The organism is Pseudomonas fluorescens, assembly GCF_000967965.1.
Taxonomy (GTDB): domain Bacteria; phylum Pseudomonadota; class Gammaproteobacteria; order Pseudomonadales; family Pseudomonadaceae; genus Aquipseudomonas; species Aquipseudomonas grandcourensis.
Map to the genome: position 1 here is coordinate 662 of NZ_LACC01000012.1, position 57671 is coordinate 58332.

General features: G+C 61.0%; 51 protein-coding genes and 1 pseudogene. 30 read left to right on the forward strand and 22 right to left on the reverse strand.

The window, feature by feature from the left end; genetic code table 11:
• The 16 genes from hutU to mdoH all read left to right on the forward strand — a co-directional run.
• A partial coding sequence (hutU, locus tag VC35_RS29955) for a urocanate hydratase (protein ID WP_259674432.1) occupies positions 1-706 on the forward strand: 706 nt, incomplete at its 5' end.
• 77 nt (positions 707-783) lie between these two features.
• Positions 784-2253 carry a purine-cytosine permease family protein gene (locus VC35_RS09750; RefSeq protein ID WP_046039588.1) on the forward strand — a complete coding sequence of 490 codons (1470 nt, stop codon included), beginning with the start codon at positions 784-786 and terminating at the stop codon, positions 2251-2253.
• A 69-nt stretch (positions 2254-2322) separates the two neighbouring features.
• Positions 2323-3291 carry an ABC transporter substrate-binding protein gene (locus VC35_RS09755; protein WP_046039590.1) on the forward strand — a complete coding sequence of 323 codons (969 nt, stop codon included), beginning with the start codon at positions 2323-2325 and terminating at the stop codon, positions 3289-3291.
• A gap of 70 nt (positions 3292-3361) precedes the next feature.
• Entirely contained in the window at positions 3362-4213 is an 852-nt protein-coding gene (locus tag VC35_RS09760; RefSeq protein ID WP_046039591.1) for an ABC transporter permease, read from the forward strand.
• Positions 4210-5040 (forward strand): quaternary amine ABC transporter ATP-binding protein, encoded by an 831-nt coding sequence (locus VC35_RS09765; protein ID WP_052960551.1) that lies wholly within the window; start codon positions 4210-4212, stop codon positions 5038-5040. Before VC35_RS09760 ends, VC35_RS09765 begins: the two co-directional genes overlap by 4 nt.
• 183 nt (positions 5041-5223) lie before the next feature.
• Positions 5224-6747 carry a histidine ammonia-lyase gene (gene hutH, locus VC35_RS09770; protein ID WP_046039594.1) on the forward strand — a complete coding sequence of 508 codons (1524 nt, stop codon included), beginning with the start codon at positions 5224-5226 and terminating at the stop codon, positions 6745-6747.
• Positions 6748-6860: 113 nt separating this feature from the next.
• On the forward strand, positions 6861-8393 hold the full coding sequence (hutH, locus tag VC35_RS09775; RefSeq protein ID WP_046039596.1) for a histidine ammonia-lyase: 1533 nt from the start codon (positions 6861-6863) through the stop codon (positions 8391-8393).
• A gap of 109 nt (positions 8394-8502) precedes the next feature.
• Positions 8503-9909, forward strand: a complete 1407-nt coding sequence (locus VC35_RS09780; protein WP_046039597.1) for an amino acid permease — start codon at positions 8503-8505, stop codon at positions 9907-9909.
• A gap of 17 nt (positions 9910-9926) precedes the next feature.
• Positions 9927-11132 (forward strand): imidazolonepropionase, encoded by a 1206-nt coding sequence (gene hutI / locus VC35_RS09785; protein WP_046039598.1) that lies wholly within the window; start codon positions 9927-9929, stop codon positions 11130-11132.
• 10 nt (positions 11133-11142) lie between these two features.
• Positions 11143-11946, forward strand: coding sequence for an N-formylglutamate deformylase (gene hutG, locus VC35_RS09790; protein ID WP_046039599.1), 804 nt, complete (start codon positions 11143-11145; stop codon positions 11944-11946).
• Between the two features lie 225 nt (positions 11947-12171).
• Positions 12172-13128, forward strand: coding sequence for a choline ABC transporter substrate-binding protein (locus VC35_RS09795; RefSeq protein WP_046039600.1), 957 nt, complete (start codon positions 12172-12174; stop codon positions 13126-13128).
• 208 nt (positions 13129-13336) lie between these two features.
• A complete protein-coding gene (locus tag VC35_RS09800; RefSeq protein ID WP_046039601.1) occupies positions 13337-14242 on the forward strand; it encodes an alpha/beta hydrolase in 906 nt (301 codons plus the stop codon).
• A 104-nt stretch (positions 14243-14346) separates the two neighbouring features.
• A complete protein-coding gene (pip, locus tag VC35_RS09805) occupies positions 14347-15318 on the forward strand; it encodes a prolyl aminopeptidase (protein WP_046039602.1) in 972 nt (323 codons plus the stop codon).
• Complete coding sequence (gene dtd / locus VC35_RS09810) at positions 15315-15752, forward strand: D-aminoacyl-tRNA deacylase (RefSeq protein ID WP_008047807.1); 438 nt, start codon at positions 15315-15317, stop codon at positions 15750-15752. Before pip ends, dtd begins: the two co-directional genes overlap by 4 nt.
• A gap of 321 nt (positions 15753-16073) precedes the next feature.
• A complete protein-coding gene (locus VC35_RS09815; protein ID WP_046039603.1) occupies positions 16074-17888 on the forward strand; it encodes a glucan biosynthesis protein G in 1815 nt (604 codons plus the stop codon).
• A complete protein-coding gene (mdoH, locus tag VC35_RS09820; RefSeq protein WP_046039604.1) occupies positions 17881-20451 on the forward strand; it encodes a glucans biosynthesis glucosyltransferase MdoH in 2571 nt (856 codons plus the stop codon). The genes VC35_RS09815 and mdoH overlap by 8 nt, the downstream gene beginning before the upstream one ends.
• Positions 20452-20660: 209 nt before the next feature.
• On the opposite strand, the gene VC35_RS30295 is transcribed toward mdoH, so the two are convergent.
• From VC35_RS30295 to ubiE, 11 genes and pseudogenes are all read right to left on the reverse strand, one after another.
• A complete protein-coding gene (locus VC35_RS30295; protein WP_404942352.1) occupies positions 20661-21533 on the reverse strand; it encodes a methyl-accepting chemotaxis protein in 873 nt (290 codons plus the stop codon).
• Positions 21516-22577 (reverse strand): annotated as a pseudogene (locus VC35_RS30300) (methyl-accepting chemotaxis protein); the annotation flags it as partial. The pseudogene VC35_RS30300 and the gene VC35_RS30295, both read right to left, overlap by 18 nt.
• Before the next feature lie 123 nt (positions 22578-22700).
• Positions 22701-23408 carry a 16S rRNA (uracil(1498)-N(3))-methyltransferase gene (locus VC35_RS09830; protein WP_046039609.1) on the reverse strand — a complete coding sequence of 236 codons (708 nt, stop codon included), beginning with the start codon at positions 23406-23408 and terminating at the stop codon, positions 22701-22703.
• Positions 23405-24199, reverse strand: coding sequence for a twin-arginine translocase subunit TatC (tatC, locus tag VC35_RS09835; RefSeq protein WP_046039611.1), 795 nt, complete (start codon positions 24197-24199; stop codon positions 23405-23407). The genes VC35_RS09830 and tatC overlap by 4 nt, the downstream gene beginning before the upstream one ends.
• A complete protein-coding gene (tatB, locus tag VC35_RS09840) occupies positions 24196-24648 on the reverse strand; it encodes a Sec-independent protein translocase protein TatB (protein WP_046039612.1) in 453 nt (150 codons plus the stop codon). Before tatB ends, tatC begins: the two co-directional genes overlap by 4 nt.
• 10 nt (positions 24649-24658) lie before the next feature.
• Positions 24659-24931 carry a twin-arginine translocase TatA/TatE family subunit gene (locus VC35_RS09845; protein ID WP_007989280.1) on the reverse strand — a complete coding sequence of 91 codons (273 nt, stop codon included), beginning with the start codon at positions 24929-24931 and terminating at the stop codon, positions 24659-24661.
• Positions 24932-24956: 25 nt separating this feature from the next.
• Positions 24957-25289 (reverse strand): phosphoribosyl-ATP diphosphatase, encoded by a 333-nt coding sequence (locus tag VC35_RS09850; RefSeq protein WP_046039615.1) that lies wholly within the window; start codon positions 25287-25289, stop codon positions 24957-24959.
• A complete protein-coding gene (hisI, locus tag VC35_RS09855) occupies positions 25282-25683 on the reverse strand; it encodes a phosphoribosyl-AMP cyclohydrolase (protein WP_007989281.1) in 402 nt (133 codons plus the stop codon). The genes VC35_RS09850 and hisI overlap by 8 nt, the downstream gene beginning before the upstream one ends.
• Before the next feature lie 81 nt (positions 25684-25764).
• Positions 25765-27369, reverse strand: coding sequence for a ubiquinone biosynthesis regulatory protein kinase UbiB (ubiB, locus tag VC35_RS09860; protein ID WP_046039617.1), 1605 nt, complete (start codon positions 27367-27369; stop codon positions 25765-25767).
• Positions 27366-27989, reverse strand: a complete 624-nt coding sequence (locus tag VC35_RS09865; protein ID WP_046039619.1) for a ubiquinone biosynthesis accessory factor UbiJ — start codon at positions 27987-27989, stop codon at positions 27366-27368. Before VC35_RS09865 ends, ubiB begins: the two co-directional genes overlap by 4 nt.
• Positions 27989-28759 (reverse strand): bifunctional demethylmenaquinone methyltransferase/2-methoxy-6-polyprenyl-1,4-benzoquinol methylase UbiE, encoded by a 771-nt coding sequence (ubiE, locus tag VC35_RS09870; RefSeq protein ID WP_007989286.1) that lies wholly within the window; start codon positions 28757-28759, stop codon positions 27989-27991. Before ubiE ends, VC35_RS09865 begins: the two co-directional genes overlap by 1 nt.
• A gap of 155 nt (positions 28760-28914) precedes the next feature.
• Between ubiE and VC35_RS09875 the strand changes: the two genes are divergently transcribed.
• The 3 genes from VC35_RS09875 to VC35_RS09885 all read left to right on the forward strand — a co-directional run bounded on the left by VC35_RS09875 (position 28915) and on the right by VC35_RS09885 (position 30745).
• The gene (locus VC35_RS09875; RefSeq protein WP_015093124.1) at positions 28915-29190 is read left to right on the forward strand and encodes a polyhydroxyalkanoic acid system family protein; all 276 of its coding nucleotides are present in this window, start codon (positions 28915-28917) and stop codon (positions 29188-29190) included.
• A 258-nt stretch (positions 29191-29448) separates the two neighbouring features.
• Positions 29449-29871 carry a phasin family protein gene (locus VC35_RS09880; protein WP_008047828.1) on the forward strand — a complete coding sequence of 141 codons (423 nt, stop codon included), beginning with the start codon at positions 29449-29451 and terminating at the stop codon, positions 29869-29871.
• Positions 29872-29881: 10 nt separating this feature from the next.
• On the forward strand, positions 29882-30745 hold the full coding sequence (locus tag VC35_RS09885) for a phasin family protein (protein ID WP_046039623.1): 864 nt from the start codon (positions 29882-29884) through the stop codon (positions 30743-30745).
• Between the two features lie 103 nt (positions 30746-30848).
• Here the strand turns inward: VC35_RS09885 and VC35_RS09890 are convergent, their stop codons facing one another.
• From VC35_RS09890 to VC35_RS09935, 10 genes are all read right to left on the reverse strand, one after another.
• A complete protein-coding gene (locus tag VC35_RS09890; RefSeq protein ID WP_008047831.1) occupies positions 30849-31469 on the reverse strand; it encodes a TetR/AcrR family transcriptional regulator in 621 nt (206 codons plus the stop codon).
• A 59-nt stretch (positions 31470-31528) separates the two neighbouring features.
• The gene (phaC, locus tag VC35_RS09895) at positions 31529-33211 is read right to left on the reverse strand and encodes a class II poly(R)-hydroxyalkanoic acid synthase (protein WP_046039625.1); all 1683 of its coding nucleotides are present in this window, start codon (positions 33209-33211) and stop codon (positions 31529-31531) included.
• 116 nt (positions 33212-33327) lie between these two features.
• Positions 33328-34182: a poly(3-hydroxyalkanoate) depolymerase gene (phaZ, locus tag VC35_RS09900; RefSeq protein WP_046039626.1), complete on the reverse strand. Its 855-nt coding sequence runs from the start codon at positions 34180-34182 to the stop codon at positions 33328-33330.
• Between the two features lie 157 nt (positions 34183-34339).
• Entirely contained in the window at positions 34340-36019 is a 1680-nt protein-coding gene (gene phaC / locus VC35_RS09905) for a class II poly(R)-hydroxyalkanoic acid synthase (RefSeq protein WP_046039627.1), read from the reverse strand.
• 259 nt (positions 36020-36278) lie between these two features.
• Entirely contained in the window at positions 36279-36656 is a 378-nt protein-coding gene (locus VC35_RS09910; protein WP_046039629.1) for a gamma-butyrobetaine hydroxylase family protein, read from the reverse strand.
• Between the two features lie 64 nt (positions 36657-36720).
• On the reverse strand, positions 36721-38058 hold the full coding sequence (gene hslU, locus VC35_RS09915; protein ID WP_046039631.1) for an HslU--HslV peptidase ATPase subunit: 1338 nt from the start codon (positions 38056-38058) through the stop codon (positions 36721-36723).
• Between the two features lie 54 nt (positions 38059-38112).
• Positions 38113-38643 (reverse strand): ATP-dependent protease subunit HslV, encoded by a 531-nt coding sequence (gene hslV / locus VC35_RS09920; RefSeq protein WP_046031180.1) that lies wholly within the window; start codon positions 38641-38643, stop codon positions 38113-38115.
• A 287-nt stretch (positions 38644-38930) separates the two neighbouring features.
• The gene (locus tag VC35_RS09925; RefSeq protein WP_007975583.1) at positions 38931-39644 is read right to left on the reverse strand and encodes an SPOR domain-containing protein; all 714 of its coding nucleotides are present in this window, start codon (positions 39642-39644) and stop codon (positions 38931-38933) included.
• Between the two features lies 1 nt (position 39645).
• The gene (argS, locus tag VC35_RS09930) at positions 39646-41382 is read right to left on the reverse strand and encodes an arginine--tRNA ligase (RefSeq protein WP_046039634.1); all 1737 of its coding nucleotides are present in this window, start codon (positions 41380-41382) and stop codon (positions 39646-39648) included.
• A gap of 203 nt (positions 41383-41585) precedes the next feature.
• Complete coding sequence (locus VC35_RS09935) at positions 41586-43805, reverse strand: primosomal protein N' (RefSeq protein ID WP_046039635.1); 2220 nt, start codon at positions 43803-43805, stop codon at positions 41586-41588.
• Positions 43806-44092: 287 nt separating this feature from the next.
• Here VC35_RS09935 and rpmE point away from each other — a divergent pair, with 287 nt between their 5' ends.
• From rpmE to VC35_RS09950, 3 genes are all read left to right on the forward strand, one after another.
• Positions 44093-44311 carry a 50S ribosomal protein L31 gene (gene rpmE / locus VC35_RS09940; RefSeq protein WP_008047849.1) on the forward strand — a complete coding sequence of 73 codons (219 nt, stop codon included), beginning with the start codon at positions 44093-44095 and terminating at the stop codon, positions 44309-44311.
• A 35-nt stretch (positions 44312-44346) separates the two neighbouring features.
• Positions 44347-45135, forward strand: a complete 789-nt coding sequence (locus VC35_RS09945; protein ID WP_046039636.1) for a thermonuclease family protein — start codon at positions 44347-44349, stop codon at positions 45133-45135.
• Between the two features lie 182 nt (positions 45136-45317).
• Positions 45318-46586, forward strand: coding sequence for a malic enzyme-like NAD(P)-binding protein (locus VC35_RS09950; protein ID WP_046039637.1), 1269 nt, complete (start codon positions 45318-45320; stop codon positions 46584-46586).
• Between the two features lie 137 nt (positions 46587-46723).
• Here the strand turns inward: VC35_RS09950 and VC35_RS09955 are convergent, their stop codons facing one another.
• Positions 46724-49165, reverse strand: a complete 2442-nt coding sequence (locus VC35_RS09955; RefSeq protein WP_404942353.1) for a penicillin-binding protein 1A — start codon at positions 49163-49165, stop codon at positions 46724-46726.
• A 217-nt stretch (positions 49166-49382) separates the two neighbouring features.
• Between VC35_RS09955 and VC35_RS09960 the strand changes: the two genes are divergently transcribed.
• From VC35_RS09960 to VC35_RS09995, 8 genes are all read left to right on the forward strand, one after another.
• Positions 49383-50447, forward strand: coding sequence for a pilus assembly protein PilM (locus VC35_RS09960; protein WP_046039641.1), 1065 nt, complete (start codon positions 49383-49385; stop codon positions 50445-50447).
• On the forward strand, positions 50447-51013 hold the full coding sequence (locus VC35_RS09965) for a PilN domain-containing protein (RefSeq protein WP_046039643.1): 567 nt from the start codon (positions 50447-50449) through the stop codon (positions 51011-51013). Before VC35_RS09960 ends, VC35_RS09965 begins: the two co-directional genes overlap by 1 nt.
• Complete coding sequence (locus VC35_RS09970) at positions 51010-51633, forward strand: type IV pilus inner membrane component PilO (protein WP_046039645.1); 624 nt, start codon at positions 51010-51012, stop codon at positions 51631-51633. The genes VC35_RS09965 and VC35_RS09970 overlap by 4 nt, the downstream gene beginning before the upstream one ends.
• A complete protein-coding gene (locus tag VC35_RS09975; protein WP_046039648.1) occupies positions 51630-52157 on the forward strand; it encodes a pilus assembly protein PilP in 528 nt (175 codons plus the stop codon). The genes VC35_RS09970 and VC35_RS09975 overlap by 4 nt, the downstream gene beginning before the upstream one ends.
• 13 nt (positions 52158-52170) lie before the next feature.
• Positions 52171-54240 (forward strand): type IV pilus secretin PilQ, encoded by a 2070-nt coding sequence (gene pilQ, locus VC35_RS09980; RefSeq protein WP_046039650.1) that lies wholly within the window; start codon positions 52171-52173, stop codon positions 54238-54240.
• A 4-nt stretch (positions 54241-54244) separates the two neighbouring features.
• On the forward strand, positions 54245-54763 hold the full coding sequence (aroK, locus tag VC35_RS09985) for a shikimate kinase AroK (protein WP_046039652.1): 519 nt from the start codon (positions 54245-54247) through the stop codon (positions 54761-54763).
• A gap of 151 nt (positions 54764-54914) precedes the next feature.
• Complete coding sequence (gene aroB / locus VC35_RS09990) at positions 54915-56015, forward strand: 3-dehydroquinate synthase (protein WP_046039654.1); 1101 nt, start codon at positions 54915-54917, stop codon at positions 56013-56015.
• A gap of 10 nt (positions 56016-56025) precedes the next feature.
• The gene (locus VC35_RS09995; protein WP_046039655.1) at positions 56026-57627 is read left to right on the forward strand and encodes an AAA family ATPase; all 1602 of its coding nucleotides are present in this window, start codon (positions 56026-56028) and stop codon (positions 57625-57627) included.
• The last annotated feature ends 44 nt before the right edge of the window (positions 57628-57671 follow it).

The following is a 57671-nucleotide window of genomic DNA, read 5'->3' on the forward strand; positions in this document are numbered from 1 at the left end:
CAACAACATCCGTCAGATGGCGCAGGAAGAAGGCGTGGAAAACGCATTCGACTTCCCAGGCTTCGTACCGGCGTACATCCGTCCGCTGTTCTGCCGTGGCATCGGCCCGTTCCGCTGGGCTGCACTGTCGGGCAACGCTGAAGACATCTACAAGACCGACGCCAAGGTCAAGGAGCTGATCCCGGACGACGCCCACCTGCACAACTGGCTGGACATGGCCCGCGAACGTATCAGCTTCCAGGGTCTGCCGGCCCGTATCTGCTGGGTTGGCCTGGGCCTGCGCGCCAAGCTCGGTCTGGCGTTCAACGAAATGGTGCGCAGCGGCGAATTGTCCGCGCCCATCGTGATCGGCCGCGACCACCTGGACTCCGGTTCGGTGGCCAGCCCTAACCGCGAAACCGAATCGATGCAGGACGGTTCCGACGCCGTCTCCGACTGGCCACTGCTCAACGCTCTGCTCAACACAGCGAGCGGCGCGACCTGGGTTTCCCTGCACCACGGCGGCGGCGTTGGCATGGGCTTCTCCCAGCACTCGGGCATGGTGATTGTCTGCGACGGTACTGACGAAGCGGCCGAGCGTATCGCTCGTGTGCTGCACAACGACCCGGCCACTGGCGTTATGCGTCACGCCGATGCCGGTTATCAGATCGCCATCGACTGCGCCAAGGAACAAGGGCTGAACCTGCCGATGATTACCGGCAAGTAATGCTTGCCCTGTGGGAGCGAGGTTGCTTGCTCCCACAGGGACCAAAACAAAAACAAACAATCCATAGAGGTTGAACCATGGCTGTCAGCAGCGAACGTGCAAGCAACAAACCGTTGATCGAGAAGCGCTCGATCGACTACATCCCGGAAGCGGAAAGACACGGTCGTCTGTTAAGCCAGTTCACCCTGTGGATGGGTGCCAACCTGCAAATCACTGCGATTGTCACCGGTGCTTTGGCAGTGGTGCTTGGCGGCGATGTGTTCTGGTCGTTGATCGGTCTGTTGATCGGCCAACTGCTCGGCGGTGGCGTGATGGCGCTGCATGCCGCGCAAGGCCCCAAGCTTGGCCTTCCGCAGATGATTTCCAGCCGGGTACAGTTCGGCGTGTACGGCGCGGCCATCCCGATCGTGCTGGTCTGCTTGATGTACCTGGGCTTCACCGCAACGGGAACCGTGTTATCCGGCCAGGCGCTGGGCCAGTTGTTTGGCGTCAGCGACACCGTCGGTATCCTCCTTTTCGCCAGTGTCATCGTGCTGGTCACGGTGCTCGGTTATCGGGTGATCCATTGGATCGGCCGTGTTGCCAGTGTCATTGGCGTGATTGCCTTTGTTTATCTGTTCAGCCGTCTGATGAGCCAGGTTGACGTTGGCGCACTGTTGCAAATCCGCCACTTCAGCTGGAGCAGTTTCTTGCTCGCGGTGTCGCTCGCGGCGTCCTGGCAGATCGCCTTCGGCCCTTATGTGGCTGACTATTCTCGCTACCTGCCGAGCAAGATTTCCTCGGTGAAAACTTTTTTTGCCGCAGGCGCAGGTTCGGTCATTGGTGCACAGGTGGCGATGGTCCTCGGCGTGTTCGCTGCCGCTTCGGCCAACGGGCAATACGCCGGCCACGAAGTGGCCTACATCGTTGGTCTGGGTGGTACCGGTGCCACCGCTGCGCTGCTGTACTTCAGCATCGCGTTCGGCAAGGTCACCATCTCCACGCTGAACTCCTACGGCAGCTTCATGTGCATCGCGACCATCATCAGCGGTTTCCGTGGTGACCTGAAGGTAACGCGCTTGCAGCGTCTGGTGTTCGTGCTGGTCATCGTCGGGGCTGCGACCCTGATGGCGTTGCTCGGTCAACACTCGTTCCTCGGTGCGTTCAAGTCCTTCATCCTGTTCCTGCTGGCGTTCTTTACGCCGTGGAGCGCGATCAACCTGGTGGACTACTACTGCATCACTCGCGAGCGCTATGACGTACCGGCGCTGGCCGATCCGAATGGTCGCTACGGTCGTTGGAACCTTCTCGGTATCAGCGTTTATGTGTTTGGTGTGCTGGTGCAACTGCCGTTCATCTCCACCAAGTTCTACACCGGTCCGCTGGTGGCGGCCCTGGGTGATGTGGATATTTCCTGGATCATCGGTCTGGTGCTTCCCGCAGCCCTGTATTACCTGTGTGCGAAAAAATGGCACGGCACAGTGCCTGATCGTTTGATCCTGCCGGTCGAGCAGGACGCGGTCACCGAACAAAAGCTGGATGTCGGTCGCGCTGCGGCGCAGGCCTGATTGGACGTGGACAGGGCTGGATGCCTCTTGACTGCCGTAAGCCAATTCATGATTAGGAGCGTCACAACAATGAAATCGAACAAGACCCTGCTGACCACATTGCTTTCCATGGGCCTGCTGGCCAGCGCTGGCGCCACTCAGGCGGCGAGTTGGTGCGAGTCGGGCAAACCGGTGAAATTCGCCGGTTTGAACTGGGAAAGCGCCATGCTGCTGACCGACGTGATGCAAGTCGTGTTGGAGAAAGGCTACGACTGCAAGACTGACAGCCTGCCGGGCAACTCCATCACCATGGAAAACGCCCTGAGCAGCAACGATATTCAAGTGTTTGCCGAAGAATGGGTCGGCCGTAGCGAAGTCTGGAACAAGGCCGAGAAGGCCGGCAAGGTCGTCGGTGTCGGCGCGCCGGTTGTTGGTGCGATCGAAGGCTGGTACGTGCCGCGCTACGTGATCGAAGGCGACGCCAAGCGCAAGCTGGAAGCCAAGGCTCCGGACCTGAAAAACATTGCTGACCTGGGCAAATACTCGGCGATCTTCAAGGACGCCGAAGAGCCGTCCAAGGGCCGTTTCTACAACTGCCCGGCCGGCTGGACCTGTGAGCTGGACAACAGCGAAATGCTGAAGAGCTACGGCCTGGAAAGCACCTACACCAACTTCCGCCCGGGCACCGGCCCGGCGCTGGATGCCGCCGTGCTGTCGAGCTACAAGCGTGGCGAGCCGATCCTGTTCTACTACTGGTCGCCAACGCCGCTGATGGGCCAGATCGACGCGGTGAAACTCGAAGAGAAACCAGGCGTGAACAAGACCGTGGATATCAAGGTCGGCCTGTCCAAGACTTTCCACGACGAAGCGCCTGAATTGGTGGCCGTGCTGGAAAAGGTCAACGTGCCAATCGACCTGCTGAACCAGAACCTGGGGCGCATGACCAAAGAGCGGATCGAATCACCAAAACTGGCCAAGATCTTCCTGAAGGAACATCCTGAAGTCTGGCACGCATGGGTGAGCGAAGACGCAGCCAAGAAAATCGACGCGGCCTTGTAGGTTGAGCTTCTCCGGCTGTCGGCAACGGCAGTCGGATGCTTGATCGCAACCCCTTGATTGAGAGTCTCTTATGTTTCCCGAAAGCTTTACCTTTTCCATCGCCGACTGGGTCAACGGTTGGGTCGATTCGCTGGTCACCAACTACGGCGACGTGTTCCGGCACATCTCCGACACCCTGTTGTGGGCCATCGTCAATCTCGAAGGCCTGCTGCGCGCCGCACCCTGGTGGCTGATGCTGGCAATCGTGGCCGGTGTGGCCTGGCACGCGACCCGCAAGGTCGTGACCACTGCCGTCATCGTTGGTTTGCTGTTCCTGGTGGGTGCGGTTGGCCTCTGGGACAAACTGATGCAGACCCTGGCGCTGATGATGGTGGCGACGATCATCTCGGTGTTGATCGGCATTCCGCTGGGCATTCTCTCGGCGCGCAGCAACCGCCTGCGTTCGATACTGATGCCATTGTTGGACATCATGCAGACCATGCCGAGCTTCGTGTACCTGATCCCGGTGCTGATGCTGTTTGGCCTGGGCAAGGTCCCGGCGATTTTCGCCACGGTGATCTACGCCGCGCCGCCGCTGATCCGTCTGACCGATCTGGGCATTCGCCAGGTCGACGGCGAAGTGATGGAAGCGATCAACGCCTTCGGTGCCAACCGCTGGCAGCAACTGTTCGGTGTGCAACTGCCACTGGCCCTGCCGAGCATCATGGCCGGGATCAACCAGACCACCATGATGGCCCTGTCGATGGTAGTGATTGCCTCGATGATCGGTGCCCGTGGCTTGGGTGAAGACGTGCTGGTGGGGATTCAGACCCTCAACGTCGGACGCGGCCTTGAAGCCGGTCTGGCGATCGTGATTCTGGCTGTGGTGATCGACCGCATTACACAGGCGTACGGTCGCGCACGGCATGAGGTGAGCAAATGAACAATGCAACCGTGAGCAAGATCGAAGTCAAAAACGTCTTCAAGATTTTCGGCAACCGTGCCAAGGACGCGCTGGCCATGGTCGGCCAGGGCAAGACCAAGGACCAAGTGCTGGCCGAAACCGGCTGCGTGGTCGGCGTGAACGACCTGTCCCTGAGCATCGGCAGCGGCGAGATCTTCGTGATCATGGGCCTGTCGGGCTCCGGCAAGTCGACCCTGGTCCGCCACTTCAACCGCCTGATCGACCCGACCAGCGGCGCGATCCTGGTGGACGGCGTGGACATCCTGCAATACGACATGGAAGCCCTGCGCGAATTTCGTCGGCGCAAGATCAGCATGGTGTTCCAGAGCTTCGGCCTGCTGCCGCACAAGAGCGTGCTGGACAACGTCGCCTACGGCCTGAAAATCCGTGGCGAAACCAAAGCCATGTGCGCCGAGCGTGCGCTGCACTGGATCAATACCGTGGGCCTCAAGGGCTACGAAAACAAATACCCGCACCAGCTCTCCGGCGGCATGCGTCAGCGTGTGGGCCTGGCCCGCGCCCTGGCGGCGGACACCGACATCATCCTGATGGACGAAGCGTTCAGCGCCCTCGACCCGCTGATCCGCGCCGAGATGCAGGACCAGTTGCTGGAGCTGCAAAAGACCCTGCACAAGACCATCGTCTTCATCACCCACGACCTCGACGAGGCCGTGCGCATCGGCAACCGCATCGCGATCCTCAAGGACGGCCGCCTGATCCAGGTCGGCACGCCGAGAGAGATCCTGCATTCGCCGGCGGATGAGTATGTCGACCGCTTTGTGCAGCGTCGGGCGGCGGTGGTTTAAGGCGTACCGCTTTTTGTGGCGAGGGGGCTTGCCCCCGTTCGAGTGCGCAGCGCTCGCACAATCAGTTAACCGGATAAATCTGACACACCAGAAAGCCAGAACAGGGCTGCTTCGCAGCCCAACGGGGGCAAGCCCCCTCGCCACAGGGTGTCATTGGTCAACAGAATTGGTATGAGGCTCCAGATGTCCCAGGCTGAAAAAATCGTTATCACCGAGGCGCAGGTCAGTTGGCAGGATGTTGTCGCCGTTGCTCGTCATGGCGCACAGCTTGAGCTGTCGGCGCCGATCTGGGCGCGCATCGAAAACGCGCAGGCCATCGTCCAGCGCATCGTCACCAGCGGCGAACGTGCCTACGGCATCAACACCGGCCTGGGCGCGCTGTGCAATGTCTCGCTGCAGGATGAGCAACTCAGCCAGTTGTCGCGCAATACCTTGCTCAGCCACGCCTGTGGCGTTGGCGCGCCACTGACCAACGAGCAGACCCGCTCGATCATGTGTGCCGCCGTCGTCAACTACAGCCATGGTAATTCCGGCCTGCACCGTCAGGTTGTCGAAGCACTGCTGGCGCTGCTCAACCGTGGCATCACCCCGCAAGTACCGTCCCAGGGTTCCGTGGGCTACCTGACCCACATGGCGCACATCGGCATTGCGCTGCTGGGTGTCGGCAATGTCAGCTATCGCGGCCAGGTCGTTTCCGCGCAGCAAGCGCTGGCCGAAGAAGGCCTGCAACCGGTCAAGCTTGGTGCCAAGGACGGTTTGTGCCTGGTCAACGGTACGCCGTGCATGACCGGCCTGAGCTGCCTGGCGATTGCCGATGCGACGCGCCTGCTGGAATGGGCTGACGTGATTGGTGCCATGAGCTTTGAAGCCCAGCGCGGGCAGATCGACGCGTTCGATGCCGAGATCATCGCGCTCAAGCCGCACCCGGGCATGCAGCAGGTCGGGATTAATCTGCGGGCCTTGCTCGACGGCAGTGAAGTGATTGCCAAGAGCAAAGGCATCCGTACCCAGGATGCCCTGAGCATTCGCTCGATCCCGCAGGTGCACGGCGCTGCTCGCGACCAATTGGTACACGCGACCAAACAGATCGAAACCGAACTCAACGGCACCACCGATAACCCGATGGTGCTGGGCACCGCGGACAATTATCGCGTGGTGTCCCAGGCCAACCCCCACGGCCAGTCCGTGGCAATGGCGGCGGACCTGCTGGCGATTGCCATGGCGGAAATCGGCTCCATTGCCGAGCGTCGCCTGGACCGTTTGATCAACCCGCACGTTAGCGGTCTGCCGGCTTTCCTGGTGGCCAACCCGGGGGTGAACTCCGGGATGATGATCGTGCAGTACGTCGCCGCTTCGCTGTGCGCGGAGAACCGTCAACTGGCACAACCGGCGGTGCTGGATAACTACGTGACGTCGGGCCTGCAGGAAGATCACCTGAGCCTGGGCACCAACGCCGCGCTGAAGCTGCATCGCGCGCTGGAAAACTGCACGCAGATCCTCGCCATCGAGTATTTGCTGGCGGCCCAGGCGTTTGAATTTTTGAAAGAACAACGCTTCGGCGCAGGCACCGATGCTGCCTGGCGTCTGCTGCGCGAGCACGTTGCCCCCTACGACCAGGATCGCTGGTTGGCACCGGACATCGCCGCCGCTGCCGCGGTATTGAAAGACCCGATTTTGCTGCACAACGCTTTTCCAGACCTGAACTGATTTCAACAACACCAGCGTGCCAAGGCGCGTCTCCCCAAAAGGCAGACGCGACGGACAACGGACATCTCCGGAGCGTCTGGTGAGTTAACAACAACTCTCAAAAGGAGCACAAAATGACTGCGCTAAACCTGATTCCCGGCCAACTGACCCTCTCCCAACTGCGTGACGTCTATCAGCAGCCGGTGAAACTGACCCTCGACCACAGCGCCTCGGCCCAGATCGAAGCCAGCGTGGCCTGCGTGGAGCAGATCCTCGCCGAGAACCGCACCGCTTATGGCATCAACACCGGTTTCGGCCTGCTGGCCTCGACCCGCATCGCCAGCGAAGACCTGGAAAACCTGCAGCGCTCGCTGGTGCTGTCCCACGCCGCCGGTGTTGGCCAGCCGATCAGCGATGAGCTGGTGCGTCTGGTCATGGTGCTCAAGGTCAACAGCCTGAGCCGTGGTTTCTCGGGTATCCGTCGTGTGGTGATCGACGCGCTGATCGCCCTGATCAACGCCGAGGTTTACCCGCACATTCCGTTGAAAGGATCGGTCGGTGCTTCTGGTGACCTGGCGCCTCTGGCCCACATGTCGCTGGTACTGCTGGGCGAAGGCAAGGCTCGCTACAAAGGCGAGTGGATGGAAGCCACCGAAGCGCTGAAAGTCGCAGGTCTTGCCCCGCTGACCCTGGCCGCGAAAGAAGGCCTGGCGCTGCTCAACGGCACTCAGGTGTCCACCGCTTTTGCCCTGCGTGGCCTGTTCGAAGGTGAAGACCTGTTCGCCGGTGCCTTGGCACTGGGCGGCCTGACCGTTGAAGCGGTATTGGGCTCGCGTTCGCCGTTCGACGCCCGCATCCACGCTGCCCGTGGCCAGAAAGGCCAGATCGACGCCGCCGCCGCTTATCGCGACCTGCTGGGCGAGCGCAGTGAAGTCTCCGACTCCCATGAAAACTGCGAGAAGGTACAAGACCCGTACTCCCTGCGCTGCCAGCCACAAGTCATGGGCGCCTGCCTGACCCAGTTCCGTCAGGCGGCCGAAGTGCTGGCGATCGAAGCCAACGCCGTTTCCGACAACCCGTTGGTGTTCGCCGCTGAAGGTGACGTGATCTCCGGTGGCAACTTCCACGCCGAACCGGTGGCCATGGCCGCTGACAACATGGCATTGGCCATCGCTGAAATCGGTTCCCTGAGCGAGCGCCGTATCTCGCTGATGATGGACAAGCACATGTCGCAACTGCCGCCGTTCCTGGTGGCCAACGGTGGCGTGAACTCCGGCTTCATGATTGCCCAGGTGACTGCGGCGGCACTGGCCAGCGAGAACAAGGCGTTGTCCCATCCGCATTCGGTGGACAGCCTGCCGACTTCCGCCAACCAGGAAGACCACGTGTCCATGGCTCCGGCGGCTGGCAAGCGTCTGTGGGAAATGGCTGAAAACACTCGCGGGATTCTCGCGGTGGAATGGCTGGCGGCCGTTCAGGGCCTGGACCTGCGCAACGGCCTGAAAACCTCGCCGAAACTGGAAAAGGCTCGGGCCATCCTGCGTAACGACGTGCCGTTCTACGAGAAAGACCGCTTCTTCGCGCCGGACATCAATGCGGCGTCTGAATTGTTGGCTTCGCGCTGCCTGAACGAGCTGGTGACAACGAAGTTGCTGCCTAGCCTGTAATGGCCCCTTCGCGAGCAAGCCCGCTCCCACATGGATCACGCTGATCCTGTAGGAGCTGGCTTGCCAGCGATTCGATTTTGCGTCGAATAACAATAATTAGGGACGAGAAATGGCACAGCCAGAAAAAGGTTTGAAACGCGGGCTATCTGCCCGACATATTCGCTTCATGGCGCTGGGGTCGGCGATCGGCACCGGGCTGTTTTACGGTTCTGCCTCGGCCATTCAAATGGCCGGGCCTGCGGTACTGCTCGCTTACCTGATCGGTGGCGCGGCAGTGTTCATGGTCATGCGCGCCCTCGGTGAGATGGCGGTGCACAACCCGGTGGCTGGCTCTTTCGGTCAGTACGCCAGCACCTACCTGGGGCCGATGGCGGGCTTCATCCTCGGTTGGACCTACGCATTCGAAATGGTCATCGTCGGCATGGCCGACGTCACTGCATTCGGTATCTACATGGGCTTCTGGTTCCCGGAGGTTTCCCGCTGGATCTGGGTGCTGGGTGTTGTTTCCATCGTCGGCGGCCTGAACCTGTGCAACGTCAAAGTCTTCGGTGAAATGGAGTTCTGGCTGTCGCTGCTCAAGGTTGCGGCCATCGTCGCGATGATCCTGGGTGGTTTCGGCATCATGCTCTTCGGCATCAGCTCGGCCCCCGGCCAAGCGACCGACATCAGCAACCTCTGGACCCAGGGCGGCTTCATGCCCAATGGCATGGGCGGTCTGATCGCTTCGTTCGCGGTTGTGATGTTTGCGTTTGGCGGTATTGAAATCATCGGCGTAACGGCAGGTGAGGCCAAAGACCCGCAACACGTGCTGCCCCGGGCGATCAATGCCGTACCGTTGCGTATCCTGCTGTTCTACGTACTGACGATGCTGGTGCTGATGTCGATTTTTCCATGGCAGCAGATCGGCAGCCAGGGCAGCCCGTTCGTGCAGATTTTCGACAAGCTGGGGATCAGCTCGGCGGCCACTATCCTTAATATCGTGGTGATCACGGCGGCGATTTCGGCGATCAACAGTGACATCTTCGGCGCTGGCCGCATGATGTTCGGTCTGGCCCAGCAAGGTCATGCACCCAAGGGCTTCGCCCGCCTGTCGCGCAATGGCGTGCCATGGATGACGGTGGTGGTAATGAGTGCCGCGCTGTTGCTGGGTGTGTTGCTGAACTACCTGATCCCGGAAAACGTGTTCCTGCTGATCGCTTCCATCGCGACCTTTGCCACGGTGTGGGTCTGGCTGATGATTCTGGTGACCCAAGTGGCCATGCGCCGCTCCATGAGCGCCGAGCAGGTGGCACAACTGAAATTCCCGGTACCGCTCTGGCCCTATGCGCCGGCGGCGGCGATTGCCTTCATGCTGTTCATTTTCGGCGTGCTGGGCTATTTCCCGGACACCCAGGCGGCGCTGATCGTCGGCGTGGTCTGGATCGTATTGCTGGTGCTGGCTTACCTGACGTGGGTGAAACCGGCGGCGGGCCAGGCAGCCCTGGTAACGCAGGATCCTACTTTTTCTCATCGATAACCTAATGGAGGCCACGGATGAAAACTCTCTGGCAACACTGTCACGTCGCAACCATGGCACAAGGCGTCTACTCGATCCTCGAGGACGCGGCCATCGTGACGTCAGGAGCGCACATTGAGTGGATCGGCCCGCGCGGTGAGTTGCCGGCGGGCGAGTACCCGGCCGTCAATGATTTGAACGGGGCCTGGGTCACACCGGGCCTGATCGACTGTCACACTCACACGGTGTTCGGCGGTAACCGCAGCGGTGAATTCGAACAGCGCCTGCAAGGCGTCAGCTACGCGGAAATCGCCGCCAGCGGTGGCGGCATCGCCAGCACCGTGCGCGCGACCCGCGCGGCCAGCGAAGATGAACTGTTCGTCAGTGCCGCCAAGCGCCTGAAAAGCCTGATGCGTGATGGCGTCACCAGCATCGAAATCAAGTCCGGCTACGGCCTGGACCTGGCCAACGAGCGCAAGATGCTGCGTGTGGCCCGTCGCCTCGGTGCCGAACTGCCGGTCAGCGTGCGCAGCACCTGCCTGGCGGCTCATGCCCTGCCGCCGGAGTACAAGGACCGCGCTGACGACTATATCGATCACATCTGCGCCGACATGCTCCCGGCCTTGGCCGCCGAAGGTCTGGTGGACGCGGTGGATGCATTCTGCGAATACCTGGCGTTCTCGCCTGCGCAGGTTGAGCGTGTATTCATCACCGCTCAGAAGCTGGGTTTGCCAGTGAAGTTGCACGCTGAGCAATTGTCGTCGCTGCACGGCTCAAGCCTGGCGGCGCGTTATCACGCGTTGTCCGCCGATCACCTGGAGTTCATGACCGAGGACGACGCCATCGCCATGGCCGAGTCCGGCACGGTTGCGGTGCTGTTGCCCGGCGCCTTTTACTTCCTGCGCGAAACCCAATTGCCACCGATGGAAGCCCTGCGCAAGCACGGCGTGAAAATCGCCATCGCCAGCGACCTCAATCCGGGCACCTCGCCGGCACTGTCGTTGCGCCTGATGCTGAACATGGCTTGCACCTGCTTCCGCATGACCCCGGAAGAAGCCCTGGCCGGCGCGACGATTCACGCCGCCACCGCATTGGGTATGGCCGACACCCATGGCTCGCTGGAAACCGGCAAGGTCGCGGATTTCGTCGCCTGGCAAATCGATCGTCCGGCCGACCTGTGTTACTGGCTGGGCGGCGACCTGGAAAAACGCGTCGTGCGCCACGGCGTCGAATCAAGTCTGTAGGAGATCTGTTGTGGATAAGGTTCTGAACTTCAAACAAGGCCGCGTACCGCTGCTGATCAGCATGCCCCACGCCGGCGTGCGCCTGACGCCTGCGGTCGAAGCCGGGTTGATCCCTGACGCGAAAAGCCTGCCGGACACCGACTGGCACATCCCGCAGCTGTACGACTTCGCTGCCGAACTGGGCGCCAGCACCCTGGCCGCCGAGTACTCGCGGTTCGTCATCGACCTGAACCGGCCGTCCGACGACAAGCCGTTGTACGTCGGCGCGACCACCGGTCTGTATCCGGCCACGTTGTTCGACGGCATACCGTTGTTCCGCGAAGGCTTGGAGCCTTCTGCCGATGAGCGTGCGACTTATCTGGAGCAGATCTGGACGCCGTACCACAGCACCTTGCAAAACGAACTGGCGCGACTGAAGGCCGAGTTCGGCTATGCGTTGCTGTTCGATGCCCACTCGATCCGTTCGATCATCCCGCACCTGTTCGACGGCAAACTGCCGGACTTCAACCTCGGCACCTTCAACGGCGCCAGTTGCGATCCACTGCTTGCGACCCGACTGGAAGCGATCTGCGCGCTTCACGACAACTACACCCATGTACTCAACGGTCGCTTCAAGGGCGGGCACATCACCCGCCATTATGGCAATCCGGCCGAGAACATCCACGCGGTGCAACTGGAACTGGGGCAGTGCACCTACATGGAGGAGTTCGAGCCGTTCCGTTATCGCCCGGATCTGGCAGAACCGACGCGGGTGGTGCTCAAGGAGTTGCTGCAAGGGTTGCTGGCCTGGGGGCAGCAGCACTACAAGGGCTGAAGATCAAAAGATCGTCCGAACGCGGCCCGAGCCTTCGGCAGCTCCTACCGGTGTTCGCAATACTAAGTAGGAGCTGCCGAAGGCTGCGATCTTTTTTTGTCGCCACCGTGCAAAACACGGTCGCCACAGGTCGCTTTCACCGCTCGTCTGCTGCGTAATGTTCTCGCCACGGTGCACAAAGACACCGCCCCGACAATAATCCGCTGCCGCACGAGAATGCTCTCTATGACAAGCCCCAAAGGTCTGTTCACCCGCTGTCTCTCAATCTTCTGTGGCGCCGCTCTATTTAGCGCCGGCGCCATGGCCGCGGACGACTCCTCCTGCAAAACCGTGCGCATGGGCGTGGTGAACTGGACCGACGTGATCGCCACCAGCGGCATGGCCGATGTGTTGCTCAACGGTCTGGGCTACGAAAGTAAGCAAACCAGCGCCGTGCAGCAAATCATCTTCGCCGGCATCCGCGACAAACGCCTGGACATCTTCCTCGGCTACTGGAAACCGGCGATGGATAAAAACATCGCACCTTTCGTGGCTGCCAATCAGGTCAAGGTCATGGACAAGCCGAGCCTGGCCGATGCCCAAGCCACCCTCGCGGTCCCTGACTATGTTGCAGCGGCCGGCCTGAAAACCTTCTCTGACATCGCCAAATTCAAGGATCAGCTCGGCGGCAAGATCTACGGCATCGAGCCGGGCAGTGGCGCCAACACCACGATCAAGACCATGATCGAGACCAATCACTTTGGCCTCAAGGATTTCAAACTGATCGAGTCCGGTGAAGCCGGCATGCTTGCGGCCGTGCAGCGGGCAGTGAATCGCAAGGAGTTCGTGGTGTTCGTCGGCTGGACCCCGCACCCGATGAACATCAACATGAAGATCGACTATCTGACCGGCAGTGAGGACGTGTACGGCCCGAATGAAGGTGCCGCAACCGTCTCCAGCGTGACTGCCCCGGATTACGCCGAGCGCTGCCCGAACGTCAATCGGCTGTTGGAAAACCTGACGTTCACCGCCGCCCAGGAAAGCCAGTTGATGGTGCCGATCATGGAGCGCCAAACGGCTCAGGATGTCGCGAAAAAATGGCTGCGTGATCATCCCGAAGACTTGCAGCGCTGGCTGGCGGGTGTCAGCAGTTTCGATGGCAAGGATGGTGTGGCGACGGTTCAGGCCAGCCTGAAGAATTGACCCCAAGGTCTTTGTGAACAAAAGGCTTTTGTGGCGAGGGAGCTTGCTCCCGTCCGAGTGCGCAGCACTCGCAAGTTTAGCGCCACGGTGAGTCAGTTAAACAGCGAGTCGTGCAATATGGGGCTGCTTCGCAGCCCAACGGGAGCAAGCTCCCTCGCCACAGGGATCATTTCAATCCAAACCCTCTGAATCAACGGGCACCAGGCTCATGGCTCCTTACCCGCTTTCCAAACAGATGACGGCATTCGTCGACAAAACCCTGAGTTTCAACAGCGCCGACAGCAGAATCACCGGATTGCGCCAGGCCTACAGCGAGATGTGCCGGGCGTTTACCCCTGCACGCCCCGCCGGGTTGCATGTGGTCGATTTCGAGTTGGACGGTGTTGCGGTTCGTTCCTATCAGCCACCGGCCAGCGGTGCGTCGTGCATCGTTTATCTGCATGGCGGCGGCTGGGTGGTGGGGGACCTCGATTCCCACGATTTCATCTGCGCCGAATGGGCATCGACTCTCGGTGTACGGGTGGTCGCCGTCGATTACCGCCGGGCACCGGAGCATCCGTTTCCCGCCGCGTTCAATGATTGCCTGAAGGTCTGGCGAGCACTGCGCACCGGGCCGAATAAGCTCGACCCGGAGCGTACGCTGGTGGCTGGCGACAGTGCCGGTGGCAACCTCGCGGCGGCGTTGTGCCTGGCGCTGCGCGATGCCGGCGAGCCGGTGCCGTGCGCGCAGGTGCTGATTTATCCGGGGTTGGGCGGCGATCACCGCCTGCCGTCGCGCAGTGAGTGCATCGACGCGCCATTACTCAGCAGCAGTGACGTCGATTGCTATCACGCGCTTTACCTGCAAGGCACCCACCATCCGAACGCCTACGCCATGCCATTGCTCGCCACGGATTTCAGCGGACTGCCACCGGCATTGATCGCCGTGGCGCAATTCGACCCGTTGCGTGATGACGGCGTGCTGTATGCCGAGCGACTGAATGCCGCGGGCGTGGTTGCCACTCTGTATGTCGGCGAAGGTTTGGTCCATGGCTGTTTACGGGCTCGCGGGCAGGTGGCCGAGGTCGATGCGCTGTACGAAACCTTGTCTGGTTATCTTGCGGAAAAACTCTGACTTCGCGCGGGCATGCTCATTGACGTAATTCGGGTTTATGATGCCCAACGGCAGAATAATAGAAGTCCCCCCAGGGATGACCTCGACCCCTTACGGAGCGCGCAATGCAGACTTTGTACCCGCAGATCAAACCCCACGCCCGGCACGATCTGGCCGTCGACGAAACCCACACCCTGTACGTCGACGAAAGCGGTTCACCGGAAGGTTTGCCGGTGGTGTTCATCCACGGCGGCCCCGGTGCCGGATGCGATGCCCAGAGTCGTTGTTTTTTTGATCCCAACCTCTATCGCATTGTCACTTTCGATCAGCGCGGTTGCGGTCGCTCCACTCCCCACGCCAGCCTGGAAAACAACACCACCTGGGACCTGGTCGCCGACCTCGAGCGGATCCGCCAGCACCTGGGCATCGACAAATGGGTGCTGTTTGGCGGCTCCTGGGGTTCGACCCTGGCGCTGGCCTACGCACAAACCCATCCTGAGCGTGTGCACGGCCTGATCCTGCGCGGGATCTTTCTCTGCCGTCCGCAGGAAATCGAATGGTTCTACCAGGCTGGCGCCAGCCGCCTGTTCCCCGATTACTGGCAGGACTACATCGCGCCGATCCCGCTGGACGAGCGCGACGACTTGCTCACCGCGTTCCACAAGCGCCTGGTCGGCAACGACCAGATTGCCCAGATGCACGCGGCCAAGGCCTGGTCGACCTGGGAGGGCCGCACCGCGACCCTGCGTCCCAACCCGTTGGTAGTCGATCGCTTCTCCGAACCACAACGTGCATTGTCGATTGCCCGCATCGAATGCCACTACTTCACCAACAACGCGTTCCTGGAGCAGAACCAGTTGATCCGCAACATGGGCAAGATCGCCCATTTGCCCGGCGTGATCATTCATGGGCGCTATGACGTGATCTGCCCGCTGGATAACGCCTGGGAATTGCATCAAGCCTGGCCGAACAGCGAGCTGCAGGTCATCCGCGATGCCGGTCATGCCGCTTCCGAGCCTGGCATCACCGACGCGCTGGTACGCGCCGCCGATCAGATGGCCCGGCGTCTGCTCGACCTGCCGCCTGAAGAAGCATGAAGGGCCTGCTGCAGCGGGTGCGCGGCGCGCGGGTCGAGGTCGCGGGCGAGATCGTGGGTGCCGTCGATCAGGGATTGCTGGTCCTGGTAGCCGTCGAGCCCGACGATACGCGGGCTAGCGCCGACAAACTTCTTAATAAGCTGCTTAACTATCGAGTATTCAGCGATGCTGAGGGCAAGATGAATCTGTCCTTGGCGGATGTGGGCGGAGGGCTGCTGCTGGTCTCTCAGTTCACCCTGGCTGCCGATACCAAAAGCGGGCTGCGTCCGGGTTTCTCGACCGCGGCCCCTCCGGCGCTGGGCGAGGAACTGTTCGACTATCTATTAAGCAAAGCGAAACAGGTGCATGGCACTGTGGCATCAGGTAGATTCGGCGCGGATATGCAGGTACACCTGGTCAATGATGGCCCGGTAACCTTCCTGTTACAGACCTGAAAGCGTTTGAAACAAGTTTTTACGTTCATTTCGACTGAAAACAGGGCTTTTTCGCGATAAATACTTTGTTACCCCTGATGCGTTGTAACGCGGCCTGCTAGATAATCCCGCGCTACGGGGATCAGCGTTCGTTGGTCCATTTTGACTTAGGTAGAGACTTGTCCGGATCCGATTGGGGAATCATTTCGCCCCAGCGGAGTCGGAACAATGCTCGCCAACTTGGCAAGAGTGGTTTGCAAGGGCGGTTTTTTCATACCGTACACCGAGCAGACCCTTTAACTGGCCGTTGGTTTTTTGATCTGTTTTCGGCGAGGGTTGCTCGTGATTGTTAGTCCCTGTAACGCACCAAAATTGTCTGCCAAACGGTTACGCAGCGCCCTGGTAGCGGGCTCTGCACTGCTCTGCCTGCTCAGCGGCGGTCAGCTTTGGGCATTCAGTCTGGATGATGTATCGGCCAAGGCAAAAGAACTGGCCGCGCAGAAATACGAAGCGCCGCGCAGTAACCTGCCGAACGAGTTCCGCGACATGAAATTCGCGGACTATCAGAAAATTCGTTTTCTGACGGAAAAAGCCGAGTGGGCTGATCAGAAGACGCCGTTCAAGCTGTCCTTCTATCACCAGGGCATGCATTTCGATACGCCGGTGAAAATCAACGAAATCACCGCGAACACCGTCGAAGAGATCAAGTACGACCCGAGTCGTTTCGACTTCGGCGACATGCAGTTCGATCCCAAGGCCACCGAACAACTGGGCTATGCCGGTTTCCGTGTGCTGTACCCGATCAACAAGGCCGACAAGCAAGACGAAATCATGACCATGCTCGGCGCGAGCTACTTCCGCGTCGTTGGCAAGGGTCACGTCTATGGTTTGTCCGCTCGCGGCATGGCGCTGGATACCGCATTGCCGTCCGGCGAAGAATTCCCGCGCTTCCGCGAGTTCTGGATTCAGCAGCCCAAGCCAGGTGACAAGCACCTGGTGATCTTCGCCCTGCTGGACTCACCTCGTGCCACCGGTGCCTATCGCCTGACCCTGCGTCCGGGCAGCGACACCATCGTCGACGTCAAGGCGCAGATGTTCCTGCGTGACAAAGTCGGCAAGCTGGGTATCGCCCCGTTGACCAGCATGTACCTGTTCGGCGCCAACCAGCCGTCGAAAGTACTGAACTACCGTCGCGAGCTGCACGACTCCAGCGGCCTGGCGATCCATGCCGGCAACGGCGAGTGGATCTGGCGTCCGCTGAACAATCCGAAGCACCTGGCTGTGAGCAACTTCAGCGTGGAAAACCCGCGCGGCTTCGGTCTGCTGCAACGTGGCCGCGACTTCAGCCACTACGAAGACCTCGACGACCGGTACGACAAGCGTCCAAGCGCCTGGATCGAGCCGAAGGGTGACTGGGGCAAGGGCACCGTCGACCTGGTCGAGATTCCGACCGCCGACGAAACCAACGACAACATCGTTGCTTTCTGGAACCCGGAAAAATTGCCGGAACCTGGCCAGCCGCTCGATGTCGCTTATCGTATGCACTGGACCATGGATGAAGACACGATTCACGCGCCGGACAGCGCCTGGGTCAAACAGACCCTGCGTTCCACCGGTGACGTCAAGCAGTCAAACCTGATTCGTCAGCCGGACGGCAGCGTTGCCTACCTGGTGGACTTCGAAGGCCCGTCCCTGGCGGCATTGCCGGCCGATGCGGAAGTTCGCAGCCAGGTCAGCGTCGGCGACAACGCCGAGCTGGTGGAAAACAGCGTGCGCTACAACCCTGAAACCAAGGGCTGGCGCCTGACCCTGCGGATGAAGATCAAGGATCCGGGCAAGTCCACCGAGATGCGTGCCGCACTGGTGCAGAACATCGTGCCGGCGGACCTGGCCAAGACTTCGATTCCAGCGTCGAACTCTTCGGTTGCCAAGGCCGACAAGGTTGCCGCCAAGCAACAAGAGAAAGCGGACAAGGAAGCCAAACAAGCGGAGGCCAAACAGGCTGAAGCGAAGCCTGTTGCAGATGCCAAGGACAAGACCAATAAAGACGCCAAGCAGCCTGTTGCTGCCGACGCGGCCCCAGCCACACCGGAATCGGCCCCGACTGAAGAAGTCCTGACCGAGACCTGGAGCTATCAGTTGCCTGCCGATGAGTAACTCTCAAGTACGGCCAGAAACTCTTTCCGAGTATCTGGCGCATCTGCCGATGACCGACGAGCAGCGCGCGGAACTCGCGGGCTGCCAGTCTTTCAGCGAATTGCATGAACGCCTGTCATCGTCGACATTCGACGCCCCGACCGAAGCCGCGCAGGCTTCGGTGGGCAAACGCCTGACCCTGAGCACTGCCGAAGAGCTGCAGGACGCGGAAATGCTGGTGCTCGACGCCAACGGCCGAGTCTGCCTCAAGGCGACCCCGCCGATCCGTCGGACCAAGGTCGTGCCAGAGCCGTGGCGCACCAACATTCTGGTGCGTGGCTGGCGTCGGATGACCGGTCGTACCAACCCGCCGAAGCCGCCGAAGGATGAGCGTGTCCTGCCGGCCGCGCGCTGGCGTACCGTAGGTTCGATCCGTCGCTACATTCTGTTGCTGCTGATGCTCGGCCAGACCATCGTCGCCGGCTGGTACATGAAAGGCATCATGCCGTACCAGGGCTGGTCGTTCGTCGACCTCAACGAAGTGCTGCACCAGCCGCTGCTGCAAACCGCCACGCAAGTGCTGCCGTATGCCTTGCAGACCAGCATCCTGATCCTGTTCGGGATTCTGTTCTGCTGGGTATCGGCCGGTTTCTGGACCGCGCTGATGGGCTTCCTCGAATTGCTCACCGGTCACGATAAATACCGTATCTCCGGTAAAAGTGCCGGCAACGAGCCGATTCCGAAAGATGCCCGCACCGCACTGGTGATGCCGATCTGCAACGAAGACGTGCCACGGGTATTCGCCGGCCTGCGGGCGACCTTCGAGTCGGTGGCGGCCACGGGTGACTTGGACCGCTTCGACTTCTTCGTCCTCAGCGACAGTAACGACGCCGATATCTGTGTTGCCGAGCAACAGGCCTGGCTGGATGTCTGCCGAGAAGCCGGGGGCTTCGGCAAGATCTTCTACCGTCGCCGCCGTCGTCGCGTAAAACGTAAAAGCGGCAACCTCGACGACTTCTGCCGTCGCTGGGGCGGTGACTACAAGTACATGGTCGTACTCGATGCCGACTCCGTGATGAGCGGTGAGTGCCTGACCAGTCTGGTACGCCTGATGGAAGCCACGCCGGACGCCGGGATCATTCAGACCGCGCCACGTGCGTCGGGCATGGACACCTTGTATGCGCGCATGCAGCAGTTCGCCACTCGTGTGTATGGCCCGCTGTTCACCGCCGGCCTGCACTTCTGGCAACTGGGCGAGTCGCACTACTGGGGCCACAACGCGATCATCCGCATGAAGCCGTTCATCGACCACTGCGCCCTGGCGCCGTTGCCCGGTACAGGCGCGTTCTCCGGCTCGATCCTGTCCCACGACTTCGTTGAAGCTGCGTTGATGCGCCGTGCAGGCTGGGGCGTGTGGATTGCCTACGACTTGCCGGGCAGCTACGAAGAACTGCCGCCGAACCTGCTGGACGAACTCAAGCGTGACCGTCGCTGGTGCCACGGTAACCTGATGAACTTCCGCCTGTTCCTGGTCAAGGGCATGCACCCGGTGCACCGCGCAGTGTTCCTGACCGGCGTGATGTCCTACCTGTCGGCGCCGTTGTGGTTCTTCTTCCTGGTGCTGTCGACCGCGCTGCTGGCGGTCAACACGCTGATGGAGCCGCAGTACTTCCTCGAACCGCGTCAGCTCTATCCGCTGTGGCCGCAATGGCACCCGGACAAGGCGATTGCGCTGTTCTCGACCACCATCGTGCTGCTGTTCCTGCCGAAACTGCTGAGCATCATCCTGATCTGGGCCAAGGGCGCGAAAGAGTTTGGCGGCAAGTTCAAGGTGACCCTGTCGATGCTGCTGGAGATGCTGTTTTCCATGCTGCTGGCGCCGGTGCGGATGATTTTCCACACCCGTTTCGTCCTCGCCGCGTTCCTCGGCTGGGCCGCGACCTGGAACTCGCCGCAACGTGACGACGACTCCACGCCATGGAGCGAAGCGGTCAAGCGCCACGGCCCGCAAACCCTGCTGGGCTTCTTCTGGGCCATGCTAGTGATCTGGCTGAACCCGAGCTTCCTGTGGTGGCTGGTGCCGATCGTCGGTTCGCTGATGCTGTCGATCCCGGTGTCGGTGATCTCCAGCCGTGTCGGCCTGGGCCTGAAGTCCCGTGACGAGAGCCTGTTCCTGATCCCCGAGGAATACAATCCGCCGCAGGCCTTGCTGGCAACCGACCAGTACACCCACGAAAACCGCTGGCATGCGCTGAACGACGGCTTCGTCCGTTCGGTGGTCGATCCACAGCAGAACGCCCTGGCGTGCTCGCTGGCGACCTCCCGGCACAATCAGGCTGAGCCGATTGAGTGGTTGCGGATCGAGCGGGTTCGCCACGCTATGAAGGTTGGACCTGAAGGCCTGACCAACAACGAGCGTGTGCAACTGTTGAGCGACCCGGTGGCATTGGCCCGCTTGCATGAGCAGGTCTGGAGCGAAGGTCACCCAGAGTGGCTGGGCGCCTGGCGTAAGTCGGTCAAGGCCGACCCCCACGCACCGCTGCTGCCGCTCAAGCCAATGAGCGAACAGCCCCAGTTGGCATAATAGAAAAACCCGCGAAAGCGGGTTTTTTTATGGCTTGAAGTTTGTTCTTGAGCTCGCACCAGATGCTGTAACGGCAGCGTCTGGTCGGACGCTTTCGCGGGCAAGCCCGCTCCCACAAGGTTGTGTGTACAACGCAATTCCCCGTGGGAGCGGGCTTGCCCGCGAAGGCATCACCTCGGTCCTGAGTAAACCGAGGTATGCGGATCACCTCAAACCCTGAATTTGCCCACCAGCATCTGCAAATGCGTCCCCAGCCGTGCCAGCTCAACGCTGGACGCCGCCGTCTCTTCACTCGCCGCCGAAGTCTGGTCCGACACATCCCGCACGTTCAGCACGCTACGGTTGATCTCCTCGGCCACAGCGCTCTGCTGTTCGGCGGCTGCGGCGATCTGCTGGTTCATCGCCTGGATCGCCGACACCGTGCGGGTGATGCTTTCCAGTGAGCCACCGGCGCGGCGGGTCAGTTCGACGCTGCTGTCGGTCAGGGTGCGGCTGTTGTCCATGATGGTCGCCACTTGCTGGGTACCGTTTTGCAGGCCGACGATCAGCTCTTCGATCTCCTCGGTGGACTTCTGGGTACGCTGGGCCAGGCTGCGGACTTCGTCGGCGACCACGGCAAAACCACGCCCGGCTTCACCGGCGCGGGCGGCTTCAATCGCAGCGTTGAGCGCCAGCAGGTTGGTTTGCTGGGCCACGGACTTGATGACGTCGAGCACGCTACCGATCTTGTCGCTTTCGCGCTTGAGTTCGCCCATGGCCTCGGTGGAATGACCGACTTCCTTGGCCAGGCGTTCGATCTGGGCGATGGCTTCACCGACCACTTTGTCGCCTTCGCGGGCCTGCTGGTCGGCGGCGACGGCGGCTTCGGAGGCTTCTTCGGCGTTGCGCGCAACTTCCTGCACGGTGGCGGCCATTTCGTTCATGGCGGTGGCGACCTGATCGGTCTCAATCTTCTGGCTGTTGACCCCGGCGCTGGTCTGCTCGGTGACGGCAGACAGCTCTTCGGCGGCGCTGGCGATCTGCGTGACGCCATCGCTGATGCCGCCGATCAGTTCGCGCAAGCCCTGGGTCATGCTCTGCATGGCACGCTGCAACTGGCCGAGTTCGTCACGGCGCTGCGACGTCAGGTTGTGGGTCAGGTCGCCACTGGCGACGCGCTGGGCCACGACCAGAGTCTGGTTCAACGGAATGATGATCTGCCGGGTGATCGCCCAGGCGGCCAGCAGGCCGAAGGCGATGGCCAGCACGGTGGCGAGGCTCAGCATGTTCTTGGCATGGGCGGCGTCGGTGTCGCGCACGACGGTTTGCGAGACGGTGAGTTTCTGGCTCATGTCCAACAGGATGTTGCCTTGGACGGACATGCGTGCCAGGGCCTTGGCGCTGGCCACCTGGGAGTCGCGGAACTGGCTGACGGCGGCGCGGTAGGCCTTCAGCGAATCTGTTGCCTGTTGCAGGTTGGCGATGTGTTCTTCAGGCAGTTTGGCCGGCAGGCTCTCGAGGTTCTTCAGGGCGTTGTCGATCGCGTCGAGGGCTGGCTGTTCGGCTTCGTTCTTGCCGCTGTAGGTGTAGCCGCGAACCTGGAAGCGCGCCTGCTGGATCAGCTTGCTCAGGTCGATGACGCTGTTGAACGCCGCCACGCTGTCACCTTGCAGCATGGATTTTTCCACTTCGGCGACGCGGGCCACTGCGTTGTCGGCGGTGGCGCCGAGTTTGCTGCGGGCGTCTTCACGCTGGGCGCCGGCCTGGGTCATTTCGTTGAAGGCGCGACGGTATTCGGCGACAGCGGCCAGTTGTTGATCGACCATGGCCGTATCGGCCGGTTGCTCGATCAGGCCGCGGGCGGTCTGCAGGCCGCTTTCTAGCTTGCCCAACAGATCGTTGACGGCGCCGGGACCTTGTTCACCGCGACGCATCTCGTAATCCAGGCGTGCAATGCGCAGGTCCTTGGTCAGGTCGTTGAGACTGGCGATGAACCCGAGTTTATCGCCACGGCTGGTTACGCCGCTCAGGCCGTTCCAGCCGGTGAAGGTGATCAGCAGGGTCAGTAACAGCACCAGGCCGAAGCCGATCCCCAGCTTGCGTTTGACGCTGACGTTTCCCAGATTCTCGGCTAGCCATTGGTACATGCTGAAACTCCCCTGACCACAATTTGGTTTTATGGGGAGGTTATCGGCCGGCGTGCGAAGTTCTGTAGTACAGGTGGCTGATCATCCAGGGCAGATGACAGACCTGTGGGATTGTGTCCGGGATTAGAAAAGTCGTGCCAGCAGCGCGGTCACGGCGGTTTCAACGCGCAGGATGCGTTCGCCCAATTGCACCGGTTGCAGCCCGGACTTGCCCAGCAGGTCGATCTCGTAGGGAATCCAGCCACCCTCGGGGCCAATGGCCAGGGTCACCGGTTCACTGAGTGCGCGAGGGCAGGGCGGGTAATTGCCCGGATGCCCCACCAGGCCGAGGGTGCCTTCGGTGATCGCCGGCAGACGATCTTCGACGAAGGGCTTGAAGCGCTTCTCGATCACGACTTCCGGCAGCACGCTGTCCCGGGCCTGTTCGAGGCCGAGGATCAACTGCTCGCGAATCGCCTCTGGCTCCAGGAAGGGGGTCTGCCAGAAGCTCTTCTCGACGCGATAGCTGTTGACCAGCACGATCCGTGGCACACCCATGGCCGCCACGGTCTGAAACACCCTGCGCAGCATCTTGGGCCGTGGCAGGGCCAATACCAGGGTCAATGGCAGCTTGGCTGGTGGCGGTTGGTCGAGGGTGACGCGCAATTCCGCTTCATCGGCGTCCAGGCGCAGCACTTCGGCCGAACCCATCAAGCCGCCGATTCGCCCGACGCGCATGCTGTCACCGACTTCGCAGCGATGGACTTCCTGCATGTGGGTCAACCGGCGATCACACAGGACCGCGCGGTCGGCCGCAATGAAATCGGCCTCTTCAAGGAGCAGCAGGTTCACGCTTGGGTCGCTGGCGGCTGGTCGTTGTGATCGTCAGCCGGTTGGTCGTCCGGATGCTCGCCACGCTTGCTGATCAGGCTGCCAAACAGGATGCCGATCTCGAACAACAGCCACATCGGCACGGCCAGCAGGGTCTGCGAGAAGATGTCCGGCGGTGTCAGGATCATGCCGACTACGAAGCAGCCAATGACCACGTACGGGCGGATTTTCTTCAGGTATTTGACGTCGACCACGCCGATCCACACCAGCAGCACCACGGCCACCGGGATTTCGAACGCCACGCCAAAGGCGAAGAACAGCGTCATGACGAAATCGAGGTAACTGGTGATGTCGGTCATCATTTCCACACCGGCCGGGGTGGCGGCGGCGAAGAACTTGAAGATCAACGGGAACACCAGGTAGTAGGCGAACGCCATGCCGGCATAGAACAACACGATGCTGGACATCAGCAATGGCACAGCAATGCGCTTTTCATGCTTGTACAGGCCGGGGGCGATGAAGCCCCAGATCTGGTGCAGGATCACCGGGATGGCCAGGAACAGCGAGACCATCATCGTCAACTTCAGTGGCGTCAGGAACGGCGACGACACGTCAGTGGCAATCATCGTAGCGCCGGCGGGCAGGTACGCGCGCAGCGGCGTCGACACGAAGGTGTAGATCTGCTGGGTGAAGGCGAACAGCCCGGCAAAGATGATGAAGATCGCCGCTACGCAGCGCAGCAGGCGGGTGCGCAACTCGGTGAGGTGCGAAACCAGCGGCATGTGCTGGTCGTTTTCAGGAAGATCGCTCATGGGGCTCGCGGCGGCAGTGTTGGGTCATGAGGGGCCGGCGCAACGGGCGCAGCCGCCGGTGTAACGGGTTCAATCGGAGTGGCTGCAACAACAGGCGCAGGTTCGACAGGCGCTACAACGGGAGCAGGTGTCGGGTCGACGGTAGCGGCAGGCGCATGAATCGTCTGCTCGCCCACGTGTTCCACCGGCGTCGGCTCCTGCTGGGTCGGCGTGAAGATTTTCCGCGCCTCCTGCTCAAGCGACAGGATGTGCTCGTTGTGCAGTTGCCGACGAATTTCGTCGGCACCGATTTCACGTTCAACTTCCTGTTTGATTGCGTTGAAGCTGCGCTTCAGACGCCCGACCCACAGGCCAGCGGTGCGCGCAGCGCCCGGCAGGCGCTCGGGACCCAGCACCAGCAGGGCAACGAGGCCGACGAGCAGCAGTTCAGAGAAGCTGATACCAAACATTAGTCAGTGCTCACACGTCTTTGCGGATCGGCTCTTCGACTTTCTGTGCCTGCACGTCGATGGTGTGCGGCTGGTTTACAGAGGCCTGAGGCTGTACCGGTGGAACCGGTTGGGCCGGGGTCGCATTCGGGTCGGCCGGTTTTTCGTCGTCGTTCATGGCTTTCTTGAAGCCCTTGATCGATTCGCCGACGTCGGTGCCGAGGTTTTTCAGTTTCTTGGTGCCGAACACCAGTACCACGACAACCAGGATGACGATCCAGTGTTTCCAGTCAAAAATGCCCATGCTGCTGCTCCTCTCTAATAGTTATTCAGACGGACGGGCGCGAGGCTTTCTCGGCGTGTCCGGAGAGACCGAAACGACGGTCCAGTTCATCGAGTACAGCTTGTGGATGCTGCCCCAATTGGGCGAGCATGACCATGCTGTGGAACCACAGATCGGCGGTTTCGTAGATCACATCGCTACAGTCGCCGCTGACGGCGGCGTCCTTGGCGGCAATGATGGTTTCGACCGACTCTTCGCCGACTTTTTCCAGAATCTTGTTCAAGCCCTTGTGGTACAGGCTGGCGACGTACGAGCTGTCGGCAGCGGCGCCTTTGCGCTCTTCGAGTACCTCGGCGAGGCGGGTGAGAGTGTCACTCATGTTTGTGCCCTGCGGAATAGATGGCGTGCGGATCTTTCAGGACCGGGTCGACGGTTGTCCAGTCGCCGTTCTCATAGACGCGGTAGAAGCAGCTCTGGCGGCCGGTATGGCAGGCGATGTCGCCGATCTGCTCGACCATCAGGATGATCACGTCGGCGTCGCAGTCCAGGCGCATCTCGTGCAGGGTTTGCACATGGCCGGACTCTTCGCCCTTGCGCCACAGCTTGCCACGGGAGCGTGACCAGTAGATTGCACGGTTCTCGGCAGCGGTCAGTTCCAGTGCTTCGCGGTTCATCCAGGCCATCATCAGGACGCGCCCGGTCTTGTGATCCTGGGCGATGGCCGGCACCAGGCCGTCAGCGTCCCACTTGATCTCGTCCAGCCAGTTTTTCATCTTCGACTCCGACAGCGGGCTCGACACTTCAATAGCCGAGCTCAGGCGTTGAAACAGTGTGCCAGTCGTTCACACAACTGGCTATCGGCGCACGACCAGATACAAACCGACGGCCATCATGATTCCCGCCGGCCAATAGGCCAACTGGTTCAGCGGACCGCCCGCGGCAAGGATGGCGCCACCGGCCAGGTGTGCCGTACCGAGCAGGCGCAGGAACCAGTCGTCACGGCGTCGGTGCCACGCAGGTGGCGGGCCGTAGGCGTGGGGCTGGGACATGCGTTCGAGCAGGTCGCGGGCCATGTTGGCCAGGTGCGGGATCTGCTCGAACTGGCTGTGCACGTTGCCGAGCAGGGCTTTGGGGCTGACCCGCTCGCGCATCCAGCGTTCGAGGAACGGCTGCGCGGTGTTCCACAAGTCTAGGTCCGGGTACAGCTGGCGGCCCAGGCCTTCAATGTTCAGCAGGGTTTTTTGCAGCAGGACCAACTGTGGCTGCACTTCCATGTTGAAGCGGCGCGCGGTCTGGAACAGGCGCATTAGCACCTGGCCGAAGGAAATATCTTTTAACGGTTTTTCGAAGATCGGCTCGCACACGGTACGGATCGCTGCTTCGAATTCGTTGAGTTTGGTTTCCGCCGGCACCCAGCCCGAATCGATGTGCAACTGCGCCACGCGACGGTAATCGCGCTTGAAGAAGGCGAACAGGTTGCGCGCCAGGTAATCCTGGTCTTCCGGGGTCAGGCTGCCGACGATGCCGCAGTCGATCGCAATGTACTGCGGGCTCCACGGATTCACGGTGCTGACGAAAATGTTGCCGGGGTGCATGTCGGCGTGGAAGAAACTGTCGCGGAACACCTGGGTGAAGAAAATTTCCACGCCACGTTCGGCGAGCATTTTCATGTCGGTGCGCTGGTCGGCGAGGGTTGCCAGATCGGTGACCTGAATGCCGTAGATACGCTCCATCACCAGCACTTTCGGTCGGCACCAGTCCCAATAGACTTGCGGCACGTACAGCAGCGGCGAACCGTCGAAGTTGCGCTTCAACTGGCTGGCGTTGGCCGCCTCGCGCAGCAGGTCGAGTTCGTCGTAGATGGTCTTTTCGTAATCGCTGACCACGTCCACCGGATGCAGCAGGCGCGCATCGGCCGAGAGTTTTTCGGCGGCGCGGGCGAGGATGAACAGCCACGCCAGGTCCTGGGCGATCACCGGCTTGAGGCCAGGGCGGATCACTTTGACCACCACTTCTTCACCGGTTTTGAGTTGCGCGGCATGCACCTGTGCCACCGAGGCCGAGGCCAACGGTTCGACGTCGAAACGGCTGAACACTTCGCTGATTTTCTTGCCCAGCTGTTCCTCGATCAGCTTGACCGACACCTGCGAGTCGAACGGCGGTACGCGGTCCTGCAGCTTCATCAGTTCGTCGGCGATGTCTTCGGGCAGCAGGTCGCGACGGGTGGACAGGATCTGCCCGAACTTGATGAAGATCGGCCCCAGGTCCTGCAATGCCAGGCGCAAGCGCGCGCCACGGCTCAGGTCCAGTGTCTTGCGCGGGAACCAGCGCCACGGCAAGGCGTAACGCAGCGCCCGCAGAAACCAGGGCAGCGGCAGGGCGAACAGCAGGTCATCGAGGCGGTAGCGGATCACGACGCGCTGGATGCGCAACAAACGGCGGACGGCAAGCAGCTTCATGCGTTATCGCTTGGGTCGAGGGATCGGGAAAGGCGCTCGAAACGCGCCTCGAGACGTTCCAGATCGAGCTTGATCTGGTCCAGTTCACTGAATCGGGCTTCGGCCTCGCGCTGCCCGACGAGGGTGCGCGATTCTTCGGCCAGGTATTCGCCCAGGTTCTGGCCCAGGCTGGCAAAGCCTTGCTGATACCAGCGGGCGCGGCTGCGCAGGTGACCGCCGACCAGTTGCGTGGCCACTGGGCCCAGCCAGCGCGAGAGTTCGTACTCCCAGTCCAGCTCAAGGTCCTGGAGGATCGCCGCCAGCTCCAGCAGCACGCCGCTGTTGCCGTCGAGTTCGACTTCAGGACTGTGCAGGATCGAGGTCTTGTCCTTGCGCATGGCCAGTTTCAGCAGGCTCGAGGCCGGTGCACGCAAGGTGCAGTCGGCGCCGGTTTCCCACTGGGAAGCGAGCATCAGGCCTTCGTCGCTGGGCAGGATGAACAGTTGCAGCGCCGGGCTGCGACAATCGACGGCAATCACTTTGCCGGTCAAGTGCGCCAGCCGCGGCAGCGCCGTGCTGTCGAGACGCAGCACCCGGTTCAGGCCGAGTTCAACGCTGGCGAGCAGGCCGGCGAGCAGCATCAGGGCTTGATACCGCGGTGCAGGGCAACGATGCCTGCGGTCATGTTGTGATAGGTCACGCGGTCGAAACCGGCCTCGACCATCATCGACTTCAGGGTTTCCTGGTTCGGGTGCATGCGGATCGATTCGGCCAGGTAGCGGTAGCTTTCCGAGTCGTTGGTGATCAGCTTGCCCATCAGCGGCATGAAGGCGAACGAGTAGGCGTCGTAGGCCTTGGACATCAGCGCGTTGGTCGGCTTGGAGAACTCCAGCACCAGCAAGCGGCCGCCAGGCTTGAGCACGCGCAGCATCGAGCGCAGGGCATCTTCCTTGTGGGTCACGTTGCGCAGGCCGAAGGCGATGGTCACGCAGTCGAAATGGTTGTCCGGGAACGGCAGTTTTTCCGCGTCGGCCTGGACGAATTCGACGTTGCCGGCCACACCGAGGTCCAGCAGGCGGTCACGACCGACCTTGAGCATGGATTCGTTGATGTCGGCCAACACGACCTGGCCGGTCGGGCCTACCAGGTGCGAGAACTTGCGGGTTAGATCGCCGGTACCGCCGGCAATGTCCAGCACGCGGTTACCGGTGCGCACGCCCGACAATTCGATCGCAAAACGCTTCCACAGACGGTGCATGCCGCCCGACAGAAGGTCGTTCATCAGGTCGTACTTGGCGGCTACCGAGTGGAAAACCTCAGCGACTTTTTCCGCTTTCTGGCTTTCCGGAACGTTTTTGAAGCCGAAGTGAGTGGTGGGTTCGGCATCGCTGCCTTTGCGCTGATCAGTCATATCGCTGTCACCAAAAGAGAATGCGCGACATTCTAATCCCCAAGGCATGCTTTGTCTTGGCAAGGCTGAAGGTAAGATGGGCAACCATCGGGACGTTTTGACGCAGCAGAGGTCAAGATGCCTCGGGAAAGCATCCATAAAGCAGGAGTCATTCGATGGCCCGTATTAGTGTTGAACGTGCCCATGGCCTGGGTAAGGAAGCGGCTCGCGAAAAGGCCGACAAGCTGGCGCAGAAACTTTCCGACCAGTATGGCCTGGAGCCGCAGTGGTCCGGCGACACCCTGAACCTCAAGCGCTCGGGTGTGAAGGGCGCGGTGCATGTCAGTGAAGATTCGATCAAGGTCGACGTGGAACTGGGCCTGATGATGTCGGCCATGAGCGGCATGATCAAAGCGGAAATCGAAAAGGCGCTGGACAAGGCGTTGGTCTGATTTCCCCTTGAAATCACATCCCTTGTAGGAGTGAGCCGGCTCCGGGCGGCGTTCCGACGATAGCGGTTAAATAGACAACATTGATGTTGGCTGACACTCCGTCATCGCGAGCAGGCTCACTCCTACATTTTTTATGGCGCGCGCCCGACGATTTATGTCATTTGTTAGGGTGCCGTTTCTAATTTTTCTCCCTACTTTGTGCCAGAGCCCGACACTTACCCGGGCAGTTCCTCAAACCTTCTGCGCGTGAGGTGCACCATGGCCAAAGTTATTTTGAAGAAAAAAATCGACCCGTCGACCGGCACGCTGGGCGACGTCAAATCCTATGCCCGCAAGATCTGGCTGGCAGGCCTGGGTGCCTACACCAAGGTCGGCCAAGAGGGCAGCGAGTACTTTCAAGAACTGATCAAGGCTGGTCAGGTTGTTGAAAAGAAAGGCAAAAAGGTAGTCGCCGAGAAACTTGAAGCGGCCAATGCCGAGATCGATGAAGCCAAGAGTGAAGTCAGCACTTTCAAAGGTCGTGTCGAAGTTCAACTCGACAAGGTCGAGAAGGCGTTCGACACGCGCGTCGCAAGTGCCTTGAATCGTATCGGTATTCCGTCTAAACATGACGTTGAGACACTCTCTGCTAAGCTCGATGAGCTGACGGCATTGCTCGAACGTGTCGCGCGTAAATCTTAAGGAGAACGGGATGGCTGTTAAAAAGAAAACCGAAAAAGAAGGCAGCTCGTGGATCGGGAAGGTTGAAGATTACTCCCGAAAAATCTGGCTGGCTGGTTTAGGCGTGTACTCGAAGATCGACACTGACGGCAGCAAACTCTTCGATGCATTGGTTAAAGACGGCGAGAAAGCCGAGAAGCTCACCAAGAGCGCTGTTGGCAAGACTGTCGACGCCGCCAAGGACTCCGCTTCTTCGGCCAAATCGCGCATCAGCGGCGTGAAAGATCGCGCACTGGGCAAGTGGGATGAGCTGGAAGGTGCTTTCGACAAGCGTCTGAACAGCGCCATTTCGCGTCTGGGCGTACCGAGCCGCAACGAAGTCAAGGCACTGCACAGCAAGGTCGAAACCCTGACCAAGCAAATCGAAAAACTGACCGGTGCCAAGGTTGCGCCTGTTGCGGCGAAAACCGCAGCAGCCAAGCCTGCTGCCAAGCCGGCCGCCAAAACCGCAGCCAAGCCACTGGCAAAAGCAGCGGCTAAACCTGCTGCCAAGCCTGCGGCTAAAACTGCAGCCGCCAAACCGGCCGCGGCAAAACCAGCGGCCAAGCCGGTAGCTGCAAAAGCCGCTGCTAAACCGGCCGCCAAGCCTGCAGCGAAAACTGCAGCGGCCAAGCCAGCTGCCGCCAAGCCAGCAGCCAAACCTGCTGCGGCGAAAAAACCAGCGGTGAAAAAGCCGGCAGCTCCAAAAGCCGCCGCGCCAAAACCAGCAGTGGCAGCTGCCAAACCGGCAACGCCGGCAGCTCCGGTCAGCGCATCGAACTCCGCGACCGCACCGACCCCTGCTGTCACCCCGACTGTCGCGCCGGCTCCATCGACGCCAACCAGTCAGTCCTGATTTTCAGGGCTCAAGAAAACGCCCGGCCTGTGAAGGCCGGGCGTTTTTGTTTGCGCGTGAATCTCTGAGCGACACAAGCCCACAGGGTTGGTCGGTATCAGGATTACTCGTGGTCTTCCAGATACTCCATCGCCATCTGTTCGGTCGCCGCCTTCATCGACGGCAGCAGGTGCGGCGCCACCAGCATCATGATCTGGTAAACCACCAATCGCACCTCGCCCTGACGATCAAGAATCCGCTGGTAATCCAGTGAGAACAGCAGCGTCATGGTGATCTGCTCCACCAGTTGCCCCAGTGCCTGGGTATCGCTGACCAGCAGCCCTTGTGCCTGCAATCGTGCCAGCAGCGACGCCAGTGTGCGCTTGAGTGCGTTGAGCAGGTTGCGAATGCCCTTGGCCAGCTTCGGCAGGCGTCCGGCGAGGTTCGACAGGTCCTGGAACAGGAACCGGTAATGGGACAGGCGTTCGACGATCAGGTGCAGGAACAGCCAGTATTCTTCGGGCGCCAGTTCGGCATCGGCCGGTGGATCGAGCAGGGGCGCCAGTTCGCTCTGAAAGCGTTCGAACAGCCCGAGAATCAGCGGTTCCTTGCCGTGGAAGTGGTAGTAGAGGTTGCCCGGGCTGATCCCCATTTCATTGGCAACTTCCATGGTGGAGACATTCGGTTCGCCCTTTTGATTGAACAACTGCAGGGCACATTCGAGGATCCGGTCGCGGGTTTTCATCCAGTCTTCTTAATCATCGGGTCTTGCCACGGCCGACAGCGGCCGTGGCTCGTTGAACGTCAGCGCACGCGCACGTAAGTACCGGGTGCTGCCTCCATCGGTGGATAGTTCTGGTTGCCGAGGGCCATGTGGGTTTCTTTCTGCGCGCCGGAACGTTGCTGTATCCAGTCCAGCCATTGGGTCCACCAACTGCCGTCGACACGCTTGGCGTCGTAGTACCAGGCCCGTGGGTCGCTGCTCAGTTTGCCGTTCTCGACGTAGTTGGCTTTCGGGTTACTCGGCGGGTTGAGGATGCTCTGCACATGCCCACTGTTGGACAGCACGAAGCGGCGCTCGCCACCGAGCAACAGCGTCGAGCGATACACCGCGTCCCACGGCGTGATGTGATCGTTGATGCCGGCGACGCTGAAGCTGTCGACGGTAACCTTCTGCAAATCGATCGGTGTGCCACAGACTTCCAGGCCACCCGGGTGAGTCAGCGGGTTGTGCTTGAAGAAGTCCAGCAGGTCGCCATGCAGGGCGGCCGGCAGGCGTGTGTTGTCGTTGTTCCAGTAGAGGATGTCGAACGCCGGTGGCTCCTTGCCCAACAGGTAGTTGTTGACGAAGTAGCTCCAGATCAAATCGTTGGGGCGCATCCAGGCGAAGACCTTGGCCATGTCGCGGCCGTCCAGCACACCTTTTTGATAGGAGCGGCGCTTGGCGGCTTCCAGAGTCTGTTCGTCGGCGAACAGCGTCGCGGGGCTGTCCATCTGACTGTCGAGCAGGCTCACCAGGTAAGTCGCGCTGGACACTCTGCGCAGCTGTCGCTTGGCCTGCAAGTGACCCTGCAACGCGGCAATGGTCAGCCCGCCGGCGCAGGCGCCCATCAGGTTGACCTCCCGTGCGCCGGTGATCGCCCGGCAGACGTTCATGGCCTCTTCCACGGCTTCCACGTAGGTCGAGAGCCCCCATTCACGATGGCGCACATCCGGGTTACGCCAGCTGATCATGAAGGTTTGCAGACCGTTTTTCAGGGCGTACTGGACGAAGCTGTTGTGGGGGCTCAGGTCGAAAATGTAGTACTTGTTGATTTGCGGCGGCACCACCAGCAGGGGCTTGGAATACTGCTTTTCGCTCATCGGCTTGTACTGGATCAACTCCAGCAGCTCGTTGCGAAACACCACTGCACCAGTGGAGGTGGCGACCGTCTTGCCAACCTCGAACGCTTGCTTGGTGACTTGCCGGGGCAGGCCATCGTTGTGCAGCAGATCGTCCACCAAATGGCTGATGCCGCGCACCAGGCTGTTACCGCCGGAATTGAAAAGCTCCTTGACCGCCAGTGGATTGAGCAGGCTGTTGGAGGGCGATACGGCGTCGTTGAGCAAGGTGAACGCGAAGTGGGCGCGGGCGCGGTCGTCCGGGCTCATGTCGCTCTCGTCGATCCAGCTCTTGACCTGTTTCTGCCAGCTCAGATAGGCCTGCAGGCTACGGCGATAAAACGGGTTGAGGCTCCACGCCGGATCGGCGAAGCGAGCGTCCTGCGGGTTGGTCGGGTGCAGGGTTTCGCCCAGCAGCACACGGCCAAGCTGACCGCCGAGTTTGAGTGCATGTCGGGCGCTGTGCACCGGATTGCGCAAGCCATGGGCGGCCACACTGCGCAGGGTCGACAGCAGGTCCCGACCGCGCAGGCCGGTAATCGCACTCTGTGCATTGATGAACGCGGCGGGAGTCGGTAAGGAATCCCTCGCTGGTTTCTCGCGCATGAGTCAACACTCCTTCGTCTTCAGGCCAAAAACAAACACACTGAACCAGAACACCATAGACGCTGTAACGGGTTGTTGCGCGGCGTGGCGTCCTGCCGACCGCTGAACCAGCGGTTTTAGCCGCCCAATGGCGCCGGACGCGGATGCATCACCGCGCGCTGGCGCTCCTCTTCCAGGAATTTCATGATGATCGGGGCCACCGCTTCAGCCCGGGTAATCAGGAACAGATGCCCGTCATCGATGATGTGCAACTGGGCATTGGGAATCCGCCAGGCCAGCACGCGCATGTTGATCAACGGGATCAGTGGGTCATCGTCGCCGGCCAGTACCAGGGTCGGCTGGCGGATCTTGTGCAGCCAGTGGATGCTGGTCCAGCCGAGGCCGGCGAACAGCTGCCAGTAGTAACCGAGCTTGCCCGCCGAACGCACCTTGGCCGCATGGCTGGCGGCCAGCGTCGGGTCGCGACGGAACGCACCACCGTAGATCATCGGCGCAATGCGGATCACGTGGGATGGCTGGATGTAACGTCGCGGGCTGGCCATCATCCACAGTACTTTCGGTTTGCCCGGCACCATCACTGCACCCGCCGCCGTCGCGGCCAGCACGAGTTTCTTGCAGCGCTCCGGATAGTCGTAGGCGAACTGTTGGGCCAGGGCGCCCCCCCAGGACACGCCGATGACGTTGACCTGCCCGTAGTCGAGATAGTCGAGCATCCGCGCCGTGAGTTTCGCCAGCCCCGGAAAGCGATAGGGCCGGTTCGGTGTCGACGAACCGCCGACTCCGGGTACGTCGAAGGCGATGACTTCCAGGTCGGGGTCCAGCGCCGCGATGAACGGGAACACCAGCTCCAGGTTGGCGCCGATGCCGTTGAAAATCAGCAGGGGCGTCAAGTGAGGCTTGCCGGGGCGTACCGCCGTGCGGAGCGTCTGGCCATCCAGATCGACGGTACGGAATATGAAGGGTTGCGGCATGCTTCTGGCCCTGTGGGTCGCTATCTCAAATTCATCCCCAATCCCCTGTGGGAGCGAGCCTGCTCACGAAGGCGCCGGATCAGTCGACATCAATGTTGAATGATCAAACGCCATCGCGAGCAGGCTCGCTCCCACAGTGTGGGGCGAGGTGTGTCAGTTACCGCTCATGTACATAAGTGCCCGGTGCGGCTTCACCCGCTGGATAGGCCTTGTTGCCCAGTTTTAGCGGAGCTTTTTTCAGGTTGCCCGAACGCTGTGCCTGCCACGCCTGCCAGTGCAGCCACCAGGAGTCGGCGTGCTTGGTCGACTCTTCCTGCCAGTCATCGGCATTGGCGGGCATTTCGATGCTGGTCATGTAGCGCGATTTCGGATTGCCCGGCGGGTTCAGAATGCTCTGGATGTGCCCGCTGCTGGACAGCACGAATTCAACGTTGCCGCCGAACAGTTGCGCCGACTTGTAGCAGGAGCGCCACGGAGTGATGTGGTCGCTGGTGCCGGCCAGGGAGAAGATGTCGGCGGTGACCTTCTTCAGATCGATCGGCGTTCCGCACACTTCCAGTGCATCGGCACGGGTCAACGGGTTACTTTTGAACATTTCGATCAGGTCGCCATGGAACGCGGCGGGCAACCGGGTGGTGTCATTGTTCCAGAACAGAATGTCGAATACCGGCGGCTCGTTGCCCAGCAGGTAGTTGTTGACCCAGTAGTTCCAGATCAGATCGTTGGGGCGCATCCAGGCAAAGACTTTCGCCATGTCGCGGCCTTCGAGCACACCGGCCTGGTAAGACTGGCGCTTGGCGGCTTCGAGGGTTTGTTCATCGACGAACAGGGCCACGTCGCTGTCCAGGGTGGTGTCGAGCACGCTGACCAGCAGGGTCAGGGCGTTGACCTTGTTCTCGCCGATTGCCGCGTAGTGGCCCAGCAGCGCGGTGCAGGTGATGCCGCCGGAGCAGGCACCGAGCATGTTCACGTCTTTGCTGCCGGTGATGGCGGTGACCACATCAACCGCTTCCTTGAGCGCTTCGATGTAGGTCGACAGACCCCATTCGCGCTGCTCCTTGGTCGGGTTGCGCCAGCTGACGATGAAGGTCTGCATGTTGTTGCGCAGGCAGAACCGCGCCAGGCTTTTTTCCGGGCTCAGGTCGAAAACGTAGAACTTGTTGATTTGCGGCGGTACCACCAGCAGTGGGCGTTCATGCACCTGCTCGGTGATCGGCTTGTACTGGATCAGCTCCAGCACGTCGTTGCGAAAGACCACCGCACCCTCGGTCACGCCAAGGGTCTTGCCGACCTCGAATGCGCCCATGTTGACCTGGCTCGGCATTCCGCCGTTATGCACCAGGTCCTTGGCCAGATGCGAGAGGCCATCGAGCAGGCTCTTGCCACCGGTTTCGAAGAAGCGCTTGACCGCCGCCGGGTTGGCCGCCGTGTTGGTCGGGGCGAAGGCCTCGGTCATGAGGTTGATCACGAAGTGCCCGCGGCTGACGTCCTTGGCCGGCAGGTTACTGTCGTCGATCCAGTCGTGGAGCTCCTTGCGCCACGCCAGGTAGGTTTGCAGATAACGTTTGTAGAGCGGGTTCTGGCTCCAGGCCGGATCCGCGAAGCGACGGTCATCGCTGGTCGGCAGCAGCTCGGATTTGCCGAGCAGCACGTTCTTGAGTTCAAGGCCGAAATGAGCGACATGCTTGGCGCTGTGAATCGGTTGCTTGATGGCCTGCCTGAGCACCATTCGAGCAGAAGCCAGTAGATCCTTTCCACGCAGTCCAACGACAGGATTCAGCCCCAAGGTGTTTTCCGAGGCTTGACTCTTCAAGTCATCGTTATTCTTGTTACTCATCTACGACGCTCCATTGTCCTGAGACGAGTACCGGGTCCTGCTGTGTAGTCACACAGCCAATGCCAGGTACTACTGCTCGGGGTGACCGTTAATACTGCATCGCTGCTTTTTTAATGCAGAGAGCACTGCAGGGAACTTGCCAGTTCCATTGGTTACCCGAGTTTAATTTTTTTCGCAAGCAGGCCAATCGGCGGCCCTGGAGCGGAGCATTCAAACAGATGAAATTAGAAAATGCCCTCTAAAGAGCAAGAGGCTCGGATTAGAGCATCAGCTTGACGACGGATTCGTTCGGGTCGCGGGTTTTTCCGGCGGCTTTTAGCTCGGCCAGATAATCTTCCCAGAGTGCGTCATAACGTCGCCCCAGTTCGTACAGATATTCCCAGGTGAACAAGCCGCTGTCGTGGCCGTCGTCGAAGGTCAGTTTCAGTGCGTACTGACCGGCCGGTTCTACTTTGGTCAGTCCTACGTTGATCTTGCCAAATTGCAGGATGGGTTTGCCGTGGCCCTGGACCTCGGCGGAAGGAGAATGCACGCGCAGGAACTCGGCGGGCAGGGTGTATTCCTCACCGGACGCGTATTTGAGCGACAGGGTTTTCGAGGCTTTGTGCAGCTTGATGTCGGTGGGGAGTTGGGTCATGAGCGCCGTTCCGTTATGGATGGAACCCTGTAGGAGCGAGCTTGCTCGCTCCTACAAGTATGGCTTACAGGATATAACGGGACAGGTCTTCGTTCTGCGCCAATTCACCGAGGTGGCTGTTGACGTAGTCGGCGTCGATCTGGATTACCTTGCCGTCATGGACACTGGCCAGGTCGCCGGCGCTGAACGACACCTCTTCGAGCAGGCGCTCGAGCAGGGTGTGCAGGCGACGGGCACCGATGTTTTCGGTTTTCTCGTTGACCTGCCAGGCGATCTCCGCGATGCGCTTGATCCCGCTCGGCTGGAACTCGATGTCCAGGCCTTCGGTTTTCAGCAGTGCGCAGTATTGCTCGGTGAGCGAGGCGTGAGGCTCGCTGAGGATGCGTTCGAAATCCTCGGGGCTCAGGGCCTTGAGTTCGACACGGATCGGCAGGCGGCCTTGCAGCTCAGGCACCAGGTCGCTCGGCTTGCTCAGGTGGAACGCACCGGAAGCAATGAACAGGATGTGGTCGGTCTTGACCATGCCCAGCTTGGTGTTGACGGTGCAGCCTTCGATCAGCGGCAGCAGGTCGCGCTGTACGCCTTCGCGGGACACATCGACGCCACCGGAATTACCGCGTTTGGCGACCTTGTCGATTTCGTCGATGAACACGATGCCATGCTGCTCGACTGCTTCCAGGGCCTTGGCCTTCAACTCTTCATCGTTGACCAGGCGGCTGGCTTCTTCGTCGCGCACCAGCTTGAGCGCTTCCTTGACCTTGAGCTTGCGGGCTTTCTTCTTGCCCTTGCCCATGTTGGCAAACAGGCTTTGCAGCTGGTTGGTCATTTCTTCCATGCCCGGTGGCGCGGAGATATCGACGCCGGCCATTTCGGCGACTTCGATTTCGATCTCCTTGTCATCCAGCTGACCTTCGCGCAGGCGCTTGCGGAACAGCTGGCGGGTGTTGGAGTCGGCAGTCGGGGCGTCGTCGCTGCTGAAGCCCATGCGTGCCGGTGGCAGCAGGGCGTCGAGGATGCGCTCTTCGGCGGCGTCTTCGGCGCGGTGGCGAACCTTGACGATTTCCTGCTCGCGCAGCAGCTTGATCGCAGCATCGGCCAGGTCACGAATGATCGACTCGACGTCGCGGCCGACATAGCCGACTTCGGTGAACTTGGTCGCTTCGACCTTGATGAACGGTGCATTGGCCAGTTTGGCCAGGCGACGGGCGATCTCGGTTTTACCGACGCCGGTCGGGCCGATCATCAGGATGTTCTTCGGCGTTACTTCAACGCGCAGCTCTTCAGGCAGCTGCATGCGGCGCCAGCGGTTGCGCAGGGCAATGGCGACGGCGCGCTTGGCATCGTCCTGGCCGATGATGTGGCGATTGAGTTCGTGGACGATTTCACGGGGAGTCATGGACATAGTATTTAAAGGACCTCAAGCAAGAATGAGCCGTGGTGCGGTGGCTGCACGGGCTTACTCGGCGCAGTCCTGCTCCTCAATGGTCTGAGTGTGATTGGTGAATACGCAGATGTCGGCGGCGATGCCGAGGGCGGTTTCGACGATTTCCCGGGCCGACAGATCGGTTTTCTTCAGCAGCGCGCTGGCAGCGGCCTGGGCGTAACCGCCGCCGGAACCCATGGCGATCAGGCCTTCTTCGGGTTCAACCACATCGCCGTTGCCGGTGATGATCAGGGAGGCGTCTTTGTTGGCGACCGCGAGCATGGCTTCAAGGCGGCTCAGGGAGCGGTCGGTGCGCCATTCTTTGGCGAGTTCGACGGCGGCACGGACCAAATGGCCCTGATGCTTTTCAAGCTGGCCTTCGAAACGTTCGAAGAGGGTAAAGGCGTCGGCGGTGGCACCGGCAAAACCGGCAATGACCTGGCCGTGGTACAGGCGGCGAACTTTTTTCGCGTTGCCTTTCATCACGGTATTACCAAGGGAAACCTGGCCGTCGCCGCCCATGACGACTTTGCCGTGGCGGCGAACTGAAACGATGGTGGTCAAGGGAAGAGTCTCCACGCAGCGGGGCGAAAATGCCTTATGCAAACTCATATGGGGGTGGTGGAGCGTTTTTCAACCGTAGGGCGCGGCGGGGGACGAATGGCGTGCAATAACTGTGGCGAGGGGGCTTGCGCCCGCTGGGGTGCGAAGCGCCCCCAAAACCCGGACACCATGTTGCTTCAGACAAGTCCGGAATTCCGGTTTTGCGGCCGCTGCGCGACCGAACGGGGGCGAGCCCCCTCGCCACAGGGTTTTGTGGGCAACCTCAAGCAAGGTGCCCACAGGGAGCGTTATCGGCTTTGGCGTTGTTGTAACAGCAAGTTGCTAAAGCCTGCGCCCGCCAATTGTTTCTGCGCAGTGGTCAGTTGTTCGCGGTTGCTGAACGGTCCGACCAGTACTCGATACCAGGTTTCGTCCTTCACCGTGCCGGACTCAACCGCCACGGCCTGGCCCAGCAGGATGATCTGCGCCCGAACCTTGTCCGCATCAGTCTCTTTGCGGAACGAGCCAGCCTGCAGGAAAAACTTCGTCACAGGCGCAGCCTTGACCGGCGGCGCAGGAGGCGGAGTAATCCCGGCCAAGGCAGCCTGGGCGCGAGCCGTGTCGATCTTCGCCGCTTCGGCCGGGGTGACCGGCGTGGTCGGGATGGCCGGCACTTGCGGCGTCGGCAGGGTTTTTTCCGGCACGGCATCCGGCGGCACGATGACTTCCGATTCCGGCAGCAAGGTGTAGAAGTCGTACTTCGGCTTCACCGGTTGCGTCGGGCTCGGCGGGGTCTTGTTGGCCTCGGCGATCTTGCTGGCTTTCTGCTGTTGCTGTTGCTCGACTTTTTCACGCTTGACCGTGTCGCTGCCTTTGCCCGGTTCCAGCTTCATCAGGAATACGATGAAGGCGCCGACCGTCAGGCCGATGGCCATCCACAGCCAGCCCGGGATCGGTTGCTTTGCAGGAGCTTGGTAACGGCTGGCGCCACGTTTGGGTGCAGGTTTTTTCTTGGCAGCCAACTTACATACGCTCCAGAGTTTCCAGGCCCAAGAGTTCCAGGCCTTGCTTGAGGGTGCGTCCGGTCAGCGCGGCGAGGCGCAGGCGGCTCTGCATTTGTGCCGGGGTATCGGCGGCGAGGATCGGGCAGTTCTCGTAGAAGCTGGAGAACAGGCCGGCGACGTCGTACAGGTAAGTGCAAAGGATGTGCGGGGTGCCTTTTTCGGACACGTTGTTCAGGATCTCGCCAAACTGCGCGAGCTTCGCCGCCAGTTCGTGTTCGTGTGCCGCTTCCAGAACGATCTGGCCGTCGACTTCGCTGAAGTCCTTGCCGAGCTTGCGGAACACGCCGGCCACGCGAGTGTAGGCGTACAGCAGGTACGGCGCGGTGTTGCCTTCGAAGTTGAGCATAAGGTCGAAGTTGAAGCTGTAGTCACTGGTGCGATGTTTGGACAGGTCGGCGTATTTCACTGCGCCGATGCCCACCACCTTGGCGATGTTGCGCAACTCGGCTTCGGCCAGCTCCGGGTTCTTGTCCTTGACCAGGGTGTAGGCACGCTCCTGGGCTTCGGTCAGCAGGTCGATCAGCTTCACGGTGCCGCCATCACGGGTCTTGAACGGACGACCGTCGGCACCGTTCATGGTGCCGAAGCCCATGTGTTCCATTTCCATCGGATGGGTCACGAAGCCGGCCTTGCGCGCCACGGCGAACACTTGCTGGAAGTGCAGGGCCTGACGCTGGTCGACGAAGTAGAGCGCGCGATCGGCCTTCAGCTTGCCGCTGCGGTAGCGCACGGCCGCCAGGTCGGTGGTGGCGTAGAGGTAGCCGCCGTCAGCCTTGACGATGATCACCGGCAGCGGGTCGCCGTCGGCGTTCTTGAACTCGTCGAGGAACACGCACTGTGCGCCGTTGCTCTCGACCAGCATGCCCGCCGCTCTCAGATCGTTGACCACGTTGATCAGGTCGTCGTTGTAGGCGCTTTCGCCCATCACGTCGGCCATGGTCAGTTTGACGTTGAGCAGTTCGTAGATCTTCTGGCAGTGGGACAGCGAGATGTCCTTGAACTTGGTCCACAGTGCCAGGCAATCGGCGTCGCCGGCCTGCAACTTGACCACCAGGCCACGGGCGCGGTCGGCGAACTCTGCGGATTCGTCGAAGCGTTGCTTGGCGGCGCGGTAGAAGTTCTCCAGGTCCGACAGCTCGTCGCTGGTGATCGGGTTTTCCTGCAGGTAAGCCATCAGCATGCCGAACTGAGTGCCCCAGTCGCCGACGTGGTTCTGACGGATCACGGTGTCGCCGAGGAATTCCAGTACACGGGCCACGCCGTCGCCGATGATGGTCGAGCGCAGGTGGCCGACGTGCATCTCTTTGGCCAGGTTCGGTGCCGACAGGTCAACCACGGTGCGCTGCACCGGGCCGGCCTTGCGTACGCCGATGTGGGCGTCGGCCAGGGCGGCGTCCAGGCGGGTCGCCAGGGCGTCGGTGTTCTGGAAGAAGTTCAGGAAGCCTGGGCCGGCGATTTCGGTCTTGGCGACATTTTCGTCAGCCGGCAGCGCGGCAATGATTTTTTCCGCCAGATCGCGGGGCTTCATGCCGGCCGGCTTGGCCAGCATCATGGCGATGTTGCTGGCGAAATCGCCGTTCTTCTTGTCGCGGGAGTTTTCCACCTGGATCGCCGGCGACAGGCCTTCAGGCAACACACCTTCGTTGACGAGTTGGGTGATGGCTTGTTGGATCAGCTGGCGAATGGTGTCTTTCATGGTCTTCTCTTTCGACCGCAGGCGCGGCGGCGCATCATGCGCTGGTGGAAAAACTGGGCATTATCCGTTGCGAAGACGGGCTTGCCAACCATAGCAGGCAGGATATGGATGTGTGGTGACAAAAGGGGCAAAGATCGCAGCCTTCGGCAGCTCCGCTGATCGCGCTTTTCTGTAGCTGCCGAAGGCTGCGATCTTTTAAACTTTCAATACAAATCGACTGGATCAACATCCAAAGACCAACGCACCGCCCGCCCGCTCGGCATCTGCTCCAGCACCAGCAACCAACTGGCCAGCAATCGATGCAAGGGTGCCCGCGCCGTAGCCTGTACCAACAGTTGCGCACGATAACGCCCGGCCCGGCGCTCCATCGGTGCCGGGACCGGTCCCAGTAATTCGATCCCCGTCAGATTCTGCTCGGCCAGCAATCGCTCCGCCTCGCTGCAAGCCTCATCCAGGAAGCCTTCGGCCTGACCCGGTTTGTGCGCCTCGGCCCGCAGCAGCGCCAGGTGCGCAAACGGCGGCAATCCGGCCGCACGGCGTTCGCTCAAGGCCTGTTCGGCGAAGGCGAAATAGCCTTGCTCGGTCAATTGCACCAGCAGCGGATGGTCGGCCAGGTGCGTCTGAATAATCACTTTGCCCGGCTCTTCGGCGCGACCTGCGCGGCCGGCGACCTGCACGATCAGTTGAGCCATGCGCTCGCTGGCGCGGAAGTCGCCGGAGAACAGGCCACCGTCGGCGTCGAGGATCGACACCAGTGTCACCCGTGGAAAGTGGTGACCTTTGGCAAGCATCTGCGTGCCGATCAGGATGCACGGCTGGCCTTTTTGAATGGTCGCGAACAACTGGTTCATCGCATCCTTGCGCGATGTGCTGTCGCGGTCGACCCGCAGCACCGGATAGTCCGGGAACAGAATCGCCAAGCGCTCCTCGGCCCGTTCGGTGCCGGCGCCAACGGGGCGCAGATCGACCTTGTTGCACTTCGGGCACTGGCGCGGCACGCGTTCGACGTAGCCGCAATGGTGGCAGCGCAGCTCGCCGTAACGCTGGTGCACGGTCATCCGCGCATCACAGCGCTGGCACTCGGACATCCAGCCGCAGTCATGACATAGCAGGGTCGGGGCGAAGCCGCGGCGGTTGAGGAACACCAGGACCTGCTGCCCGGCAGCCAGGGTCTGGCCGATGGCTTGTTGCATCGGCCCGGAAATGCCGCTGTCCAGCGGGCGACTTTTGACATCCAGACGCAGGAAACGCGGCTGTTTGGCGCCGCCGGCTCGCTCGTTCAAGCGCAGCAGCCCATAGCGGCCGGTGTAGGCATTGTGCAGGCTTTCCAGCGAAGGGGTGGCGGAGCCGAGGACAATCGGGATGTTTTCCTGTCGCGCCCGCACCAACGCAAGGTCGCGGGCGTGGTAGCGCAAACCTTCCTGCTGTTTATAGGAACCGTCGTGCTCTTCGTCGATGATGATCAGGCCGGGGTTCTTCATCGGTGTGAACAGGGCCGAGCGGGTGCCGATGATGATGTCGGCCTCACCGTCCCGGGCGGCCAGCCAAGCCTCGAGGCGTTCGCGGTCATTGACCGCCGAATGGATCAGTGCGATACGGGCATTGAAACGCTGCTCGAAGCGCGCCAGGGTCTGCGGGCCGAGGTTGATTTCCGGGATCAGCACCAGCGCCTGCTTGCCGGCCTCGAGGGTTTCGCGGATCAACTGCAGATAGACTTCGGTCTTACCGCTGCCGGTGACACCGGCCAGCAGGAACGCGTGATAACTGTCGAAGCCGGCGCGAATCGCCTCATAGGCGGCACGCTGCTCCGGGTTCAGCGGGAGTTCCGGTTGCGCCAGCCAGTGTTCGTGGCGTGCGCCCGGGGCGTGCCGGCGGATCTCGACCTGCACCAAATCCTTGGCCAGCAGCAAATCCAGGCTGTCCTTGCTCAGCATCAGTTTGCTCAGCAATTGATGGGCGACGCCATGGGGATGCTGGGCCAGCGTGGCCAGGGCTTCGCGCTGGCGCGGGGCGCGGGCGATGCGCGGGTCATCGAGGCTGGCCCCCGGCGCGGCGGACCAGAAACGCTCCTGGCGCGCTTCGGCCAGTTCACCCTGGCGCAGCAACACCGGCAGTGCCCAGCTCAAGGTGTCGCCGAGGCTGTGCTGGTAATACTGGGAGGTCCACAGGCACAGCTTGAACAGCGCGGGCGGCAGCGGTGGCGTAGCGTCGAGCAGGGCCAGGGCCGGCTTGAGTTTCTCGACCGGCACTTCGCTGGTGTCGGTGACTTCCACCAGAATACCGATCATCTCGCGTCGACCGAACGGCACCCGCAGGCGCATGCCAGGGTGCAACTGGGCGCGCAGGATGCCGGCCGGTGCGCGGTAGTCGAACAGGCGGCGCAGCGGCGAAGGCAGGGCGAGGCGCAAAATGGCGTCGGGCACGCGGGGGATCTCGATCAACAAACAATAGGGGGGCGTGACATATAACCTGTAGGAGTGAGCCTGCTCGCGATAGCAATCTTGCAGTCAACATTGCGGCGACTGGCAGACCGCTATCGCGAGCGGGCTCACTCCTACAGGGGATCGCGTATTGGGCCGGGAGCCTAGCAGACGACCGGTTTGAGGGACAGCTTGCGTGAATGGGATTGTCTGGTAGAATCCGCGGCCTAATTACGTGCGGTATTCAACAATAGTGTTGGGTGGCGGCACGCTAGCCTGAGGAAGACACCATGAAAGCTGATATCCATCCAGAATACCCAGCAGTTGCTGTTACCTGCAGCTGCGGCAACAAGTTCGAAACCCGTTCGACCTTCGGCAAAGCCCTGGCGATCGACGTTTGCAACGAATGCCACCCGTTCTACACCGGTAAGCAGAAGACTCTGGACACTGGCGGCCGCGTTCAGCGCTTCGCCGACCGTTTCGGTGCTTTCGGCGCGAAAAAGGCCTAAGGCCAATCAACTTGGGAAGCCGTTCCGGTTTTTCCATGCTGATGAAAAAGGCGTCCCTCGCGGGCGCCTTTTTTATGTCCGCGATTTGGCTATCCAGCGCCCAGGCGTTTTGCCCGGCGCCAAGCGGCCTGACGCCCGTCGCGGTGCAGCGGGTGGTGGACGGCGACACCCTGCGCCTGAGCGATGGCCGCAGCGTGCGCATGATCGGCTTGAACACACCGGAGCTAGGCAAGAGTGGCCGCTCCGACGAACCGTTCGCCGTGGTCGCGCGCAAGCGACTCGAAGCCCTGGTGGCGGCGAGTGACGGGCAGGTTGGTTTGCTGCCCGGCAAAGAAAGCAAAGACCATTACGGCCGCACCCTGGCCCATGTCTACGGTGCCGATGGTGCCAACCTTGAAGCGCAAATGCTCGCCGAAGGCCTGGGGTTTCAGGTGGCCGTGGCGCCGAATGTCGATCTGGTTACCTGTCAGCAAGCCGCAGAAAGCAGCGCTCGGCAGGCCGGGCTCGGTGTGTGGCGCCAGTCTCCTGTACTGAAAGCGGATCAGATCAATGCTTCCGGTTTCGCCGTGCTCAGCGGTCGTGTGAGCAAGGTGCAACGCAATCGCGGCGGGGTTTGGATCGAATTGCAGGATTCAGTTGTATTGAAGGTTGCGCCCAATCTGCTGGGGCGGTTCGATGCAGCCTCGCTGGAAAGGCTCGAAGGCAAGCAGATCGAGGCGCGCGGTTGGGTGCTGGATCGTTCGCGACGTGGCGGACTGAAAGAAGGTCAGGCGCGCTGGATGTTGCCCTTGACCGACCCGGCGATGCTTCAAGTCGTGCAGTGATTAAAAGTTGTAGACATTTTTTCTATCGATTGTGAACAGTAGATCCCTTGTGTTCCGCGGCTCTTGGCCCAAAGTCGTAGGGCCGGGCGCTTGACAGGGGTGACCGGTCAGTCTTGTGGGGACTTTGCGAGGCGCGTATCCTCGCTGACCAGTCTGTCCAACAGTAAAAGCGGAATGCCAAAATGTCTGATCTGAAAACTGCCGCTCTCGAATATCACGCCAATCCTCGTCCAGGGAAGCTGAGTGTCGAGCTCACCAAGGCCACTGCTACCGCTCGCGACCTGTCGCTGGCCTACAGCCCGGGCGTAGCCGAACCAGTCCGCGAGATCGCCCGCGATCCTGAACTGGCCTACAAGTACACCGGCAAAGGCAACCTGGTTGCAGTCATTTCCGATGGCACCGCGATTCTCGGTCTGGGTAACCTCGGCCCATTGGCTTCCAAGCCAGTGATGGAAGGTAAAGGCGTACTGTTCAAGCGCTTCGCCGGCATCGACGTTTTCGACATCGAAGTCGACTCCGAAAGCCCGCAAGCCTTCATCGACACCGTCAAGCGCATCTCCATCACCTTCGGTGGCATCAACCTGGAAGACATCAAGGCACCAGAGTGCTTTGAAATCGAACGCGCTCTGATCGAGCAGTGCGATATTCCGGTATTCCACGATGACCAGCACGGCACCGCTATCGTGACCGCCGCCGGCATGATCAACGCCCTGGAAATCGCTGGCAAAACCCTGCCGGAAGCCAAGATCGTCTGCCTGGGTGCCGGCGCTGCCGCTATCTCCTGCATGAAGTTGCTGGTGAGCATGGGCGCCAACATCGAAAACATCTACATGGTCGACCGTACCGGCGTGATCCACTCCGGCCGTGACGACCTGAACCAGTACAAGGCTGTGTTCGCTCACGCGACCGACAAGCGCACCCTGGCTGAAGCCCTGCAAGGTGCTGACGTGTTCGTTGGCCTGTCCGGCCCGAACCTGCTGAGCGCTGAAGGCCTGCTGGCGATGGCGCCGAACCCGATCGTGTTCGCCTGCTCCAACCCTGATCCGGAAATTTCCCCGGAGCTGGCGCACGCTACCCGTAGCGACGTGATCATGGCCACCGGTCGTTCCGACTACCCGAACCAGGTCAACAACGTACTGGGCTTCCCGTTCATCTTCCGTGGTGCCCTGGACGTTCGCGCCAAGCGCATCAACGAAGAAATGAAAGTGGCTGCGGCCAATGCCCTGCGTGAACTGGCCAAGCTGCCAGTACCTCAGGAAGTGTGCGACGCCTACGGCGGTGTCAAGCTGGAATTCGGTCGTGAGTACATCATTCCGAAGCCAATGGATGCCCGTCTGATCACCCTGATCTCCGATGCCGTGGCCAAAGCCGCGATCGAGACCGGTGTGGCGACCCTGCCGTATCCGAAGAACTATCCGCTCAAAAGCGTGGATGACGTGTTCAACGGATAAAAGCAGTCGCCCATAAAAAACCCCAGCCAAGTGCTGGGGTTTTTTATGGGCTCAAAGCGGCAAGTTACAAGCTGCAAGTTAAAAGCAGGTGCGGGCCACTAGCTTCCTCTTGTGGCTTGCAGCTTGCAGCTGCTGCTCTAGAACAAATCGATCGGCGCCGCTTCATCCGCTGGCAGCGGGCTGCCAGGTGCCAGGCCGTTGCCCAGTTCGTTCCCCGACGGTGGCGTATCTTCGACCTTGAACAGTTCGAAGTAGGCTCCAGGCGTGCCCGGGCTGGCCGCGCGGCCGCTGATCGGGTCGACTCGCAGGCTGAGGATGCCTTCGGGCTCCGGTTGCGTATGTGGCGGTTTGCCTTTGAGCGCGGCGCCCATGTAGTTCATCCAGATCGGCAACGCGACGGTGCCGCCAAATTCCTTGCGACCCAGGCTTTCCGGTTGATCGAAACCGGTCCACACGGTCGTCACGTAATCGGCGTTGTAGCCGGAGAACCAGGCGTCCTTGGATTCGTTGGTCGTACCGGTCTTGCCGGCAATGTCAGGGCGGCCCAAGGCCAGTGCACGACGACCGGTGCCGAGCTTGATCACGTCCTCAAGCATGCTGTTGAGGATGTACGTGGTGCGCCCGTCAACGATGCGTTCGGCCACGGCGGGTGCTTGTGGCGCCTGCGTAGCACCCGGGGCTTCGCCCTGCGTTGCGTTGACCGTGAAGGCTTGAGGGGCGCTTGGCGCGGCAATGCCATCGCTGGCGGCGCCGCCCTGAGGCACGGTCGGCGGGTTGGCGACGAACAGCGTGTCGCCGTTGCGGCTTTCGATCTTGTCGATGATGAACGGGGTGATCTTGTAGCCGCCGTTGGCGAAGGTGCTCCAGCCAGTGGCGATTTCCATTGGCGTCAGGGTCGCGGTGCCCAGCGCCAGGGACAGGTTGGGTGGCAGGTCCTGTTTGTTGAAACCGAAGCGCGTGATGTAGTCGATGGTCTTGCCGACGCCCATCGCTTGCAGCAAGCGGATCGACACCAGGTTGCGCGACTTGTACAGCGCTTCACGCAGGCGAATCGGGCCGAGGAAGGTGTTGGTGTCGTTCTTCGGACGCCAGACCTTGTCCAGGTACTCGTCGACGAACACGATCGGTGCGTCGTTCACCAGGCTGGAGGCGGTGTAGCCGTTATCCAGTGCGGCGGCGTAGACGAACGGTTTGAAGCTCGAGCCCGGCTGGCGCTTGGCCTGCAATGCGCGGTTGTAGTTGCTCTGCTCGAAGGCGAAACCGCCGACCAGCGAACGAATGGCGCCGTTCTGTGGGTCCAGGGACACCAGTGCGCCCTGGGCTTGCGGGATCTGGCTGAACTTGAGCGAATTGTCCGGCTGACGCTGCACGCGAATCAGGTCACCGACCTGGGCCACGTCCGAGGGTTGTTTCGGGTTGGCGCCCATGCTGTTGGTATTCAGGAACGGCCGGGCCCACTTCATGGTGTCCCAGTTCACGTGTTCCTGGCCGGTGCGGGTCAGCACTTGCAGGCCGTTCTTGTCGACCTGGGTCACGATGGCCGGTTCCAGGCCGCTGATGGTGCGTTGTTTGGTCAGCTCGGTTGCCCAGGCTTCGCGAGTCTTGCCTGGCAGTCGCGAGTCAGGCCCGCGATAGCCGTGACGCTGGTCGTAGGTCATCAGGCCTTCGTGGACCGCGGTGTTGGCCAGTTCCTGGAGGTCGCTCGGCACCGTGGTGGTGACGCGGAAGCCTTCGGTATACGCGTCGCTGCCATAACGTCCGACCATTTCGGCGCGGGCCATTTCGGCGATGTACGGGGCGTTCACTTCCGGCGTCGGCACGTGATAGCTGGCGTTCAGCGGCTCGTTGACTGCAGTGGTGTAGTCGGCCTCGCTGATTTTTCCGAGCTTGTACATGCGCCCCAGGATCCAGTCGCGGCGCTCCTTGCTGCGCGCCGGGTTGGCCAGCGGGTTGAAGCGCGACGGCGCCTTGGGCAGGCCGGCGATCATCGCCATCTGCGCCAGGCTGACATCGCGGATCGATTTGCCGTAATAGACCTGCGCCGCCGCCTCGATGCCGTAGGCACGGTTACCCAGATAGATCTTGTTGACGTACAGCTCGAGGATCTCGTCCTTGGTCAGCTGGCGTTCGATCTGCAGAGCCAGGAGGATTTCGGTGGTCTTGCGCGAAAAGCTGCGTTCGCTGGACAGGAAGAAGTTCTTCGCCACCTGCATGGTGATCGTGCTGCCGCCGGACTGGATGTGTCCGCTTTTGACCAGCTGGGTCGCGGCACGCATCAGGCTGCTCGGATCGACGCCATAGTGGTTGGCGAAATTGTCGTCTTCAGCACTTAGTAACGCATTGATGAAGTTGGGGGGAATGTCGGCGAAACGGATCGGTGTACGGCGCATTTCGCCAAATTCTGCGATCAACTTGTTATCGCTGCTGTAGACCCGCAAAGGGATCTGCAACTGGATGCTTCTCAGCGCCTCCACGGACGGAAGTCCGGGACTAAGGTAGAGGTACGCCCCGCTCAGACCCAGAAGGAGTCCGCAGAAAACCGCGACGATGGACCAACCGAAAAACTTCAGCAGACGAATCAAGGCTTTTGGATATCCAGGGTAAAAAATGAATTGGGCAACAGGGTTCAGGCTAAATGAGAACGACCCGCGCTTGAGCAAATGCGGAAAAAAACGCTGGGCATTATAAGCATTTTTCTGATCGGGAGCGTGGCTGGCGCTGCTGTCAAGACGGGCGGATTGAACGCAATGGACATTGCAGAGTCCGTAACTCACGGAAAGTCATAGGGAATTGGTAGTGCCAGGACTCTTCAACAAAAAATCCAATACGCTGCTGGGCATCGATATCAGCTCCACCTCGGTAAAACTTCTGGAGTTGAGCCGTCAGGGTGAGCGTTTTCGAGTCGAGGCGTATGCGGTCGAGCCGTTGCCGATCGGCGCGGTGATCGAAAAGAATATCGCCGAGCTCGAAGGCGTGGGGCTGGCCCTTGCGCGTGCGCTGGCCAAGGCCAGAACCGGCCTCAAGAACGTGGCCGTGGCCGTGGCGGGCTCGGCGGTGATCACCAAGACCATCGAGATGGAGGCCGGTCTATCCGAGGACGAGATGGAAAGCCAGCTGAAGATCGAGGCTGACCAGTACATTCCTTATCCCCTGGACGAAGTTGCGATCGACTTTGAAGTCCAGGGCACCTCCGGACGCAATCCCGAGCGCGTCAACGTGCTGCTCGCCGCTTGTCGCAAGGAAAATGTCGAAGTCCGCGAGGCGGCCCTGGCCCTGGCGGGGCTGACCGCCCGTGTGGTCGATGTCGAAGCCTACGCGCTGGAGCGTTCATTCGAATTGCTGGCCAGCCGGCTCACGGTTTCCGGGGAACCTTCGACGGTTGCAGTGGTGGACATCGGCGCCACCATGACCACCCTGAGCGTGCTGCACAACGGGCGGATCATCTACACCCGCGAGCAACTGTTCGGCGGACGGCAGTTGACCGAGGAAATCCAGCGTCGCTATGGCCTGACGCTGGAGCAGGCGGGGTTGGCGCAAAAAAAGGGCGGTCTGCCGGGTGACTATGCCGGTGAGGTCTTGCAGCCATTTTGCGAGGCGCTGGTGCAGCAGGTGTCGCGCTCGTTGCATTTCTTCTTTGCCTCCGGCCAGTACAGCGCCGTCGACCATGTCCTGTTGGCCGGCGGTACCGCGTCGATCCCGGGGCTGGACCGTTTGATCGAGCAGCAATTGGGCACGCCGACCCAGGTCGCGAACCCTTTTTGCGAAATGACTCTGGGCAGCAAGGTCAATGGTGCTGCCCTGGCGAGTGATGCCCCGGCGTTGATGATCGCCTGCGGTCTGGCCCTCAGGAGCTTCGACTGATGGCACGGATCAACCTTTTACCCTGGCGCGAGGAGCGGCGTGAAGTTCGCCGCAAGCGCTTCCTGCTGGTCCTGGTGGCGGCAATGGTGGGTGCGATGGGTGCGGTGCTGGTCGCGAACCAGGTCATCAGCGGTGCCATCGACCGGCAAGTCGCCCGTAACGATTACATCGGCAAGCAAGTCGCCGTGATCGATGAACGGATCACCCAGATCAATGATCTCAAGGCGCGTCGTCAGCAATTGGTCGAGCGCATGGATGTCATCCAGGACCTGCAAGGTAATCGCCAAATCAGCGGGCGGATATTTGACCAGTTAGCGCGAGCCCTGCCCGATGGCGTGTATTTCACCGAGGTGAAAATGAGCGCAAAGACCTTGTCCATCACCGGCGCTGCTCAATCCAACAACCGTGTTTCAGAATTGATGCGCAACCTCGAGGCATCAGACTGGTTCGATGCGCCGAGCCTGACCGAAGTCAAGGCCAGGGCTGCGGGTCAGGTGGAGCAGGCCAACGTCTTCCAGTTGACCGTTCGCCAGACTCAGCCCGCAAAACCGGAGGAGGGCAAATGAGCCTGTCCGAATGGTTCGAAGGGCTGCGCGAGATCGACATCAATGACCTGGATACCAGCAACATGGGTTCCTGGCCGCCGGCGATCAAGTTTCTGGTGGCTGGTTTGCTCGTGCTTCTGGTGATGACCTTTGGCTATAGCTTTTCCACCCGCGACCTTGTGAGCCAGCTCGATCTCAAGCGCGAGGAAGAGTCGACTCTCAAGGAGCAGTTCGCCGGCAAAGCCCGCATGGCGGCAAATCTGGATCTCTACACCCAGCAGTTGAAGGAGATGGAGAACGCCTTCGACGTACTGCTGCGACAACTGCCCAGCGACACCGAAGTGCCCGGCTTGCTGGAAGACATCACGCGTACGGGCCTCGGCAGCGGCCTGGAGTTTGAAGAGATCAAGTTGCTGCCGGAGGTCGCCCAGCCGTTCTACATCGAACTGCCGATCCAGATCACAGTCACCGGGGATTACCACGACCTGGCCACCTTCGTCAGTGGTGTGGCCGGGTTGCCGCGAATCGTCACCTTGCACGATTTCGACCTTGCCCCCGTCAGCCCCAAGGGTGGCCCGAAGCTGCGCTTGATCATCCTCGCCAAGACCTACCGCTACAACGACAAGGGACAGCATCAATGAGCCCGGCACGTTGTTTTTCGGTGGTGGTGTTGCTGTCTGCCCTGTCCGGTTGTGGCGCAGGTGATGACTACACCGATCTGGACGCGTACATGAACGAAATGCGCCTGCACGGGCCGGGGAAGATTGAACCAACGCCGGTATTCCAGTCTCACCCGGCATTCACTTACAACGCGACGAATCTGCGTAGCCCGTTTTCGCCGCAGATCAGCACTGATCTGGTAGCCCGGCGGCGGGGTTCGCATGACGTCAAACCCGACCCGGGTCGGGTCAGGCAGTACCTCGAAGGCTTCAACATCGAGCAGTTTGAAATGGTCGGCACCCTTTCCAATGCAACGGGCTCCTATGCCCTGTTGCGCGGGGCGGGTGGGGTGCACCGGCTGAAAGTCGGCGATTACCTGGGGCGTAACGACGGACGGATCGTTGCGATCAGCGGCTCTCAAGTCGATGTGGTTGAAATTGTCCCTGATGGTCAGGGGGCGTGGCTGGAGCGCCCCCGGACCATTTCCTTGAAAGAGCACTCATAGTGGAACTCCAATAATGAACAGGATTCTTTCCACCGTCGGCCTTTCGCTATGGATAGCGTTGTTGTCGCCGATGGTGCAAGCGGCCAATCTCAAGGCGCTGGATGTCGCTGCGCTGCCGGGTGACCGTGTCGAGTTGAAGTTGTCATTCGATGCACCGCCCCCGGTGCCCCACGGCTACACGACGGATTCGCCGGCCCGGATTGCCCTGGATTTGCCGGGTGTCACCAGTCAGTTGGCCAGCAAGACTCGCGATCTCGGCAGTGGAAATGCCCGTAGTGCGACGGTGGTGGAAGCCCGGGACCGTACGCGATTGATCATCAACCTGACCCAGCCGGCCCCGTATGACTCGCGAATTGAAGGCAACAATTTGCTGGTAGTTGTCGGCCAGGGAGTCAAACCGTCGACATCCAGGCCGGCGGTTACCGCAACGTCGGTCCCGGCACGAGCCGCCGCGACGGCAGGCAAGGCCATTCGGGGGGTGGATTTCCAGCGGGGAACCCAGGGCGAAGGCAACGTGGTGATCGATTTGTCGGATCCATCGATTGCGCCCGACATACAAGAGCGCGAGGGCAAGATCATCGTCGGGTTTGCCAAAACCCGATTGCCCGAGCCATTGCGCGTGCGTCTGGACGTGAAGGATTTCGCCACGCCAGTGCAGTTCGTCAATGCCAGCGCGAGCGGAGATCGAGCCGTCATCAGCATTGAGCCCGGCGGCACGTTCGATTACTCGACCTATCAGACTGACAATAAGCTCACGGTCAGCGTTCGCCCGGCGACGGTCGACGAGCTGCAAAAGCGCAATGTCGGGCAACAGGCCTACAGCGGCGAGAAGCTATCGCTGAATTTCCAGGACATCGATGTGCGCTCGGTGCTGCAGCTGATCGCCGATTTCACCAACCTCAATCTGGTGGCCAGCGACACGGTCCAGGGGGGAATTACCCTGCGCCTGCAGAACGTACCGTGGGATCAGGCGCTGGATCTGGTGCTGAAAACCAAGGGGCTGGACAAGCGCAAGGTCGGCAATGTCCTGCTTGTTGCGCCGGCCGATGAAATTGCTGCCCGTGAGCGTCAGGAGCTCGAATCACAGAAGCAGATTGCCGATCTGGCGCCGTTGCGTCGGGAGCTGTTGCAGGTCAATTACGCCAAGGCGGCGGACATCGCCAAGCTCTTCCAGTCGGTGACCAGTGCCGAAGCGAAACCCGACGAACGGGGGTCGATCACCGTCGATGAGCGCACCAACAACATCATTGCCTACCAGACCCAGGACCGGCTGGACGAGCTGCGCAGGATTGTCACGCAACTGGATATCCCGGTGCGTCAGGTGATGATCGAGGCGCGCATTGTCGAGGCCAACGTCGACTATGACAAAAGCCTCGGGGTGCGCTGGGGCGGCTCGATACAGAACAAGGGCAACTGGAACACCTCCGGCGTCAGCAACGGACTCAATGGGTCATCGACCATCGGAACGCTCGGCAGTACCAGCACCAATTCGCCGTTCGTCGACATGGGTGTAGCCAACAATACCTCGGGAATCGGCATCGCGTTCATCACCGATAACGTCTTGCTGGACCTGGAGCTGACGGCCATGGAAAAAACCGGCAACGGGGAAATCGTCTCGCAGCCCAAGGTGGTCACGTCCGACAAGGAAACCGCGAAAATCCTCAAGGGCACCGAGATTCCCTATCAGGAGGCCAGTTCCAGCGGCGCGACTTCGGTGTCGTTCAAGGAGGCTTCGCTTTCGCTGGAGGTGACGCCGCAGATCACGCCCGACAACCGGATCATCATGGAGGTCAAGGTCACCAAGGACGAGCCGGATTACCTCAACAAGGTCCAGGATGTACCGCCCATCAAGAAAAACGAAGTCAACGCCAAGGTCTTGGTCAACGATGGCGAGACCATCGTCATTGGCGGCGTTTTCTCAAATACTCAGAGCAAGGTTGTAGATAAGGTGCCATTTCTTGGCGATGTGCCGTATCTTGGCCGCCTTTTCCGGCGTGATGTGGTTTCGGAGAAAAAATCCGAGCTGTTGGTATTCCTCACTCCGCGTATCATGAATAATCGGGCGATTGCTGTGAGTCATTGATTCTGTGCGAAATTTGATTCTTGTTGGACCGATGGGTGCTGGAAAAAGCACCATCGGCCGGTTGCTGGCCAAAGAGCTGCGCCTGCCATTCAAAGATTCCGATAAGGAAATTGAATTGCGCACGGGCGCCAATATCCCTTGGATCTTCGATAAGGAAGGCGAACCGGGCTTTCGTGATCGCGAGCAGGCAATGATTGCCGAGCTGTGCGATTGCGACGGTGTGGTGCTGGCGACAGGCGGGGGCGCGGTCATGCGCGAAGCCAATCGTCGGGCACTGCATGCCGGTGGGCGAGTGGTTTATCTGCATGCGTCGGTCGAGCAGCAGGTCGGTCGCACGTCCCGCGACCGCAACCGGCCACTGTTGCGTACCGCCGATCCGGCCAAGACCCTTCGGGATCTATTGGAGATCCGCGATCCGCTATATCGGGAAATTGCCGACCTGGTGGTCGAAACCGATGAGCGGCCCCCACGAATGGTCGTACTCGATATTCTAGAGCGTCTGCAGCAGTTGCCACCCCGTTAAAGCGCCGCGCGAAATGCGCTATCCTCGGCGTCTCGCCATGACCGCTCAAGGTTGTGGCGGATGGCTACCGAACGGCGTCACACCAGCGGAGGCCGTGGATATTCGTTAACTCAGGGCAGAACGCCTGATTCCATCTTCACTGTGGGGACACATGCAGACACTCAAGGTCGATCTAGGCGAGCGCAGCTACCCGATTCATATTGGCGAAGGTTTGTTGGATCAGCCCGAGCTGCTGGCCCCGCACATTCGCGGACGGCAAGTAGCGATCATCTCCAACGAGACTGTTGCGCCGCTCTATCTCGAGCGTCTGACCCGCAGCCTGGCGCAGTTCTCGGTGATTTCCGTGGTACTGCCCGACGGCGAAGCCTTCAAGACCTGGGAAACCCTGCAGCTGATTTTCGACGGTCTGCTGACCGCCCGGCATGACCGCCGTACCACGGTGATCGCCCTCGGTGGCGGTGTGATCGGTGACATGGCCGGCTTTGCCGCCGCCTGCTACCAGCGCGGCGTCGATTTCATCCAGGTTCCGACCACGCTGCTGTCGCAGGTCGACTCCTCGGTGGGCGGCAAGACCGGAATCAACCATCCGATGGGCAAGAACATGGTCGGCGCCTTCTATCAGCCGAACGTGGTGCTGATCGATACCGCCAGCCTCAATACCTTGCCGGCGCGCGAGCTGTCCGCCGGGCTGGCCGAAGTCATCAAGTACGGGCTGATCTGTGATGAGCCGTTCCTGACCTGGCTCGAAGACAATGTCGACCGCCTGCGCAATCTGGACCAGCAAGCCCTGACCTATGCCATCGAGCGCTCCTGCGCGGCGAAGGCGGCGGTGGTCGGTGCCGATGAGAAAGAGACGGGCGTTCGTGCCACCTTGAACCTGGGCCACACGTTTGGCCACGCCATCGAAACCCACATGGGCTATGGTGTATGGCTTCATGGTGAGGCAGTGGCTGCTGGCACTGTAATGGCGCTGGAAATGTCCGCGCGACTCGGCTGGATCAGCGAGCAGGAGCGTGATCGCGGCATTCGTCTGTTCCAGCGTGCGGGGCTGCCGGTCATTCCGCCGCAAGAGATGACAGAAGCCGATTTCCTCGAACACATGTCCATTGATAAAAAAGTGATCGACGGTCGTTTGCGCCTGGTGCTGCTGCGCCACATGGGCGAAGCGGTGGTGACCGACGATTATCCGAAAGAGGTTCTACAGGCCACGCTGGGGGCAGACTACCGCGCCCTGGCTCAGCTTAAAGGTTAATAAGAACACGATGACTAGTTTGCATGCCGACGAGGCTTTCCTCGGCCATTACCAGTTGAGTCATGACCCTTTTGCTCCACGGGTGCCTGGCTTCAAATTTTTCCCGGCCCAGCGCAAACCCGTGCTGGGACAACTGCATCACCTGGCCCGCTACAGCCAGTTGCTGCTGGTGGTCACCGGTCCCGAGGGCAGTGGCAAGACCCTGTTGCGTCAGGCCCTGGTCGCCAGCACCAACAAGCAATCGGTACAAAGTGTGGTGGTTTCTGCCCGCGGCGCCGGCGATGCGGCCGGTGTGCTGCGCCAGGTGGCCCAGGCGCTGAGCGTCGGCCAGGCTGATGCCGACGCGATTCTGGCACAGGTGGTGCAGCTTGCACTGACCGGCCAGGAAGTCTATCTGCTGGTCGATGACGCGGAACAACTCGACGAGTCCGCCCTTGAGGCTCTGATGGTCCTGGCTGCCGGCGCGCCTGAAGGCCGCCCGCATGTGTTCCTGTTCGGCGAGACCTCGATGATCGGTCAGCTAGAGGCTTTGCATCTCGAGGAAGAGCGTTTCCACGTCATCGAGTTGCAGCCCTACACCGAAGAAGAAACCCGCGAATATCTGGAGCAGCGGCTCGAAGGCGCGGGTCGCGGTATCGAACTTTTCACCGCGGATCAGATCTCTGATATTCACGAAAGCTCGGAAGGTTGGCCTGGCAGCATCAATCAGGTCGCCCGCGATGCAATGATCGAAGCCATGATCGCCAGCCGCTCAGCGGTCAAGCGTCCAAAAATGGGGTTCAATATGCCGAAGAAACACGTATTGGCGATTTCCGCCGTGGTCGTGGTCGCGGTAGCTGCCGCCTGGTTGATTCCAGGTCGCAACAAGGCACCGACCACCGGTGCGCCGTCCAATGAACAGGCGCAACTGCCGCTTGGCCAGGGCCAGCCAACCGCGAATGGCGGTGCTCCGGCCGTCGAGTTCGCCGGCAACACGCAGCCGATGCCATTGCCGTTGGTCGGTAACTCACAGCCGGTCATGCGCGCCCCGCTGGCTGAAGCCGCAGGCGGCATCACCGAAGGCGACGACGGCGTTCCGGTCGAGGGTTCCAGCGCTACGCCGCCGACGGTTACCACAACCGCACCTCCTGTGGGCGTTCCTGCCGGCCCTGCGCCGACACCGACACCGACACCAGCGGCCAAGCCGACGCCTGCGCCGACCCAGGTCGCCACCGCCAAGCCAGCGCCTGCTCCAGTGGCCAAGCCTGCTCCAGCGCCAGCCAAGCCAGCCGTTGCTGCGGCGGCCAAGCCAGCCGAGAAACCGGCTCCGGCGGCCAAGGCTGCTGGCGGCACCTGGTATGCCGGTCAGGCACCGGGCAACTACGTGGTGCAGATCCTCGGCACCAGCTCCGAAACTGCCGCACAAAGCTTCGTCAAGGAGCAGGGCGGCGAGTACCGTTATTTCAAGAAAGTCCTCAATGGCAAGCCGCTCTACGTGATCACCTACGGCAACTTCGCCAATCGTGATGCAGCCGTTTCCGCCATCAAGGCCTTGCCAGCGAAGGTTCAGGCTGGTAAACCTTGGCCTCGCACTGTCGCCAGCGTCCAACAGGAACTGGCAACAACTCGCTGAAGATTCGGCGGCCTTACCCAGGCCGCCTCTCCAAGCACCTCAAA

Bases quoted from the DNA above. Each gene is read 5' to 3' on its own strand.
- hslU (WP_046039631.1), bottom strand. From the start codon at position 38,058: ATGTCCATGACTCCCCGTGAAATCGTCCACGAACTCAATCGCCACATC.
- tatB (WP_046039612.1), bottom strand. From the start codon at position 24,648: ATGTTTGGTATCAGCTTCTCTGAACTGCTGCTCGTCGGCCTCGTTGCC.
- dtd (WP_008047807.1), top strand. From the start codon at position 15,315: ATGAAGGGCCTGCTGCAGCGGGTGCGCGGCGCGCGGGTCGAGGTCGCG.
- VC35_RS09875 (WP_015093124.1), top strand. From the start codon at position 28,915: ATGGCCCGTATTAGTGTTGAACGTGCCCATGGCCTGGGTAAGGAAGCG.
- VC35_RS09970 (WP_046039645.1), top strand. From the start codon at position 51,010: ATGAGCCTGTCCGAATGGTTCGAAGGGCTGCGCGAGATCGACATCAAT.
- VC35_RS09965 (WP_046039643.1), top strand. From the start codon at position 50,447: ATGGCACGGATCAACCTTTTACCCTGGCGCGAGGAGCGGCGTGAAGTT.
- VC35_RS09760 (WP_046039591.1), top strand. From the start codon at position 3,362: ATGTTTCCCGAAAGCTTTACCTTTTCCATCGCCGACTGGGTCAACGGT.
- VC35_RS30295 (WP_404942352.1), bottom strand. From the start codon at position 21,533: ATGCAGAGCATGACCCAGGGCTTGCGCGAACTGATCGGCGGCATCAGC.
- hutH (WP_046039596.1), top strand. From the start codon at position 6,861: ATGACTGCGCTAAACCTGATTCCCGGCCAACTGACCCTCTCCCAACTG.
- VC35_RS09765 (WP_052960551.1), top strand. From the start codon at position 4,210: ATGAACAATGCAACCGTGAGCAAGATCGAAGTCAAAAACGTCTTCAAG.
- VC35_RS09890 (WP_008047831.1), bottom strand. From the start codon at position 31,469: ATGAAAACCCGCGACCGGATCCTCGAATGTGCCCTGCAGTTGTTCAAT.
- VC35_RS09755 (WP_046039590.1), top strand. From the start codon at position 2,323: ATGAAATCGAACAAGACCCTGCTGACCACATTGCTTTCCATGGGCCTG.
- phaC (WP_046039625.1), bottom strand. From the start codon at position 33,211: ATGCGCGAGAAACCAGCGAGGGATTCCTTACCGACTCCCGCCGCGTTC.
- rpmE (WP_008047849.1), top strand. From the start codon at position 44,093: ATGAAAGCTGATATCCATCCAGAATACCCAGCAGTTGCTGTTACCTGC.
- VC35_RS09975 (WP_046039648.1), top strand. From the start codon at position 51,630: ATGAGCCCGGCACGTTGTTTTTCGGTGGTGGTGTTGCTGTCTGCCCTG.
- pilQ (WP_046039650.1), top strand. From the start codon at position 52,171: ATGAACAGGATTCTTTCCACCGTCGGCCTTTCGCTATGGATAGCGTTG.
- hutH (WP_046039594.1), top strand. From the start codon at position 5,224: ATGTCCCAGGCTGAAAAAATCGTTATCACCGAGGCGCAGGTCAGTTGG.
- VC35_RS09850 (WP_046039615.1), bottom strand. From the start codon at position 25,289: ATGAGTGACACTCTCACCCGCCTCGCCGAGGTACTCGAAGAGCGCAAA.
- pip (WP_046039602.1), top strand. From the start codon at position 14,347: ATGCAGACTTTGTACCCGCAGATCAAACCCCACGCCCGGCACGATCTG.
- VC35_RS09750 (WP_046039588.1), top strand. From the start codon at position 784: ATGGCTGTCAGCAGCGAACGTGCAAGCAACAAACCGTTGATCGAGAAG.
- ubiE (WP_007989286.1), bottom strand. From the start codon at position 28,759: ATGACTGATCAGCGCAAAGGCAGCGATGCCGAACCCACCACTCACTTC.
- phaZ (WP_046039626.1), bottom strand. From the start codon at position 34,182: ATGCCGCAACCCTTCATATTCCGTACCGTCGATCTGGATGGCCAGACG.
- phaC (WP_046039627.1), bottom strand. From the start codon at position 36,019: ATGAGTAACAAGAATAACGATGACTTGAAGAGTCAAGCCTCGGAAAAC.
- VC35_RS09865 (WP_046039619.1), bottom strand. From the start codon at position 27,989: ATGCTGCTCGCCGGCCTGCTCGCCAGCGTTGAACTCGGCCTGAACCGG.
- aroB (WP_046039654.1), top strand. From the start codon at position 54,915: ATGCAGACACTCAAGGTCGATCTAGGCGAGCGCAGCTACCCGATTCAT.
- tatC (WP_046039611.1), bottom strand. From the start codon at position 24,199: ATGAGCGATCTTCCTGAAAACGACCAGCACATGCCGCTGGTTTCGCAC.
- VC35_RS09845 (WP_007989280.1), bottom strand. From the start codon at position 24,931: ATGGGCATTTTTGACTGGAAACACTGGATCGTCATCCTGGTTGTCGTG.
- VC35_RS09950 (WP_046039637.1), top strand. From the start codon at position 45,318: ATGTCTGATCTGAAAACTGCCGCTCTCGAATATCACGCCAATCCTCGT.
- VC35_RS09795 (WP_046039600.1), top strand. From the start codon at position 12,172: ATGACAAGCCCCAAAGGTCTGTTCACCCGCTGTCTCTCAATCTTCTGT.
- hutI (WP_046039598.1), top strand. From the start codon at position 9,927: ATGAAAACTCTCTGGCAACACTGTCACGTCGCAACCATGGCACAAGGC.
- hisI (WP_007989281.1), bottom strand. From the start codon at position 25,683: ATGAAAAACTGGCTGGACGAGATCAAGTGGGACGCTGACGGCCTGGTG.
- VC35_RS09910 (WP_046039629.1), bottom strand. From the start codon at position 36,656: ATGACCCAACTCCCCACCGACATCAAGCTGCACAAAGCCTCGAAAACC.
- mdoH (WP_046039604.1), top strand. From the start codon at position 17,881: ATGAGTAACTCTCAAGTACGGCCAGAAACTCTTTCCGAGTATCTGGCG.
- VC35_RS09800 (WP_046039601.1), top strand. From the start codon at position 13,337: ATGGCTCCTTACCCGCTTTCCAAACAGATGACGGCATTCGTCGACAAA.
- VC35_RS09885 (WP_046039623.1), top strand. From the start codon at position 29,882: ATGGCTGTTAAAAAGAAAACCGAAAAAGAAGGCAGCTCGTGGATCGGG.
- VC35_RS09945 (WP_046039636.1), top strand. From the start codon at position 44,347: ATGCTGATGAAAAAGGCGTCCCTCGCGGGCGCCTTTTTTATGTCCGCG.
- ubiB (WP_046039617.1), bottom strand. From the start codon at position 27,369: ATGAAGCTGCTTGCCGTCCGCCGTTTGTTGCGCATCCAGCGCGTCGTG.
- VC35_RS09780 (WP_046039597.1), top strand. From the start codon at position 8,503: ATGGCACAGCCAGAAAAAGGTTTGAAACGCGGGCTATCTGCCCGACAT.
- VC35_RS09880 (WP_008047828.1), top strand. From the start codon at position 29,449: ATGGCCAAAGTTATTTTGAAGAAAAAAATCGACCCGTCGACCGGCACG.
- argS (WP_046039634.1), bottom strand. From the start codon at position 41,382: ATGAAAGACACCATTCGCCAGCTGATCCAACAAGCCATCACCCAACTC.
- VC35_RS09995 (WP_046039655.1), top strand. From the start codon at position 56,026: ATGACTAGTTTGCATGCCGACGAGGCTTTCCTCGGCCATTACCAGTTG.